This is a genomic window from Moraxella oculi, assembly GCF_023336735.1.
Lineage (GTDB): Bacteria > Pseudomonadota > Gammaproteobacteria > Pseudomonadales > Moraxellaceae > Moraxella > Moraxella oculi.
Genome location: NZ_JAMBAQ010000008.1, coordinates 1 through 57671, shown reverse-complemented (window position 1 = coordinate 57671; position 57671 = coordinate 1). Strand labels below are relative to the sequence as shown.

Genomic DNA, 57671 nt, shown 5'->3' with positions numbered 1-57671 from the left:
CACTTGGCAATAACACACCCAACGCAAGGAAAATCCAAGCCCCTTGCTCAAGAATCCCTACGGTCAGACTGGGTTTTAACAATACAAAACACAACATGATGGCGGTGAGATAATTCACCAAAATCGCTTGAGCGATTTGAATGTGCCACTTGCGTGCCAATTTTAAAAATATGGCGACCGACACACTGGCAACAATGGCAAGAACTAAAAAACTCATGGCTATTCATCACAACTTTGTTTTTATGAAATGTTTCGTTACAAATATTGCGATATTATAGCCATGATTTGTTTTTTGTCAAAAATTATCAGCACGCTCACATCAAACGACTGCTGGCAAGTTCAGTCAGCTGATAAAGTGCTTGACGGTATCTGTTATCAGGCAGATTTGCCAATGCTTGCTGTGCCAAGCGAGTTTCTTGCAGAGCACAGTCTTTACAATATGCCAATGCTCCACTAGATTGCACCAGCTTGATGAGTTCATCAACATGATCGATATTGCCTGTTTGTACGGCAATGCGTAATTTGTCATAACCATTAGGATTAGTATCTTTTAAGATCTCCAAGGTCTTAATGATTGGCAAAGTTGGCTTACCTTCCGCCAAGTCATCGCCAAGATTTTTACCCATCGTTTCACGATCGCCAGAGAAATCAAGCACATCATCAATCATTTGAAAGGCATTGCCAAAATGGTAACCAAAATCACCAAGCACATCAAGTAAGTCCTCCCTGCCTTGCAATAACGCCGCCCCTTTGGTTGCCATCATAAATAGGCGCGAAGTCTTTCCATCAATGATTTGTCTGTAATCGCTTTCAGTGGTCTCAATGTTGTATTGATGCTGTAATTGCAACACCTCACCTTCAGCAATATCACATGTCCCATCAGAGAATACTTTAAGCAATGGCATATTGCCAAAACCAACCAACAAATTAAATGAACGAGCAATCAAATAATCTCCCACCAATACCGCCGTCGCATTATTCCAAGTAGCATTCGCAGTAGGTTTACCTCGTCTAAGCCCAGATTCATCAATCACATCATCATGTACCAGTGTTGCCGTATGAAGCATCTCAGTGATTGCCCCAAGCTCCAAGGCTTGCTTGTTTTGCTCATCTTTTAGCATTCGTGCTGTCAATAAGGTGATTAAAGGTCGCATGCGTTTACCGCCAGCATCAATCACATGTTTGGACACCTGCATCACAAGGCGTACTTTTGAGTTGAGCGACCCAAAGACTTGCTTGTCCATGATGGCAAAATCATCGGCAACTACGGATAGAATCTCGGCATAAGTTGGTGTGGTCATATTGCAATGTCTCATTACTTACTTAAAAACTGGTTTATGATCCATGAATGCCACCTATCATACCACAGCGACATTATTTACTCAAAATTTACCAACAATCCATCCCATGCACACCTTGCCAACACATCAAGAATAAAAGCAATTTTCATCACAAAAGAACTTGTCAAATGAAACAATTGTGTGCATAATGGCGTGCGTGATGAAAGGTGTCTTATTTTACTGTTTGATCACTTTATTGATAACATTCTAAGCCAACCCATGTCTGATTATTTAAGGTAGCTTCATGTCATTCTTAACCCGCCATACAGAAATTGACGATGTGAATATTGAGAAAATCACGCCACTCATTACACCCGCTGAATTAAAACGCATCTACCCACTATCAAGTCAAGCTTTTAGCACCGTATTGCACGGTCGCAAAGTCATTGAAAATATCTTAGACGGTAAGGACAAAAGAATCCTTGCTGTGGTCGGCCCCTGTTCCATTCATGACATTCGTGCTGCTCATGAATATGCGGATAAGTTAAAGGTTTTGGCAGAAGAGTTAAAAAATGAACTATTCATCGTCATGCGTGTTTATTTTGAAAAACCACGCACCACGACAGGCTGGAAAGGCTTGATCAACGACCCAGACATGAATGACAGCTTTGACATCAAAAAAGGGCTTGGCATGGCTCGTAAATTACTGTTAGAACTCAATGAAAAAGGTCTGCCCTGTGCCACCGAAGCCCTTGATCCAAACACCCCACAATACATGCAAGATTTGATCAGCTGGTCAGCGATTGGTGCTCGCACCACCGAATCTCAAACCCATCGTGAGATGTCAAGCGGTCTGTCTTGCCCTGTCGGATTCAAAAATGGCACTGATGGCTCAATGAAAGTTGCGGTCAATGCCATGCAAGCGGTGAAATCTGGTCATAGCTTTTTGGGATTGTCCACAGATGGTCAAGTATCTATCATCAAATCCAAAGGCAATCAATACGCCCATGTGGTATTGCGTGGAGGTAATGACCAACCCAACTATGATGAAACAGCCATCGCTGCTGCCGAGCACGAACTTGCCAAGGGCAACACCAATGGCAAAATCATGGTTGATGCCAGCCATGCCAATTCTGGCAAAGATCCCTACTTACAGCCAATGGTCATCCAAAACATCGCAAGCCAAATCCAAAAAGGCAATAAATCCATCATGGGCCTGATGATTGAAAGCCACCTAAAGGGCGGTCGCCAAAACATTCCTGCTGATTTATCACAATTAGAATACGGCAAATCAGTAACAGATGGCTGTTTGGATTGGGATAGTACTGTAGAAGTATTACGCAAATTTGCCAAAGATGTTAAAGAGCATCTGCCCAACCGTTGATACCAACACAATAAAAAAAGAATGAGCAATCATTCTTTTTTTATTAAAACCTGAATAAAAACCCAATTGGTAACATGCCATGACGGTCAACATCGCCATTTTTAATTTTAAGGCACATTTGTCCATCCCAAACTTACCAGCATAAATCAGCACGAATACTGCCTAAGAATTGACATTGTTATGTATAAAGACTTTGGCGGAATATTTATGTTATAATACCTCATTTGCCCCACCAGTCATGTCAAATCCAGCCCCCACCAATCCCAATCAAGGCTCATTCTTTGGCTCGTTTTATATGGTCATTGCTGCATTAGGCTTTGCTTTGATGCTTGTTTTTATCAAGCTTTCTGGGCAAAAATTCGCCATGAATACCTACGAAATGACCTTTTGGCGTGTGTTATTCGCCTTTGTCATCTTGGGTGGTTTTTCATGGATAAAAGGAAGGGATTTTCGCACAAACTATCCTAAGGAGCATTTTTGGCGATCGCTGGCTGGTTCGATCGCTTTGATCATGAATTTTTATGTCGTGCTGCATTTGCCACTTGCCACCGCAAGCACCCTGCAAAACACCTCTGCCATATTTTTAGGTCTGCTGTCCATCATCATACTCAAACAAAAGCCCTCCATTATCAACTGGACATCACTCATTTTTGGTTTTTTTGGCGTGATGATTTTACTCAAACCCAGTCAAGATGGCGACATTTTTGCCATGATCATCGGCTTATTAAGCGGAGCGATTAGTGGTTATGCATATCTGCAAGTGCGAGAATTAAGCTTACTTGGCGAACCTGCTTGGCGAATTGTCTTTTATTTTTCTTTATTATCCACACTGATATCAGGGGCGTTGGCTTTGTTTTTTGGGTTCACGCCCATAAGTTTGTCAAGCCTGCCTTATATCATTGGCATCGGCATTTCTGCCTTACTTGGACAGCTGTTCATGACTTATGCTTATCAGGTAGGACAAAAATTTGTCGTAGCGACACTGTCTTATATGACGGTGGTATTTGCCATTTTGTTTGGCGTGTGGCTGTTTGGCGAAAGATTGGACTGGCTAAGCCTTTTGGGCATTGGAGTCATTGTAGTAAGCGGGATATTAAGCACGAAAAGATAACACGGCACTTTAACGCATGCTAAGCTTAACACCTCATCACACTCCCAAGTCGTCTTAACACCGCTTAGAGCACTGATTTATCATAAAAACATACCGCATGTGATGAAATATTTGGACATGCCCAGTGATACACTCTTTTTGATATCCACAAACCAAGAGGCAAAATCACCAAAATGATGATTTTTTTCTGTTATAATTCATTGTGGTTGCCTGACAGATGTCATATGATGATCAGTTAATACAAATAATCCCCACTCACTCCAAGCAGATGACACATGAAAACATTCAAAGACCTACTCTCAAAAGATGCCCAAGCCCAGCTTAAAGCAGCCACAGACAAACCAAAGACCCAGTCAGATGCCCAATCCGCCAAAAAGCAAGTTACTCATCAAGTCAAGCACTCAAGCGAATCGATTGGTGAAGATAAAGCATTGTTCATGCAGGCAATGGCTGGCGTTACCCCTCTTAAACACGAAAAAACCGTCCATCACGATACAAAAACCAACCCCAAAGACCCCACCGCTCTGTCTCGTCGTGCCAATGCCGAAGGCGGAGAAGAAATCCTAGGGGCGACCCTATCTGACATGCAAGCCTTACTCAATCCTGTGTCGGCAGAAGCGTTTTTAAGTCATAAACAACCAACCTTACAAAACAAAGTCTTTGAACAGCTCAAACAAGGAAAGCTTCGTTGGTATGATGCGGTTGATTTGCATGGCACAAGCATTGAAGATGCTCGCACTGCTGTACAAACCATCATTGCCAATGCCCTTAAAAGCGGCGAAACCGTCATTAAAATCGTGCACGGCAAAGGCAGTAACGCCATCATCAAGACCTGTGTCAATGGATGGTTACGCCAAATCCCTGAAGTGATGGCATTTGTTTCTGCTCCTGCTAACGACGGAGGCAATGGTGCGGTACTTGTCTTGCTCAAACGCAACAAAGTCATTGGTTAGAACATCACATCAATTCAATCAATATGACATATAGGCAAATTTCATACATCAACCATCTCTAAGGAAAACCCATGTCAAAACAATCTCTCACCATTGGTGTGGTCGCAGGAGAAGTGTCAGGCGATGCTTTGGGTGCAGATTTCATGCGTCAAATGAATGCCATCGATCCAAACATACAATGGGTAGGTGTGGGCGGTGAAAAGATGGCACAAGAAGGCTTAACCTCCCTCATTGACATGTCTCGCTTATCGGTCATGGGAATCATGGAAGTGATTAAGCATTTGCCTGACTTATTGGCCGCCAAGCGTAAGATTTTGGCTGAGTTTGAAAAACAGCAGATTGATATTTTTGTTGGCATTGATGCACCAGATTTTAATTTAAGACTGGGAAAGGCATTAAAGCCTAAAGGGGTGTTTTGCGTGCAGATGGTCAGTCCAAGCATTTGGGCTTGGCGTGAGAATCGCATTCACGCCATCAAAAAAGCCACCAACATCGTACTGTGTTTATTTCCCTTTGAGCTGCCCGTCTATATCAAGCATCATCACCCCGCCGCTTACATCGGTCATCCATTGATCAAATCTCTACACCCTAAGCCTTTTGAGCGGCGTACTGACACACTATGCCTGATGGCAGGGTCAAGGGTGGGCGAAATCCGCAATATTTTACCCATGTTGCTAACCAGCTTTGAACAGTTATTCAATCACAATCATGCTTTAACAGCCATGCTGCCACTGGCAAAAGATGAGCATCGCCCACTTGTTGAATCACTCATTGAATTGCACACACCACAGCTGATCAGTGTGCTACACATCATGACGCCCAAAGACTGGCAATCATCAAGCGATTTTGATGAATCTTATACCGCCAGTCAATATGCCATGCAAATTGCCACTTTGACCATACTCGCCAGTGGCACAGCGACACTTGAAGCATTACTACTACAATCACCGATGATTGTGGTCTATAAAATCCACCCTCTAACCCACGCAATCGTCAAACGACTGATCAAAATACCCCATGTCGCTCTACCGAATATTTTGGCCACTTCACAGGCAAACGCGCCGATTGTTCCAGAGCTCATCCAAGCAGAGGCTACCGCCAGTAACATCGCAAAGACCGCCCAAGACATACTGACTCACCCAAAAACTCAACAGCAAAAACTCATTAAAACCGTCGCACAATTACAGCAAGAACAATGCGATGCCGCCCATGTCACATTAACTCATTTTGAACATTTCTTCGAGGATAAGCATACATGAAAATACACAGCCAACACATTTATGATGACCAATGTGCCATCTTGGTTCATAAAAACCATGACATCCACTCAAATCACATCACCATCGGTGTGGACGAAGTTGGTCGTGGTGCATTATTCGGACACATGACGGTGAGTGCTGTGATTTTAGATGATGATATGACAGGGGAATTTGACTGTATTGATTTGACTGACACGCCGATTGCCATCATCAATGACAGTAAAAAACTCTCCATAAAAAAACGCACTTTGGCATATCACGCCATCAAAAAAACCAGTCAAAGCCATGCCATCGTTGATGTTCCAGCCTGTGTGATTGATGACATTGACATCCATCAAGCAACACTGCTTGGCATGCGTCTTGCCATTGAAAATCTAATCACCCTTAATAACCTCAGCCCAGAACACACCACCATCATCATTGATGGCGATGCCACACCGATATTAGCATGCACATTTGACGCATACCAACTTGGCATTCAAACACTCATCAAAGGCGATGGACTTCATAGCTCAGTGGCATGTGCCAGTATCCTTGCCAAAGTTCATCGAGATGCCGCCATAGACAATCTTGCCAAGAACCACCCTGAATATCATCTTGATCGACATAAAGGCTACCCCACCAAAGCCCACATTCAAGCAATTCATCAGCACGGCATACTGCCACAACACCGTAAAAGCTTCAACCCAATACGAACACTGTTACATCAAGCCAAGATACCCACAATGACTGACCTGTCAACACCACGAATGGATCAAATAATACCGTTTTAATCACTACCAATCAAACAACCCTGCCTCAAAAGCCACATGTTGTGGCTTTTACTCATCTATAGCCTAACACAACCAAAATTAACCAGACGCAGTCTAAGCATGGGGGCAGGTGTTATTCAACACTCATCTGATTTCATCAAAGCAATCTTCATGGTTACTTATTACCAACAAATCACCTAAAAACTTAACAGCCCATCTTATGCTATAATGAAATCAATTTTGTCAAAATATTTAGAGTGTCATGTGCATCATGACGGTTTAATACCAAAACAATTATGAAAAAAACGACTTTTTTGCCTTTATTTTTTCTCACCGCATTAACCTCAACGATGGCTGCCCAAATCATTGATGGCAAACTATTGACAACCATCATGCAAAACGCCAGTGGCGATGGAAAATTTATCCATGCAAGCAATGAACACGATGACTTTGATAACCCACTTGTTAGTAACGCAAAAAAACCCATCGCCACTTATGAAAAAGCCATCGATGCCATTATTAACAGTACTTATGATGAAATGATTTTAAGGTCAGCGACCCGTCATGGTGTTGACCCTGCACTCATCAAAGCCATTATTCACACAGAGTCATCTTTCAATCCTCGTGCCATCTCGCCAGCTGGCGCAAAAGGCTTGATGCAGCTGATGCCCAGCACAGCAAAAGATATGGGTGTGCGAGATATTTTTGACCCAGCCCAAAACATCGAAGGTGGTGTCAAATACTTAGCATGGCTTGGTCAGCAATTTTCTAACACAGATCACATCATCGCTGCTTATAATGCAGGTCATGTCAATGTGCGTCGCCACCGAGGCATTCCACCATTTCGTGAGACACGCAACTATGTTCGCAAAGTCAACAATCGCTATCAAACCATCTATGTGCATGATACCAATCTTAATCGCCCCAATATTCAGCTGGCGATGAATACTCGTACAGTTATCATGCCAACAAACACTCTGATCAATGATGCCCCACAGACACCCATACTTTCACAAATGGCTGGAAAAATACACATCAATCAACAAAGGTGATATTGTTGTTTTTTTGTGCAAGCATTGTTCAGGTACTTTTATTTTTTATAATAATCTTTATAATATCATTAGATTTACTCATAAAACTCAATTGTCGTGTTTTATGCTGGCTGCAATTTTTGATGAACAATTTTAAAAGGAACCATCATACATGATGCGAATTGGCTTGTTTTTATTAACCAACATAGCAGTTTTGGTCGTATTTAGCATTGTATTTAGCATTCTTTCTGGCGTGTTTGGCTTGGGCAGTGTTCATGGTGCTGGTGGCTTAAATTATATCAGTCTTGCAGTGATGTGCCTGCTGTATGGCATGATCGGCTCCATCATCTCATTATTTTTATCAAAATGGATGGCAAAAAAATCCACAGGTACTGTCGTCATCGAAACGCCCAGCAATGGCACTGAACAATGGCTTATTGATACCGTTGCCAAACAAGTCCAAATGGTCGGCATTGGCATGCCAGAAGTGGGCATTTTTGACAATCCCCAACCCAATGCCTTTGCCACAGGCTGGAATAAGAACCAAGCACTGGTTGCGGTATCCACAGGGTTATTACATACCATGACTGCCGAAGAGGTTGAGGCGGTACTGGCACATGAAATCGGTCATGTGGCAAATGGCGATATGGTAACACTTGCCTTGATTCAAGGCGTGGTCAATGCCTTTGTGATGTTTTTTGCTCGCATCATCGGCAGCTTTGTGGATAAAGCTGTATTTCGCAATGAAAGCGACAGTCCTGGTATCGGTTATTTTGTTACCAGCATCGTGATGGACATTTTATTGGGCATTTTGGCCAGTGCAATCGTCATGTGGTTCTCTCGATTGCGTGAATATCGTGCCGATGAGATGGGGGCAAGGTTGGCAGGTCGTGATAACATGATTGCTGCTTTAAATGCCCTGCGTCCAAGTGATGCTGCCCCTGACCAGATGCCTGAAAGCATGAAAGCTTTTGCAATCTCGAGCGGTCAATCACAAAGTTTTAGTATGGCAAATTTGTTCCGTAGCCACCCCACACTTGATGACAGAATTGCATCACTGCAAAAACTACCGAACTAAATGGTTTTTAAAAAAAGCACTGCCAAGGCGGTGCTTTTTTGTTGAAAAAGAGTCATCAGCTATGGCACCAACCAAGGCACAAGCACGGGTGCCAAAAATGCTGTCAACACCCCATTTAAAATCAATCCTAAAGTTGCATAAGCCACATGGCGAGAACCCAGCTGCACCGCTCTTGCCGTCCCCAACGCATGTGAAGCAGTCCCCAAGGACAGACCCAAGGCCATCGCACGACGAACACGCACCCAATGCAACACAGACACACCCATCACCTGCCCCACAACGCCTGCCATCAGTACAGTTGCCGCACTGATGCCCACCACGCCGTCCAGCACTCGCATGATTTCAATGGCAATCGGCATGGTAACAGATTTGGCAGATGTTGCAACAGCGGCTTGCACACTCCCACCCATCATTTGCACCAAGCACACACCAGAGACAATCCCCACCACCGACCCAATGAGTTGCGACATGATGATTGGCAACCATTGTGATCGGATTTTTTGCCATTGTACATACAACGGCACCGCCATAGATACCACCACAGGCTGCAACCAAAAACTCAAATGCTCACTGGCACGCTCAAAACTCTCCCAAGAGATGTCGAACAATTCCAAAAAAGCAATCACCCCAATTGTCGTCATCAGTGTTGGATTGATCACTGGCTGTCGCAACTTATGCCTTAACCACACGCTCATCTCAAACACACCAATCATCACAAAAAGCAACAAAAACGGGCTGTTTTTTAAAGTTGTCAACTGTGTCATCATTGATAATTGCATCATTTTCGTTTGGCTCGCAATTTTTGCAACTTTCTTAGACCATGATAACTTTTGGCGGTAGTGATAAGCACTAAGAAAGTACTAAGTATTGTTGCTACAATCAGTATCCACAAATCATCAGCAATGACATCCAAATACTGCATGACAGAAATGCACGCAGGAATCACCAGCAACACCAAATGATCCAACATGACTTTGGCCAGCTGCTCCATGGTTTGCAATTTAACCAACCTCATGTGCAACGCCATAAAAAGCAATAACAATCCGATCACGCTGGCAGGTAGAGTTAAATTCAACCCCATCACAATCACCTGCCCTAAGAATAAACATGCAAAGATGATTAAAATCGCTTTTAACAACATCATTCACCAACCTAAATTTGACACATTAGCAATCATCGTCAGGTATTGTAACGCAAAAAATCAACGACAGACAAAATAAAATGACGAATACAGAGCATCATCTCATATTTTTATGATGATTACTAAGATTCTAGCCATTCATTGCCCATGCTGATTCTAAGCATGGCTGTAGCCAATAAAACCGTTTTTTATTCTCAAGTGATGAATTTTTTGCCTTAATATCACATTGCTTAGCAAAATCGGTTATAATTTGGGATATTTTTAACAAAGGTGTTGACATGTTGTCCGTCCAAATCAAAATCCTAAATCCAAAAGTCGGCAAAGACCCCAATTTTCCCATGCCCACTCGTGCTACCGATGGTTCGGCAGGCATTGATTTGCGAGCATGTATTGATGAATCCGTGGTGATCAAAGCAGGTGAGACCAAACTGATTGGTACAGGACTTGCCATTTATATCAAAGACCCAAATTATGCAGGCATCATCCTACCTCGCTCAGGGCTAGGGCATAAACATGGCATTGTCCTTGGCAATCTTGTGGGGCTTATTGATGCTGATTATCAAGGCGAACTCATGGTTTCCATCTGGAACAGAAGTGATGCAGACTTCATCATACATCCCGCTGAACGCATGGCTCAATACATGATTGTACCCATCGCACGCCCTGAATTTCAACTCGTTGATGAATTTAGTGATGACAGTCAGCGTGGATCAGGTGGATTTGGCAGCTCTGGCATCAAATAAACCTTGGCTGATATCAAGGTTTTCACATCAACAGCCGCCACTGATTTTTATCAAAACCAATCAGTGCCACCTTCTTGTCATTGAAGCTTCCAAGTAGGATTGGTCTTTTTAGCACGCTTTGGTTATTTTTGATGATGTCATAGATGGCATCACCATCATCACTTGCTAAGACTTCTTTGGTTTGATTGTCAAATTTACGATAAGTCAAACCTTGTTTATTAATAACTTTTTCACCAAAAATTGTGATGAATTGCTCAAAATCCACCTGAGACAAGGTGGATTTTTTATAGTCAAAAAAATCAAATACCACGCCTTTTTCATGCAAAAAATCCATGGCTTTTTTCATGGTATTGCAGTTTTTAATGCCATAAATGATCAGCATCATTCCTCCTAACACTACTTACTCAACAATGAAAAATGTTAGCAAATTATAACAAAATTACGCTATAATAACCCATCGCTTTTACTTTCATTCTGAGATTTTTTATGTTGCAAGATTATGATTTTAGTGCCATTGAACAATCCCAACAAGACAAATGGCAAGCCGGCAATCGCTACCAAACCAACAACCTTGACAATGGTAAACCAGCCCGCTACATGCTCTCCATGTTTCCCTATCCAAGTGGCAAGCTGCACATGGGGCATGTGCGCAACTATGCCATCACCGATGTGCTGAGTCGCTACTATCGCCAAAAAGGTCATGATGTCATGCAACCAATGGGCTGGGACGCTTTTGGTCTGCCTGCAGAAAACGCCGCCATCGCTCATGGCGTTGCTCCTGCCAAATGGACTTTTGCCAACATTGACAACATGCGTGAACAACTCAAATCACTGGGTCTTTCCATTGACTGGTCTCGTGAATTTGCCACATGTACACCTGATTATTACAAATGGGAGCAATGGTTATTTTTACAACTTTACAAAAAAGGCCTGGTTTATAAAAAACTTGCCACCGTCAACTGGGACCCTGTAGATAATACCGTGCTTGCCAATGAGCAGGTCGTTGATGGTCGTGGCTGGCGTTCTGGGGCGATTGTTGAAAAACGCGACATTCCAATGTACTATTATAAAATCACAGAATATGCAGATGAATTACTTGCAGACTTAAAGACCCTAGAAGGTAAGTGGCCAAAGCAAGTGCTTTCTATGCAACAAAACTGGATTGGCAAAAGTCATGGCATGGAGCTGTCTTTTAAGTACGAGATTGATGGACAGGCAGATGAGTTGACTGTGTTCACCACTCGTCCTGATACCGTGATGGGCGTTACCTATCTGGCAGTTGCCGCCGAACATCCATTGGCTCAACATGCCGCACGCACCAATGAAGCGATAGCGGAATTTTGTGCCCAATGCAAGCAAGGCTCTGTTGCCGAAGCTGACCTTGCCAAAGCCGAAAAAGTCGGCATGGATACAGGATTGGTCGCCGTTCACCCCATCACAGGGCAGAGCGTGCCCGTTTGGGTTGCCAACTATGTACTGATGAGCTATGGCTCTGGTGCTGTGATGGCAGTGCCTGCTCATGATGAGCGAGATTTTGAGTTTGCCAATAAATATGGACTGCCCATTCGTCAAGTCATTGACATTAAAGGTCAAAGTTATGACAAAAACGCTTGGCAAGAATGGTACGCCGACAAAGAAAATGGCGTCTGCATAAACTCTGGTGAGCTTGACGGCTTAAATAAAGCCGATGCCACCGCTAAGATTGCCACGCTTTTAGGCGATAAAGGCAAGATTACCACACAGTACCGCTTGCGTGATTGGGGGGTGAGTCGTCAGCGTTATTGGGGTTGTCCAATCCCAATGGTTAATTGCACCTACTGCGGCACCGTGCCTGTTGATGAAGCAGACTTGCCTGTGATATTGCCAACCGATGTCGTACCTGATGGTCGTGGCAACCCACTCAAAAACATGCCAGAATTCCTAGAATGCACCTGTCCAAAATGCGGTCAGCCTGCTGAGCGTGAGACTGACACTTTTGACACATTCATGGAGTCAAGCTGGTATGCCCAGCGTTTTACCACGCCAAATGACGACACACAAATGGTCGGTCGAGTAGGAGCAGATAAATGGCTATCGGTTGATCAGTATGTGGGCGGTGTTGAACATGCCGTACTACATTTATTGTATGCCAGATTCTTTCATAAAGTCATGCGCGATGAAGGTTTGGTCGGTGGAGATGAACCATTTGCCAACTTACTGGCCCAAGGCATGGTATTGGCAGGGACTTACTACCGTGAAAATACAGATGGCAGTAAGACTTACTATTTTCCACACGAAGTGGCGATTGACAATGGTAAGGCGACCCTGATTGCTGATGGCAAGCCCGTGGTGGTCGGTAAAATCGAAAAAATGTCGAAATCAAAAAATAACGGCGTTGATCCGCAGACCATCATCAATGAGTACGGTGCCGACACCGTGCGCCTTTACACCCTATTTACCGCCCCTGCCGATCAAACATTGGAATGGTCGGACTCCGCCCTAAAAGGTCCGCATAATTTTGTCAAAAAAGTATGGCGTATCGTAGGCGAGCATCTGACCGCCATCAACAATCATACAGCGGATTTGATCATTGACAAAACAGCACTTAGCAAGAGTGCCAAAGAATTGAGACACAAAACACATAAGACCATTGCCAAAATTGACATAAGCTTAGGCGAGCATCTGGCACTTAACACACCAGTATCCGCCCTAATGGAACTCACCAATGAACTGAGTGCCTTTGAAATCAAAGACATCAATGACTTAGCCGTCAAGCATGAGACCGTCATCGCCCTATTGTCCATGTTAGCCTTGTATGCTCCACATGTGGGGGAGTATCTGCTAGAACAGTTTGGTTTTGACAGTCGCAACATCACCTTTCCGATTGTTGATGAAGATGCCTTAGTCAATGACAGCGTCAAGATGGTCGTTCAGGTCAATGGCAAAGTGCGTGGTCAGATGGAGGTTGGTCCAGATTTGGACAATGACACACTCATTAATCTTGCCAAAGAAGTTGAAGGCGTGAGTAAGTTTTTGACAGGCGAGATAAAAAAAGCCATTGTCGTACCAAACAAACTGGTGAGTTTTGTCGTAGCTGGTTAATCATCTAGGATTGATTCATGAAAAAAATCTTAATGCTTGCCAGCATCATGGTAATGACCACAGGTCTTGGTGCTTGTGGTTTTGCCTTGCGTGGTAGCACACAACCTACTCAGTTAAGCCCTGCTCATGCCAATGTTACCATCAAACTGCCAGACGATCGCACCGCACTTGGGCTAAAACAACCGTTAATTAAGCAGCTACAATCGCTTGCCATCATTCATCAAGCAGATTCCACCAATAGCATTCGCATTGATCGTGTGCAATTGCGTCGCTATCAGCTTGTTGGCACGCTGACCGAAGTGCGTCTTGTGCTGTCAGCTACCGTCAGCTATGCCATAGGAGATGACATCAGTAGCATTCCCATGCAAGTTGAGCAAAGCTATCAATATAATGAAGCCAGTGTCGCTACTGTCGATCAGCAAGGCGAGAAAACCAAGACATGGCTGTATGATCATTTGGCACAGCGTATTGCCGAGCAGTATTACGCCAAAGCCAAATCACCCTAAAAGCTCTAAAAAAAGCATCAGCCATGCAGCAGCCTTTCTCATCTTTATTTGCCCAGCTATTAAACACACAGTCAGCGACGCCCTTGTTGGGTTTTTGGCTCATTCATGGCGATGAGCCATTGACTACGCAATGGCTGATTGATGCATGTCGACCGTTTTGGCAAAAGCATCAGCAAGTCATCAAACGCATTGAGCTAAGCAGCCATCAATCATGGCACGAGGTCATTTTTGAATTAGATAGTCTTAGTCTGTTTGGTGATGCCAGTGCCATCATCGTTACAGGAAATCATAAGCCAAAAGCAGACAGCAACACGCTTTCAACCCTTGAACGCATCGCCAAAGACACCCCGCACCACTTGATTTGGTGCTTACCAAAGCAAGATAAAAAATCCCTTGCCAGTCATGCGATTCGCCTGTTTGATCAATACGGATTGGTCATTGACGGTAACATCCGTGATGAACGCATGCGTCGTGAATTGTTACAAATTCAGGCCAAGCATTTTGGCATCACGCTCAACGATCATGCTTGGGAGTTACTACTTTCTCATACTCAAAACAATCTGCTCGCTGCTCATCAAAACCTATGGCGATTATCATTATCATATCCACATGACACCATTAATGAAACGAAACTGACCACCTGCCTGATTGATGGTGCGACTTTTAGCATATTTGACCTGTCTGATGCCATCTTAGCAGGCAATACAACAAAAGCATTGCAAATCCTAACCCATCTAAAAACCGCCGACATTGCACCAAGCATTATCTTATGGAATCTCAATAAAGACGCAAGGCTCCTCATGCAGATTCAAACTGGCAAACAACCTCACCAGTTAGGCATTTGGCGCAATAAAATCACACTATATACAAATGCCTCTCGGCGAACTTCGCTTGCAGACAATCAAAGATGGCAATCAATCATATTTAACATTGACAAAACCATCAAAGGCATCAAAGATGGTGATGTGTGGCATTTGCTACAACAGCTTGTCCTATCCATGTGTCTTGGGCATTCATTCATGGGTTAATTCACATGGCATTTTTTAAAATAATCACAAAAAAAAACACCCAATATGCAGTAAAAACTGCGATTTTCACTTCATGCCACATTTTTATTCATAAATAATTAAAAAAAATGCTTGCAATATAAAAAATATCCTGTATAATACGCACCACATTAGCGATGAGGGTCGTTAGCTCAGTTGGTAGAGCAGTTGACTTTTAATCAATTGGTCGCAGGTTCGAATCCTGCACGACCCACCAACATCCTAATAATAAGTATTTAAAAAAAATACTTGCAAAGTTGAAATTATCTGGTATAATAATCAACACACATTGGGTCGTTAGCTCAGTTGGTAGAGCAGTTGACTTTTAATCAATTGGTCGCAGGTTCGAATCCTGCACGACCCACCATTCTTTAAATGAACCGATGATTTAAAGAATGAAATCATTCCCCAATAGCTCAGTCGGTAGAGCATCGGACTGTTAATCCGTGTGTCCCTGGTTCGAGCCCAGGTTGGGGAGCCATATTATAAAATACTCTCTTTTATTAAAAAGAGGGTATTTTTTTGCTTGCCGCATAAAAATCCCAAAATCTTCTCTTATTCATGATGGCTTGATGTTGATCCAAGCCTCAAACCATCATGAATTCTGAAAATTCTTAATCTTATTCTTAGTCGGTTTGAGTACTTAAGTATTTTTCACTGGTGCCATCGGAACGATTTGATTAACCGCAAGATCTTTGATCACCAGTTGTAGGATTTGATTGCCTTGCCATTCATTAATATCGATGGTGTATAAGACATGCACAAAGCTTGCACGGTAATCCCATTTTTTATCATCATAATTAAACCAAATGGCATCTATTGGATATTGCACACAAGACAAGCGTAGCGTCAGTTTTAGGTGTTTATCTTTCATCACTCGAAAATTAAGCACCTCAAACATACCATCAAACGCTGGCGGTGCAAACCCATTGCCCCACACACTGATGTCTTTAAGCCTTTGGGCAAAACTTAGGCTAAAATCTTCAGGGGTTAATTCACCATCTGTAAACTGCTCTTCCTTAAACACTGATTCATCAAAATTTTCCATGACTTTTAAAAAAGCCGACCTAAACGCTTCAAAATGAGATTTTTTAATCGTCAAGCCAGCCGCCATCGCATGCCCACCAAAATGAGCGATCAGATGAGGATGAGTGATTGCCACCGCCTCAATCGCATCACGAATATGCACCCCAGCAATTGAGCGTGCTGAGCCTTTGATGAAGTCATCATCACCCGTCTTATTTGTATCGGCAGGAGCAAATACGATGGTTGGGCGATACAGACGCTCTTTGATACGCCCTGCCACAATACCAATCACACCCTGATGCCAGCCGTCTTGATGCAAGATGATTGATCGAGGCAGCTTATCATCAGAACCAAGATGTAAGTCGTGAATGATTTGACCAGCCTCGTCTCGCATTTGCATCTCAATCGCTCGACGAGAGTGATTTAATTTATTAAGTTTCAATGCCAATGTGTGTGCCGCACTCCAATCATCTGCCAACAAGCACTCCACTCCCGTTCGCATGTTTTCCATCCGACCAGCGGCATTGATGCGAGGTGCGATTGCAAAGCCCAAATCATCACTACTGATTTTTTCATGATCTCGCCCAGCTTGCTCTAAGATGGCAAGCACGCCGTGGCAAGCACGCCCGCCACGAATGGCATTCACCCCATGCGTAACCAAAATGCGATTGTTGTGGTCAAGCGTGCCAACATCTGCCACCGTGCCCAAAGCAACCAAATCCAAGTATTTAGCGACGCTTGTCGTCCTTTTACCCGCCTGCTTACGAAGTCGAGCAACGCGACCCATCACATAAAACGCCACACCAACCCCAACCAATGACTTACTTGCAAAATGACAGCCCTGCTGATTGGGATTGACGACAGCGGCCGCATTTGGTGATGGCTTGGTGGTTAAATGGTGATCAGTGATGATGACCTCAATGCCTAACTCATGAGCTTTTTGTACGCCTTCATGACTCGAAATCCCATTATCCACGGTAATGATGAGTTTTGGATCAAACTGTGCCGCACCGACACTGACAATTTCTGGTGTCAAGCCATGACCAAACTTAAAACGGTCAGGAACGAGAAAATGAACATCAGCCCCCATTTCTCTTAAACAACGCACCATCAAGGCGGTAGAGGTTGCCCCATCGCAATCAAAATCACCAATAATTAAAATTCGTTGACAATCAATGGCTTCATCAATAAGTTTGGCCGCTTCTTCAAGCCCTAACAACCCCCCTGCTGGCAACAAGCCTCCTACCGAAGTGTCTAGCATGCCAACATCATGAATGCCACGAGCCAAAAACACACGAGACAGTGTCTTTGAACCGAGCTTTTTTATCAAATCATCATCAATATCACCTATCCATCGCGGTGATAAATTAAGCTTTGTCATAATCTTCTTATTATTCATTTTTACCAATGATGATACACTCATCAACTAAGATTGACCGCGCAATGTCTTAGGCAAACTAAAAGTTACGCTCTCTTCAATACCACCAAGCTCTATGGGAGAATCTGCTCCCCACGACTGTAAAGTATCTAGCACTTCTTGAATTAAAATTTCTGGTGCAGATGCCCCGGCGGTTACACCTATTGCCGCCACGCCATCAAACCAGGCTTTATCCATTTGGCTGGCATTGTCAATCAAGTACGCCTTTGAGCCCAGTCTTTCAGCCAGCTCCCTTAGTCGGTTTGAGTTACTAGAATTGGGGCTGCCAACCACTAAGACGATTTGACATTGTTTGGCCAAAGATTTAACCGCATCTTGGCGGTTTTGTGTCGCATAGCAAATGTCATCCTTGCGAGGCGCATTGATTTTTGGAAATTTATCTTTTAAGGCGTCGATCACCACTGCCGTATCATCCATCGACAAGGTGGTCTGCGTAACAAATGCAAGCTCCCTACCTTCATCAAAAGTCAAGTTTGCCACATCATCGGCGTCTTCAACCAAATGAATACGACCACCAAAACTGGTGTCAAATCTGCCCATCGTTCCTTCAACCTCAGGATGTCCTGCATGACCAATCAAGATAGCATCCATGCCCTCTTTGGCAAATTTCCCCACCTCAATATGCACCTTTGTTACCAATGGGCAAGTCGCATCAAACACAGTCAAATCACGGCGAGCCGCTTCATCTTCAACCGCCTTTGATACGCCATGTGCCGAAAAAATGACGATTGCCCCATCAGGCACTTCATCCAACTCCTCAACAAATATCGCTCCACGACTGGCAAGATCCTCAACAACAAATTTATTATGAACCACTTCATGTCGCACATAGATGGGTGGATTAAAACGGCGTAACGCCTCATTGACAATCGCAATCGCTCGATCCACGCCTGCACAAAACCCTCGTGGATTGGCCAATAAAATTTTCATTATTCATACTCTTATCATGTCTTATTGGTTCACTACTTTATCACATTTACGGTTTTTACGCATCAGTTTTGCATATCTGCCAAATGCCAAAGCATTTTTAACTTGACTTTAAATTGACAAAAATCCCCACATGATCTAAAAGATGACAACTTGAACAACAGGCCCAATAAAAAACCGCAACATGAAATTGCGGTTATTACTCTAAGACATTGACTAAAAGCCATCTTTGAGACTGACGATTTGATTATACACAGGCAACTGCTTGGTAAACTCAACGCTGTCTGCCACAAAGTATCCCTCACGCTCAAATTGAAAGCGATCGCCCATAGCCACATCTGCCAATGATGGCTCTACCACCGCCTGATAAACAATCAGTGATTGTGGATTTAAATGCTGCTTAATCCATAAAGTATCGGCATCCGTATCCACATCCAACATGTCTTTTTCGCTCAACATTATCTGAGTATTGGCTTCATCATCCTCTAAGAGCAGATGATCATACACACGCACCACAGCATCCACACCATGCGTCGCTGACACCCAGTGAATCACACCTTTGACCTTACGACCCTCTGGATTATTACCTAAGGTTTTAGGGTCGATGGTTGCCAAAAGCTCCACCACCTCACCTGCGTCATTGGTAACATGCTCCTCAACTTTGAGTATATAGCTGTTACGCAGGCGAATTTCATTATTCTGGGGCGACAAGCGTTTATAGCCTGCTGGCGGATTGACTTCAAAGTCTGTTTTATCAATATAAATCTGTTTGGTGAATGGAATCTCCCGCTCCCCCATGTCCATGCTTGGGTGCTTAGGTTGAGAAAGCCACAATACACCATCATCTAAGCGAGCCTTGACTGTTTGTTTTTTTAGATGTTCAAAATCGGCGACTGCCTCTTCAAAATTTTTGATGGTAACCTTAAGTGGTCGAAGTACTGCCATGCCTCGTGCAGTGGTATTTTCAAGAGCATTTCTGACACTAAATTCCAGCTGACGAAAATCCACCAAGCCCTCTGCCTTAGAAGTACCCAATCGCTCACAAAAATCACGCAAGCCCGCCGCAGGGTAGCCACGGCGTCTCATGCCTGCCACAGTCGGCATTCGTGGATCGTCCCAACCTGACACCACGCCCATATCCACAAGTCTTTTTAGTTTACGCTTGGATGTTAATGTACGCTCAATGTTAAGACGGCTAAATTCGTATTGGTGTGGAGGCTTGACAAAACCGACTTTATCCACCACCCAATTATAAAAAGGACGGTGATCCTCGAATTCAAGCGTACATAAGGAATGCGTGATGTTCTCTATCGCATCAGACAGTGGGTGAGCATAATCATACATTGGATAGATACACCATTCATCGCCTGTTTGATGATGATGGGCAAACATGACACGATAAATGATGGGATCTCTCATGTTCATGTTGGCATGGTTCATGTCAATCTTAGCGCGTAATACCGCCTCACCTTCTTGATATTTGCCGTTTTTCATGTCATCAAAGCGAGCCAAATTTTCCTCAATGCTAGCATTGCGCTGTGGCGATTCTACCGAAGGCTTGCCAAATCCACCACGATGTTCACGGATTTGCTCTGGCGTCTGCAAATCCACATACGCATCGCCTTGCTTGATCAATTTGATTGCCCATGCATATAATTGATCGAAATAGTGTGATGCGTAACGCACCTCCCCTGCCCACTTAAAACCAAGCCATTCAACATCTTCTTTAATACTGTTGACATAGTCTTGCTTTTCAGCGGTTGGATTGGTGTCATCAAAACGCAAATGACACGCACCCCCAAACTCATTGGCCACGCCAAAATTTAGACAAATGGACTTAACATGACCGATGTGCAAAAAGCCATTTGGCTCGGGTGGGAAACGCGTGGTGATGACATCATGTTTGCCAGAAGCCAAGTCATCACGAATGATTTGTAAAATGAAATTGTTTTTTGTGGGTGCGTTGTCAGTCATCATTTTAACCTACATTAAAAATAATCAGCCATCTTATTCTAGCATAATTTTAATGAAAGTTGACGATTTGCCAAAATTTCTGCATCAAGATATCAATGGCATTTTTATCAGTCATCATATTTTGTCAAGTCGACTTTATTCATCACCCTTTTTTTAAAAAATTTTGTTATAATAACAATAATTTATTTTAAACCTCTAGCATCTTACTGTTTAATTTTTTAAGGAATGCTCATGAACATGCCAGTAGTAGAACTTGACACCACTCACGGTGCCATCGTGATTGAATTAAATGCTGAAAAAGCCCCCATGACAGTCGCTAATTTTTTAGACTATGTTGAAAACGGTCATTATGATGGCACAATCTTTCACCGTGTGATTGACGGTTTTATGATTCAAGGTGGTGGCATGGACATCAACATGAATGAAAAACGCACCGGCACACCAATCAAAAATGAAGCTGATAACGGTCTAAAAAATGACGCTGGTACGATTGCCATGGCTCGCACGAATGACCCACACTCAGCCACTACTCAGTTTTTTATCAATGTCAAAGACAACAATTTCCTAAATCATTCAAGCCCAACACTACAAGGGTGGGGTTATGCCGTCTTTGGTAAGGTTGCCGAAGGCATGGATGTGGTAAATAAAATAAAAGCCGTGCAAACAGGCCGTCATGGCTACCATGCCGATGTACCAACCACGCCAATCGTCATCAACTCTGCCAAAATCATCTCAAAATAACCCACCTCACCAATAAGGGCGAAACTCTCGCCCTTATTATGGCATATTTTCATGCAACGCTTTGACCACCTCTTGACCACACGCCCCCATGAGATTAAGGCAGTATTCATCTCTGATTTACACCTATCAAATAACACCCCTGCTTTGTCTGCGGCGTTTGTGGCATTATTAAAAGATTTATCCGTCCTACCCAATCTGCACAGTCTTTATATCTTAGGTGATTGGCTGGATGGTTGGATTGGTGATGACGACTACCTGACACTCACAGCCAGTGATCGGCAAGCACATTGGCTGACACCTGCCATACTTGCCCTACAACAGCTCTCCGACAAAACCACCATTTTTGTCATGCATGGCAATCGTGATTTTGCCATTCGTCAGGGGCTGTGCGATGAATTTGGTGGCAAGCTCATCAAAGAACCGCATTTTTTACACACAGATATCACATACCGTCTGGAGCACGGCGATCGCTTATGCACCGATGACAAAAAATATCAACGCTATCGTACGATTATTCAGCACCCCATCATCACATGGCTCTTATTAAAGCAGCCATTAAGCCGTCGTCGCAAGATTTCTCAAGCCATCACAGCCAAATCCACCAAGGATAAGGCTCAAAAAGCCGCCGTCATCATGGATGTCAATCACCACGCAGTAACAAAAGCGTGGCATACTTGCGATGTCTTAATACATGGGCACACCCATCGCCCAGCTATGCATGACGCAGATCCAAAAAAAAGATTGGTACTGGGCGATTGGCGATCTGATGACGGCAAAGTGTCTGCCGTCATTGGGTTGATGAGTGATGATGTTAGGCTATGTCAATTTACTCATCATTAATCATGCCACAGTTGCATGTGCAGTTGCCACCAAATCAATACAAACGCCACCAGTAATAACACCGCCAACACCCAAACACTCATCTTTGGCAATGTTGTTTTCGATGACAAAACAAACACACCGCCAAACAGCAAGCCCACCATCACACCGCCAACATGTCCTGCGTTATCAATCCCAGGCAAGGCAAACCCCATGACAAGGTTGATCGCCATCACGATAAACAAATTTTTAGCATCAAGCACAAAAGCCGTTGGTATTTTAAATATGGCAACGACAAGCAAAAATGAACCAAGCCCCATGATGCCACCTGATGCCCCTGCCGATACATTTGCCAAGCCACCATTCATCACACTCTGCCAAGTAACGAATAAACTGAGTAAATTACCCCCAATCGCTGAAAGCAAAAATACCGCCAAAAATAATGACCTACCAACAATCCCTTCCACAACCTGCCCAAAATAATACATGGCAAAACTGTTAAGTAACAAATGGATGAGACCTATGTGTAAAAACACGCCAGACAGCAAACGCCAGGGTTCATCTGCCAGTGTTAAAGGCAGAAAGTTTGCCCCAAAACGAATCAACTCATCAAAACTTGGCTGATCAAAATTAACGCCCAACAGCAGCTGAGATAAAGCAACGCACACAAAACTTAGGATGCAAAGCAAAGTCATAGGGGCTTTTTGATAGAAAGTTTGAATATTCATGACCAGTCATCGGTTGATAAAATATTGAATATTATACGCCAAATGATCATTGACAACGACTATTTATTCGGACAAAAAGCATCATTGCGAATTGTATTCAAATAAGATGAACTCTTATTTACATGAATGGCACAACTAAGATATAATACAACACAAGTGTTACAATGACCTTGATGTTTTTATTCATCTTTTGACCACTCTTTAAGGATTTTTATGAGATTACCTGCCTTCACCACCAAAAAAGCCTTACTTGCCATCATTGTACCTGCACTCATGATTGATGCCTCACAAGCTCATGCCAAGGATAATGATGACAATAACATCACGCTTGAAACACTCCAAGTGACACTCAATGCCACACCAACCGAGCAAATCGGTGAAAAAGTGCTTAATCGCCGCATGCTTGATGAACAAAACATTCAAAACGCCCAAGACCTTGTTCGATACAATACCGAGGTTGATGTCGCTGAGGTGGGTCGCTATGGCAATAAAGGCTTTGCCATTCGTGGCGTGGACGGCAATCGTGTGGCAATGAACATCGATGGCATCTCCTTACCGGAGGTGGAAGTGAATGAAATCTTTTCGCCATACGGATACATGTATGAAGGCAGATTCAACCCAGATCTTGAAATGATGGCTGGCGTGCGTATTGCTGCTGGTGCTGACAGTTTGGTTTCTGGTTCTGGCGCTGTGGGCGGTGCCATCTCTTACCGCACCAAAGAACCTCATCATTTGGTCAAGCAGGGTCATTTAGGGGGTTATGCCAAAGTTAGTCATGCCAGTAAAAATGAAGAGAATTTAGCGACGATTGGCTTGGCAGGCGTGTATGATCAGGCAGAATTTTTAGTAAATTATGCTCGCCGTGAAGGGCATGAACTTAAAAATCATGACCTAAAAAAGCATGACAAGCAAGAAATTGACAATTTGGCATACATTTATTCTAAGGATCACATTCCCAGTCACTCATTAAAATCCCTACGCCATCCACAAGCAGCAAATGCCACCCAAGACAGCCTTTTGGCAAAACTGTATTTTCATGCCAATGACAATCATCGTTTCGGATTGCATGGCATCTACCAAAATAAAGACACTGTCATGAATACTGATATTAATGCCAGCTACGGCTCTCGTACCAGTGTCGGTCCACGCCGTGCCAAGGATAAAGAGCAGCTAAAAAGCTATGGTGCTAACTATCGTTATCAGACTTTAAGTGGTCCCATCGATGAGCTTGCATTGCACTACACACATGCCAAAGTACTAGGCTTGGCAGATACTTGGGTGTATGACAGAGATTCACAAAATAAGGTTAGTTTTGATCGTCGAGAATATCGCCCAACCAACACCACAAGCGACCAATACGACCTAAACATAACAAGCACCTTATTCGACTTGGGCAATGCTGGCGAACACAAATTCATACTCAATGCGTCCAAGACACGCAGTGATCGCAGCACATCGGCAACAGTACTCAAAGAAGATGGCTCACCCAGCTACTTAAATTACACCTTTTCAGATGTCAAAAAAGACAGTCATCACATCGCCTTGATTGACATCATTCGATTTGGTAAACGCCTAAAATCCACCTTGGGCGTGCGTTATGATGATTATCAATACCAACCGTATTTCCAAACCGATGTCTTTGGTTATGATGAAAACGCACGCGTGCATCAGACTTGCGTTACCAACAACGCCTCTGGTGGTTTTTGTGAAAATTATCGAGCAGGAAAAAGCCTAGAGCCAACCAAGCACAGCCAAGTCAGCTGGGGTGGCGTTTTTGATTACGAACTCATCCAACAAAAGCTTACCGCTCAATACAAAATTGGCACAGGCTTTGTCGCACCGACTGGCACACAAATTTATCGCAACTTCCAAGGGCTTGGGGTCATGGAAGTCCCCAATTATGATTTAAAGGCAGAAAAATCCCTTAATCAAGAATTGGCGTTGAAAATTTCCCCAACCTCAAACACCCAGATAAACCTTTCAGGCTATCTTTCTAAATACAAACAGTTCATTCACACCAAATTTTGGAATGATGATACTGGCGGTTGTAATGGTCGAGCCATATGCTTACAATCAACCAACTTAGACACCGCTGAAATTAAAGGGATGAAAGTTGGCATACAAAGCGATTTATCTGATAAGCTGAATTTGGCTGGCAAATTTCATGTATCCGCCAACTACCACACCTCCAAAGATCACGCATGGGTAGAAACCGATCACGATGGTAAGCTGAAAATCAACACATTGGCTGCCACACCCGCCAGTCTTATTTTGGGTGCAGATTACATCTCCCCTAATGGCAACTGGGAAATCCATGGGCGGTTGCGTAGCATTCGTGCAAAAAATCCCGAAAGCACCAAAGGGATTGCCATCACACCAAAGTTTGAGATGACCACTCGTGAATGTCCTTATACTGGCTATGAATACTACTGCACCTATGATGGCTACGCCAAAGATGCTACGACGGGCAAATACACCAAGATTGACCGTGTTCGTACAGGATACACCGAGTCTGTAGAAACTTACAAGCACGCCAATCGCAGTCGTAATGTGCTGATTTATGACTTGTATGGCTCAAAAAGATTTGGCAAAAAAGACGCATTCATTCTAAATGCTGGCATTTATAACATCACCAATGTCAAATACATTCCTTGGGAAACATTAAGAATGTTTAGCAACACCAATGTGAATAATATGGTTGATGGTGATGGTCATGGCTTTAATCGCTACACCGCTCCTGGTCGCAATTACACCATCTCATTGACTTATCAATTCTGACAGCCGCCAAAAAAGCCGGTGAGTTTTTACTGGCTTTTTTTGTTAATTCCATCATAAATGCAAGTCATGACCACAGCGATCACAAAACTTGGCGTTAGACGCATGACCAAACTTACCACACTTAGAGCAAGCGATTGGATGGAGTTGTGGTCGCATTGTGCGAGTAAGCTCTGCGGTAAAAATTCCTGTTGGCACAGCAATGATGGCATAACCTGTGATCATCACCATCGACGCGATCGCTTGACCAATTGGTGTCTTAGGGGAGATGTCTCCATACCCTACGGTCGTCAGTGTTACCACCGCCCAATAGATGGATAAAGGGATACTTGTAAAGCCATTTTCAGGCCCTTCTGTCACATACAGCACCGAACCAAAAATCGTAACCAATAACAACAAAGATAAAAAGAACACGATGATTTTATGCTGCGATGTCTTAAATGCTGCCGCCAAAAACCCTGCTTGATGCATGTAAGAATGCAGTTTGAATACACGAAAAACACGCAAAATCCTTAATACTCGCACCACAAGCAGATACTGTGCACCCATAAAAAATAAACTCAGATAGCTGGGTAACAAGGCGAGCAAATCCACCAACCCAAAAAAACTGAACACATATCGCTTACGATTGGGTGCAGAGTACAACCGAAGTCCGTACTCAATGGTAAATAATACTGTAAAAAACCATTCGGCATAAAAAAACAGCCGACCATATTCAAGGCGCAAAATAAGCACACTATCAAGCATGACAACCATCACACTCAATGCAATCGCAATAAGCAACAACACATCAAAAAGCTTACCGATGCGGGTATCCGTGCCTTCAATGACGATGTAAATTCGTTCTTTTAAGGGAGTGTGTTTTTTCGTGAGATTCATGGGTGATGTCAATGACTTTTTGCTCATATTTTATAACAAAGCTGCAGGCATAAGGTAGTTTTTTTACAAAATTTTGGCATGACATTGCAACAAATATTGTCATCTAGTGTCATCAAAGACACATTAATGACCATCATGGCAACAATCTCATGTTTTCATTACCCAGCACCAAGCACAACCGCCTCTATTGTTGCTAACACATTGGCAAATTTTATCAAAAATTGTATAATAACCCATTTTTATCATTTCTGTTTAAAAGGTGCATTATGGCAGGTCATAGTAAGTGGGCAAACATCAAACATCGCAAAGCCAAGCAAGATGCCGCTAAAGGCAAGATTTTTACCAAAATCATTCGTGAAATCGTCTCCGCCAGCAAAGGTGGCGATCCAGACCCAGCAAACAACCCTCGCCTGCGCGCCGTACTAGAAAAAGCCAACGCCGCCAACATGACCAAAGATGTCATCAAGCGTGCCATTGAGCGTGGTCAAGGCGGTGGTGAAGGCGATAATGTTCAAGAAATCACCTATGAAGGCTATGGTGTGGGTGGCGTTGCGGTCATCGTAGAGACCATGACTGATAATGTGAATCGCACTGTGGGCGAAGTTCGTCATGCCTTTTCCAAACACGGTGGCAACCTTGGCACAAGTGGCTCTGTGGCGTATTTATTCTCTAAGCGTGGAGAGATTGTATTTAATGATGTTTCGCTAGAAGATAAAGTCATGGAAATCGCCCTAGAGGCAGGAGCGACTGATATTGAAAACGACGGCGAAAGCTTACTTGTCATTACTGAACCAAATGATTTTGGCTCGGTGGTGGATGCCCTGCTAGCAGCTGATTTAAAAGCAGATAATATGGAAGTAACCATGTCACCAAGCACCACAGCAGACATTGATGACATTGACGATGCCCAAAAAGTACTTAAAATGATTGACATGCTAGAAGACTTAGATGATGTCCAAGAGGTTTATACCAATGTCAATTTTAGTGATGAAGTGATGGCACAGTTAGACGCCTAAACGAATAAAAATAAGATTGGTTTTGCCAATCTTATTTTTTTTATGCACACCACATGACAAATCACGACCATCATTGATCAATACGAACCACATAAATCAACCCAAAAACACCCCCACACACTGATTATCAGCGCACAAAAGATGTCGTTGGTAATACTTAGCATATGGCAAACATTGACCCATATTGCATTGACACAGCAGACACACCATCTTTCAAGCACGAATCACTGACCGCAAACAACCCGCTCTTTTAAAAAGATTAAGTAGAGCCAAGAATCGCATGATTGGCTGACTTTGGCAATCTGACAGTAAAAACACTTCCTTCACCCACACAACTCTCCACACTCAAAACTCCATCATGTCGAGCCACAGCATGTTTGGCAATGGCAAGTCCCAACCCACTACCACCTGTCTTTCGGCTTCTGCCTTGATCCACTCGATAAAATCGCTCCGTCAAATGAACCAAATGTTCACTGGCAATCCCCTCACCATCATCTTTAACAACAAAAACAATATCATCATCACAAAACAGATTCACCTCAATCTGTGTGCCATGTTCAGTATGGCGAATGGCATTAACAATCAGATTGCTAAACACACTGTATAACTCTTTATACACACCATCAACCCAAACATCAGGGCAAATATGGCTTGTAATGCAATGCCCATCACTTAACGCAGCAACATCGGTACAGATGCCCATGATCATTTGCGATAAACAGACGGGTTCGGTATCAAAATTATGCTGATCATTTTCCAATCGAGATAAAGTCAAAAGCCCTTCGATAAGCTCCATCATTCTTAGAGCCTCTTTTTGCATCAAGCCAACAAATTCACGGCGTAATTCCTGCTCCAAAGCGTCATTTTCCAGCATCTCTAAAAATCCTTGAATGACGGTCAAGGGCGTACGCAATTCATGACTGACATTGGCAATAAAAATACTCTTTGAGTTGTGAAGCTGTTCGGTGGCACTGATGTCGCTGGCAATGAGCATTGTCGCTCCAGATTCTATGGGAATGATGGTGATTAATAGTGTTTTTTGATTCAAGGTAATCTTTACCTCTTCAACACCTTGGCTAGAAGCAACATCAAACAAAGCGTGAAATTCTTCATGGGCGATTTGTTGCTTGATGGGCATTTTTAATGAGGTATCCAAACCCAAATAAGCATCAGCTTTGGCATTCTTCCACTCAATAATCCCTTTGTCGTTAACAATGACTAACGCACTCGGCAAACTTGCCATCATGCGGTTGAGTCGATGAATGGTGGCATTAAGTCGCTGTTTATGCTTGATTTGCTTATACTGATTGGCGGTCAGTTTATCAAAAATCAGTTGCCAACCCCCCAAACTTCTATCAAAGTGAGATGACATCACCTTGGGAAGCATTTGTTGTTTATTATCAAGCCAACATAATAAGCGGTGTAAATGCAGACAATGATACAAATTCCACACCAAAAGCACACCAATGATACCAACGAAAGCCTCTCTTTCACCCACCAACACAAATAAAGAAGCGCCCATTAAAAAAGCCATCATCAGGACAAAAATCGCTTGCCACATCAACCTATGCCTTTCGCCCCAAAACCATAGCCAACGCCCCGTACCGTCTGCACATAATGAGCAACACCTGATGACTCTAACTCTCGTCTAAGCCGTCTGATATGAACATCAACCGTACGCTCTTCTATGAATATGTGATCACCCCATACCAAATCCAACAACTCTGCACGGCTATAAATGCGATCCGTATGCGTCATAAAAAAATGCAACAACTTAAATTCTGTCGGTCCAAAATGCACTGGCGTGTCATCAACCATGACTTGATGATCCTGTGGGCTTAAAGTCAAACGCCCAACCTTAACAATGCTGTCGGTCTTTTGTGGAGCTCGTCGGCGAAGTAATGCTTTGATGCGTGCCACCAATTCTCGTGGACTAAATGGCTTGGTAACATAATCATCAGCACCCCAATTCAGACCCAATTCTTTATCATTCTCTTCGCTGCGTGCGGTCAGCATGATGATGGGCAAATCACTTGTACGGTCAGATGATCGCAACTCTTTGGCAAACTCCACACCAGACATTTTAGGCAGCATCCAGTCAAGCAGTAGCACATCAGGCAACTTGTCATCAATAACGACTTTGGCAGCCTCTGCACTGTCCACCAGCAACACACCAAACCCCGCCTGCACCAATGCAAACTCAATCAGCCTTTGGATTGATGACTCATCTTCAACCACCAAAACACTCGGTCGGCTACTTGACATAGATTTTCCTTATAAAGCTCTGCCCTACTTGATTGCACGACAACCGCACAAACCCATCAAGACTGACGCACTCAATCTGATTATCTGTGCAACTTCCTAGCAATGTAACATTAAAGACATGAAATAACAAGCCAAAAAATTAACCAAATTTACCTGTGATGTAATCATGCGTGGCCTGTACTTTTGGCTGGCTAAACATCATGTTAGTATCGCCAATTTCGATCAACTCACCCAAATACATGTATGCGGTGCGATCAGAAACCCTTGCTGCTTGTTGCATGTTGTGCGTTACGATGGCAATCGTGTAATCATGCTTTAACTCACCGATCAACTCTTCAATAAATCCTGTGGAAATCGGATCAAGTGCTGAGGTCGGCTCATCAAGCAAAACCACCTCAGGACGACAGGCCACCGCACGAGCAATGCACAATCTTTGCTGTTGACCGCCAGATAATGAGCCGCCAGATTGTTTGAGTTTATCCTTAACCTCTGTCCACAAAGCCGCCTTTTTTAAGGCCCATTCCACACGCTCATCCATCTCAGACTTGCTCAACTTTTCATACAGCTTCACACCAAACGCCACATTATCATAAATGGACATCGGAAATGGTGTTGGCTTTTGAAATACCATGCCAACTTTGGCACGCAATAGATTGACATCAATGCCATCAGCCAAAATGTCATCGCCATCAAGCAGAATACTACCTGTGGTATGGCTTTCGTTATACAAATCATACATGCGGTTAAAGCTGCGAAGCAATGTTGATTTGCCACAGCCAGAAGGTCCAATAAAAGCGGTAACTTGGTTTGTAGGAATGTCTAAATTGATGTCTTTTAATGCATGGAATTTTCCATAATAAAAGTTAAATGCTTGCACGCTTAATTTTGGCTGACTCTTCTGAATCTTAGAATCTGGAAAACTGACCGAAAAGTTCATGACTTACTCCAATATGATGAGATTAGCAATCAATTAATTAATGTGAGCGAGATTGTAGCAATCGAGCGACAACATTCGCCAGTAATACCGACAAAGCTATCAATAACGCTGCCGTCCATGCCAATGCATGCCAATCATCATAAGGACTCATCGCAAATTGATAGATGACATTCGGCAAGTTTGCCATCGGTGATGCCATGTCTGTACTAAAAAATTGATTATTTAAAGCGGTGAATAATAATGGTGCGGTCTCTCCAGAGATGCGAGCAAAGCTGAGCAACACTCCTGTCAAAACACCCGCTTTGGCTGCCTTTAAGGTTACCATGCCTACAAGCTTGTATTTAGGCGTACCCAATGCAAAAGCTGCCTCACGCAACGAATTTGGCACAAGACGCAACATATTTTCAGTCGTACGAACCACCACAGGAATGACTAAAAGCGATAACGCCAAAGAACCTGCAATCCCAGAAAACTTACCCATCGGCACAACAATAAGTCCATAAATAAACAAGCCAATCACAATGGAAGGTGCAGACAGCAACACATCATTTAAAAAGCGAGTAACAGTCGCAAGCTTACTGTTTTGTCCAAATTCTGCCAAATAAATGCCGCACAAGACGCCTATCGGCGTACCAATCATCAATCCGCTTAATGTGATCATCAGGCTGCCTACAATCGCATTTTTTAGACCGCCTTGCATGCCAGGCGGTGGCGTATTCATGCTAAAAATATGCGTCCCAAGCCCTGACATGCCTTCACTGATGAGCGTATAAAAAATCCAACCCAACCAAAACAACCCAAACGCCATCGCCGCATAAGCAAACACCAAGGAGATGCGATTCATCAGACGACGACGCACATAAATGGCGTTGCTTGCAATTTTTTGCACCTCTGGGAATAAAGGCCGCTCTAAATTTAGGCGTGCTTCTGCCAACTTTGACTTTTGTCCGACTTTAATTTGCATCATCATTTCCTTTTTAAATTTAACAGTCTTATTTGAACTTGAATAATTTTTTTAGCTTGCTTAAAGCTTGCATGGCATGTTGCTAAACAGCACACTGAGATCATCGCCCTTCATTTTTTGCCATATTCATTAGCATGATTTTTGATAAGCACAGCACCACAAAAGTGATGATGAATAAAATCAATCCCAAAAATAACAGTGATGAGATGTGCATCGGATCAATCGCTTCAGCAAACTCATTGGCAAGCACCGAGGTGATGGATACGCCAGAGCTGAACAAATCAAGACTAAGGTTAAAGGTGTTGCCAATGATAAAGGTAACCGCCATCGTCTCACCCAATGCACGACCCAAACCCAAAATCACACCACCCACCACACCAGATTTGGTATAAGGCAGCACAACATGCTTGATAACCTCCCACCGAGTCGCTCCCAATCCATAAGCAGATTCTTTGAGCATTGGTGGTGTGATTTCAAACACATCTCTCATCACAGACGCAATGAAAGGAATGATCATGATGGCCAATACTAATGACGCAGCCAAAATACCAATCCCCATTGGTATGCCAGAAAAAAAGCGATCCAACACAGGGATTTGTCCAACAGTCTTAGCAAGTACAGGTTGCACATATTGGGCAAAAATCGGTGCAAACACGAACAAGCCCCACATGCCATAGATGATGGAAGGAATACCAGCAAGTAACTCAATGCACACACCCAAAGGCTTTTTTAACAACTTAGGACACAATTCAGTCAAAAAAATCGCCACGCCAAAGCTGACAGGCATCGCAATCGCCAATGCAATCACAGAAGTTAAAATCGTGCCGTAAATCGGTGCTAAAGCTCCATATTCACCCGCAACCACATCCCAACTGCTTGATGTCAAAAAACCAAACCCAAACTCTCTAATGCTTGGCAATGCACCATAAGTCAGCATGACCAAGATGCCACCTAAAATCACCAGTACCAATAATGCAAATAACCGAGTCGTTCCCACGAATAACGAATCATACAGTCGTTCTCGTTGTAATTTTTTGGCAAGAATGTCATTCATACAAATCATCTTCTTATTGTTGCTTTTAGGTCAATCAACCATAAAAGCTTTTTCAAAAACAATAGCCATCATGAGATAGCTGTTGTTTTTGAGATTGGGTTTGTTGCTTACTAACTGCTCAATTCATTGGTTCATTGATTAAACAATGGCTTGCCATCTTGACCGACCACCTTTTGCCATTCTGCACGCACCAAGTCTTTGACACCAGCTGGCAATGGCACATAATCAAGCTCTGACGCCATCGCATCGCCGTCTTTAAAGGCGTAATCAAAGAATGCCAAAGCAGATTTGGTATTTTGTTCGTTGGCAGGATTTTTTTGTACCAAAATGAAAGTAGCTGCCGCCAGTGGCCAAGCATTATCGCTTGGTTGATTGGTCAGAACCAAATTAAAGCCTTGTGCTTTTGTCCAGTCCACATCTGCAGCTGCCGAGAAAGTCTCTTGCGATGGATTGACAAACTGCCCTTTGGCATTTTGTAGCTGAGTATGACTCATGTTGTTTTGTTTTGCATAAGCATACTCAACATAACCAATGGAATTTTTGACACGACCGACATAAGTCGCCACACCTTCGTTACCCTTACCTGCTGTACCTGTCTTAGCAGTCGGCCAGTTGACGGTTTTTTCTGCTCCAACACTGTTTTTCCAAGCATCAGATACTTGGGAAAGATAGTTGGTAAAAATGAAAGTTGTTCCTGAACCATCAGAACGAAATACGGTGATGATATTTTCATCAGGCAGTTTTAAATCAGGATTTAGAGCAGTGATTTGTGCGTCATTCCATTTGCTAATCTCACCCAAGTAAATTTTAGCAAGCACATCACCAGTCAATTTCAGCTGACCTGCTGCCACGCCATCAATATTAACAATTGGCACCACGCCACCAATCACAGTAGGAAACTGCACCAAATTTTCTTTATCAAGCTCATCTGCACTCATCGGTGAGTCGGTTGCACCAAAATCCACCGTCTTAGCAATGATTTGCTTAATGCCACCTGATGAACCGATAGACTGATAATTCACCTGACCGCCAACATCATCTAAAAATCCTTGTGCCCAGCGAACATAAACAGGCTGTGGGAATGACGCACCCGCACCCGTAACCGTCATCGCAATCTTATCATCAGTGCCAGCTTGATTGGTTGTTTGAGTGGTCTGATTTTGATCAGCAGATTGTGGCGTTTTATTGTCTTGACAGCCTGCCAATACCAATGCACCTAGCGACATCGATAGTAATGAGATGATGAATTTATTTGCTTTCATGCAAGATCCTTTATGGTTGTACAAAAATATGGCATCAAGCTTGATCATCACATCTTGATGCACCATCAACTTACTTGTGGCTAAGTGTAACAAGCAAAAATGACAGTTATATGACAAAATAATGATTTTTAAAAACCACCGAAAAACCCATGGCATACCTAAGATAAGAATTATTAAAATTCGCCAATTAGTCTTTTTATCGGATAAATTTGCCAAAAAAATGGATAATTTCTCCCAAAAAAACACCGTTTTTTGGTATCATTGCTCAATTAAATCACTGTTTAAAAATTCATGGCAATCAAAGAGTCTTTCATGAACATCTCTGCATTACTATCCCATCATTTTAAAACCGCCTTAACACATGTAGGCGTAGACGCAGATCCCATCATCAAACAGTCTGGCAAACCCCAATTTGGCGATTATCAAGCCAATGGTATCATGGGTGCTGCCAAAAAACTGGGGGTAAATCCACGAGAATTCGCCCAACGAGTTATTGATGAGTTGACCCAAACCAATGCTTTGCAAGGCATTGCTAGCAAACTAGAAATTGCAGGGCCAGGTTTCATTAACATCTTTCTTGATGACGAATTTTTGGCAAACTCTGTCAAAACCGCCCTAGATGATGAACATTTGGGCATCGCCAAAACTCAGCACGATACGATTGTGGTGGATTATTCATCGCCCAATGTCGCCAAAGAGATGCATGTGGGGCATCTGCGTGGAACAATCATTGGCGACAGTGTGGTACGCACCTTAGAGTTTTTGGGCAACACCATCATCCGTGCCAATCATATTGGCGATTGGGGCACACAGTTTGGCATGCTAATTGCTTATTTGGAAAAATTTGAAGCTGAAAATGGTGAAAATGCCAGCGACATGGCACTTGCCGACATTGAAAATTTTTATCGCAACGCCAAAGCTTTATATGACAAAGATGAGCAATTTGCTGAAACTTCCAGAAAGTATGTGGTACGCCTACAAAGTGGTGATGAAGCCATGTTGAGCAAATGGCGACAGCTGGTAGATCTGACCATGACCCAATGCCAAGCCCTGTACGATCGTCTGGGCGTAACTTTATCGCCAAAAGACACGATGGGCGAAAGTCTGTACAACCCTATGCTAAAAGGCGTGGTAGAAAGTCTTAAAAATCAAGGCATCGCCGTAGAAGATGACGGAGCAACCGTCGTTTATATGGACGAATTTAAAAACAAAGAAGGCAAGCCTTTGGGCGTGATTGTTCAAAAAAATGACGGTGGGTTCTTGTACACCACCACCGACATCGCTGCCGCCCAGTACCGCCATGACACTCTCAATGCCGACCGTGTGATTTTGTTCACCGATGCTCGCCAAGCCCAGCATTCCAAACAAGCATGGGGCATTGCTAAGATGGGTGGGTTTGTGCCAGCTGACTTTGAGATGACGCATCACACCTTTGGCATGATGCTTGGCAAAGATGGCAAACCGTTTAAAACTCGCTCAGGAGATACAGTCAAACTTGCCGACTTGTTAGATGAAGCGGTAGAACGAGCCACCACACTCATTGACGAAAGAGACACTGACCTATCCGAACAGGAAAAACAAGCGGTCGTCAATGCCGTTGCCATCGGAGCGGTCAAATATGCCGATCTATCAAAAAATCGCAACACCGATTATGTGTTTGATTGGGATGCCATGCTGTCTTTTGAGGGCAACACTGCCCCTTATATGCAGTATGCCTACACTCGGGTGCGTTCAATTTTCGCCAAAGCAGGTGTCGATAGCGATGAACTGGCAGGCGACATCATCATCAGTGATGATAAGGAGCGTACCTTAGCCATCAAACTGTTGCAATTTGAAGAGTGTCTCATCATCACCGCCAAAGACGCTTTACCCAACACGCTGGCATTGTATCTGTACGAATTGGCAGGCGTATTCTCAGCATTTTATGAACACTGCCCGATTTTGACCGCAGACGAGCCAACCAAATCCAGTCGTTTACAGCTTGCCGCTTTGACCGCCAAAACCTTAAAGCAGGGCTTGGAACTGCTAGGCATTCAGACAGTTGAGAGAATGTAAAATAACTTGGGCGGATTTGATTCGCCCTTTTTTTCATGGAAATGTCATGACCCCAATTCCAAAACACATCGCCAATCACAACATCAAACACCTAACCTTTGGTCATCAGTATCATTGGCTGATTTTGGTAATCTTGTTGATTTTAACCATTGTACACTCAACGGGTTTTTTGGTGGTTTTTGCTCTTTATGCCATTGCCATTTATCACACTCGCCAGATTTACCCTTATACCGCTCATGAAGTCATTGACACTGGTAAAGGTCTTTTTATCAAAAATCGCACAGCAAGCGTAGAAATCCCTTATAACGACATCATACAGATTGACTACTGTTATTATTTTACCCTTGGGAATAATTCCGTCAAATTAACCATCAAACCAAATGACAAGCTGGGTGATACAGTGTACTTTATCAGTTGGGCGGACAGCTCTAATTATAACCGAGAATTTCGCCTAAACCCCATGGTCAAAACCCCAGAAACCCTAGCGTGGATAGCGTCTATCAAGGAAAAAGCAAATTGATGAAATCAGATGAACCTTTATTAAAAGTCCGTGCCGACAAATGGCTCTGGGCTGCCAGATTTTTTAAAACTCGCACGCTTGCTAAAGAAGCCATTGAAAGTGGCAAAGTTCACATGAACGGTCAAAAAATCAAAGTCAGTAAAGAGCTGCAAGTGGGCGATACGCTGTCCATTCGTCAAGGTCATGCCACTCGTTTGGAAGAAAAAGTAATTGTCATCAAAGCCTTATCCGAAAACAGGGGCAATGCCACCATCGCCCAAACACTCTATGAGGAAACGGCTGAGAGTGTCGCAACTCGTGAATTTTTTGCTGAACAACGCAAATTACAAAACCTTGCTCGCCCTGACACCAAACCCAATAAAAAAGAACGCAGGGATTTGACCAAATTTAAAAACCAATGGTAGACATGATGGATTTTATTCATTACGATGCTGTTATTTATGCTAAAATGATTCCTTTAATTTTATGAGAAAGCACCATCATGCTCCCAGCATCCATTTTATTCGTTTGTCTTGGTAACATCTGTCGAAGTCCTTCAGCCCAAGCAGTCATGACACAACTGTCTAAAAATCAAGGATTTGATATCGATTTTGATTCAGCAGGTACTGCCAATTATCATTGTGGTAATCCACCTGATGAGCGTGCTCTTGCCGTCGGTCAATCTCTTGGTTACGATCTATCGAATTTAAGAGCCAGACAAGTGTGCCATGATGACTTTTATGAATTTGATTTCATCTTTGCAATGGATGCCAACAACCTAACAAGCCTACAAAAAATGATGCCATCAGACGCTACTGCTCAAGTTCTCATGTTTGATGAGCGTGCAGTTCACGACCCTTACTATGGCAATATCCATGATTTTCAAACCATGTTCGCCCACATCGAACAAGCAAGCCGCCGCTGGCTGAATCTGTGGCATAAAGAGATGACTCATGAATGATCCGTTGACCAGCAAAATCATACGCCACTACGATTTATCTGAGTGCAACACCATGGCGCTGTCATGCTTCGCAACGCACGCCATGGTATTAGACAATGCTGACACACTCACTGATGACATCAATTCAGCGATGAGTTTTGCTCATCAGAATCATCTTAGCATTTTTGTTCTGTCTGGTGGTAGCAATGTCCTACTACCCAAACACCTAAATGCGTTGGTGCTACTACCCAGATTCAAATGCATTGATGTCATCAGTCAAGATGACACCCATGTGGTCATTAAAGTCGGCTGCGGAGAAAACTGGCATGATTTTGTCAAGCAATGCCTAGAAAATGGCTGGCATGGACTGGAAAATCTCGCCTTAATTCCTGGCTTGGTCGGCGCAAGCCCTGTACAAAACATTGGGGCTTATGGGGTGCAGGTTTCCGACTTCATCAAGACGGTCTTTGCCTTTGATTTGACCACTGGCAACTGTGTGGCATTTGATAATGAAGCGTGTGAATTTGGCTATCGACACAGTTTTTTTAAAGAGTATCCAAATCGCTACCTAATCAGTCATGTGGTATTTAAGTTACACAAATCCTGCCAAAAGACCATGACTAGCTACGGTGATTTATCAACCATATCCACAGACATTGCCCACAGACATGGACGCACCAAACCCCATCCGCATGATGTTTTTAAAGCAGTTGTACAAATTCGTCAAGAAAAACTGCCCAACCCTTCAATCCTAGCCAATTGCGGTTCATTTTTTCAAAACCCCATCATTCCAATGGAGACTTTTCATCAATTAAAAGCGGTTCATCCTGATTTGCCAAGCTATCCCATTGATGATGATGTCATCAAGATTCCAGCAGGCTGGCTGATCGATCGAGCTGGACTTAAAGGCAAAGGAATCGCTCCGATACTCACCCATGAAAAACAAGCCTTGGTCTTAACGAACCACGCACCACAAATCGCCACACAAAATGACATTTTACAAGCACAAAACTTCATCATTGATGCTGTCTTTAAAATTTTTGGAGTAAGACTTGTGCGAGAGCCTGTTTGGGTGCATGAAGACGGTGGTTGATATGACAAAGTGCTGGCAAAATGTTTGGCATAAGCTAAAACGATTGGTGATGGGATTAATACTTGCCATCATACTCATCACCTGCTCATTGTTTACGCCGATTTTTGCCAATTTAAGTGTGTTATTATTAAATGCGTTTAGCCTACTTACTTTGCCTGATGGAGGTCCGCCTGCCTCTTTGGTGGTGCTAGGCGGCGGTCTGACCAAAAAAAATGGCAACATTTCACTCAATCATTACAGTCAAAGCCGTGCCGATGAGACCATCATTCGCCATAAAAAACACCCCTTACCCATCATCACCAGCGGAGTTGAATCGCCTTGGCTACAAGATTATTTAAAATCAAAACTCAAAGACATGGTTAAGACCGTCATCATCAGCGACAATGCCAGCATGAATACCTGCGAAAATGCTGTATTTACAGCAAAATTACTAAAATACCACGAATTACCAAACAGCGTATATCTTGTGACTGATCGCTATCACATGGCACGAGCCAGACGACAATTCGCTCGATCAGGCATATTGACCACACCACTACCTGCCCCATTAAGCATATCGCCATCTTGGACAGATGCCAAAAGCAATCTGGTGCACTCACGCCGAGCCATTTATGAGATTGCAGCCCTAAGTAGAGATATTCTACGCCCACAAAGAAACTGCCGCACCCAAACACAAATCAGTCTAGAGGAAATCAGCACACCCAGACGACAGCCTAAGATTTTTTCTTAGCTGGCATAAAAAAGCGACCATCACTTGGGTCGCTTTTTTGTATGGATATCAGGCTTTGCCTTCTGCTTGTGCCTGCAAATAAGCTTGGTCGAAATTTACTGGTGCCAGCAACAGTTGTGGGAAGCTTCCACGAGATACCAAGTCGCTGATGACTTCACGAGCATAAGGGAATAGAATGTTTGGGCAATAGGCTTGTTGCAAGTGTGCCAAATCTTCTTCTGGAATATTTTTTAATAAGAAAATGCCTGCTTGCTGCACTTCGGCGATGTATGCGGTACTACCACCATTTTTAACAGTAACATTAACCGTCAAAATGATTTCTTTATGTTCTTCGTCCAAATCGTTTGATGCTGTGGTCAAGCTGATTTCCATTTCAGGCTGCCATTCTTTAGTGAATACCTCGGCGGTTGGCACTTCAAATGAAATGTCTTTAACATAAATGCGTTCAAGACCTAGTTGCGGTTGGGCTTGTTCTGTCATGGTTATTCCTTAGGTTAGTAAAATTAAAGGTTAAAAAAATTAAAACACGGCTAAAAAAAGCAAAATTTTAACACAATACTCAGTATGGACTAAGCACCAAGCATGGTGTCTAATTCACCGTTGCGATTGAGTTTATTGAGCTGATCAAAGCCACCAATAAAAGTTTCGCCAATAAAAATTTGGGGTACGGTACGATGATTGTTAGTACGCAATGCCAACTCATTGCGTTCATCTGGTCGCATGTCATACACGCTGATTGCAGTGTATTTTATGCCTTTGTCATGCAAAAGCTGTATCGCTGCCTTGCAATACGGACATTCTTCTTTGATATATAAGCTGACTTGAGTCATCATTCATCCTTAGCAATAAAAACTGATGCTACGCCCCATAAAATCACAAGTGATGATATGAGATAAGCTCTTATCATTGTTGATTGGGATGAATGACAAATTTTTCAAGTCAAATTGCACATAATTTTCATTTAAAGATAAAGATGATGATATCAGTAAGTTTAAACGCCTATTTTTTAGTCGTGGCTAACGGCAAGCCTGCCATCTGATAGCCTTGTATGCCACCTGACAGACGCATGAAATTTGACTTACCCACCAAACTGACCGCCGCCCCTGACTGCAAGCCCATATCACACACAAAAATCACAGGCGTATCAATGGTACGCAGCTCATCTAGGTGGTTTTTAAGTTCGGCAAAAGGAATGTTTCGACTGCCTGAAATGTGCGATATGGCAAACTTATTAGCAGCCCTAATGTCGATGATGCGAGCATGTTGATTATTGACAAGCAACCCAAGCTCATTTGGGGTAACTTTTTTACCATTTCGCTTACCCTCCACCATAAAAAAGGCAATAATCAACACTGCCAAGATGCCAAAAAGTACAGGGTGATTGCCCATAAAAGTTAGCCAACGCTCCACGATTACTCCCATTGTTACTCAATAAAAACGCATTATACCAAACTTTGGTCGAAATTTTAGGTAAAAATAGATTTTATTTACCAAATATCCGATCATTTATCCAACCATTGACTAATTTTTAGCGGATTGATTTCTGGCAGCTGACGCACTCATTTTCGCCTCTTTAATCAACTCGTTAAAGCTTTCTAGTCGCCTAGCCAGCACCCGACCATCAGCCACCGCCCTCCAAAAAGCACATCCTTTGGTATCTTGTGCATGATTGCAATCACGGAATCGACACTCACCATGAATCTCACTCAGCTCATCAAAACCCATCATGACATCATCACTGGATAAATGCCAAATACCGTATTCACGAATGCCTGGAGTATCGATGATGCCTCCTTTTGCCAAGTCCGTATCATCAAAGGCAAGCAACCGACTTGTCGTCGTGGTGTGCTGTCCAAGCTGCGATGCCACCGAAATCACATTGGTGGATTGATTGGCATTGGGCAGGATGTGATTGATTAGGCTTGACTTACCCACACCTGACTGACCTGCAAAGATGGTCAAACCATCATTAAGTTGCGATTTTAATTCATGAATACCGCTTTGACTGATGCTTGATGTCTGCATGACTTTAAACCCATATCGTTCGCCAAGCAGTTGATATTCTTGAAAAATTTGAGCAACCTCATCAAAATCACCCAACAAATCAGCTTTATTGAGTACCAATAAGGGCTGAACACCGCTAAATCTTGCAACCAACAAATAACGATCAATCAGGTTGGTTGCAGGCTTGGGCAGAGGTGCAAAGACAATGGCAAGCGTGTCGACATTTGCCGCCACAGGTTTGACCTTATTATAACGATCAGGGCGAGTGATGAGCGTACGCCTGTCAGACAATGACTCAATCCGACCCATGCTCGCCGTTGCACACACACTAAACTTTACCTCATCGCCTGCCGCCATCATTGGCAAATTAGTACGAGCATGGCAACGCCAAATATCACCGATTTTTAGCTCAGTAGGTTGTTTTGGTGCGATTGTGGGCAGTTGTGTGATTTGCACATCCAGCTGTTTGCCAAAATGCGAAACAATCACACCACACGCCAGCGTACCATCATCAATGAAGTTGTCTTGGTTCTTTTGGATTTGGCGTGTTTGATTTTTGGTAAGTCTACGGCGACGGATTAAAGACATAGGTAGTTAAATAAGACAATTAAGGTGGTCATTGTAACGCAAAAGCAACGCCCAAACAATTTTTTTTCCAATAAAAAACCACCCAAGTGGGTGGTGTGTGTGGCGGAAGCTGAGAGATTCGAACTCTCGGTGGGCTACAAACCCACGCCGGTTTTCAAGACCGGTGCATTCAACCGCTCTGCCAAGCTTCCTTAAGCGGTAAAAAATTTAAAGATATGGCGGAAGCTGAGAGATTCGAACTCTCGGTGGGCTACAAACCCACGCCGGTTTTCAAGACCGGTGCATTCAACCGCTCTGCCAAGCTTCCGTAAGCGTGTATTATAGCGATTTTTTGATTGATTGCAAGTGTTTTTTGTCTTTTTGTCAAAAATTCCTAAAAAATCGCTCATCACGATCTTTGCTTAGCATCATAACATCAAGATTTCAGTCCCATTGCGTAACTTGCCACCAAAGGCTTGACACCAGGAATCTTATCAAAAGCAACCAAGCCAAGATTTCTGGCAAATTTCATCATGGGATTGGGGTGGCAAAAACTCTCCACTACGGTATCACAAAACCGAATCACTCGCTTTTGGTCTTTTTGGCGTGCCTGCTCATAGGCAATCAAATTAGTATGACTGCCCAAATCATAATCAGGGTTATTACGCACATTCTCTCCAAGCATGCTCGCTAAAGCATGTGCGTCTCTAAGACACAGATTAAAGCCTTGACCTGCCACGGGATGTAGGGTATGAGCCGCATTTCCCATGATGACACAGCGACCCACCGCCTGGCGATGTGCCAACACCTTAGTCAGCGGATACGCCCCACGGCGACCGACCGCCATGAATCGCCCTGCCGTCTCACCAAAGACTCTTTGGAGTGTTTCTTTAAAATATTCATCGTCTTGTAAGTAACGGTCCTGTTCACCAGTTTTACAAATAAACACCACCGAACGGCGATAACCTTGCGTTGTGCCATCAATACCATCACCACGACCGTCCGTCAAAGGTAGCACCGCCAAAGGTCCGACAGGGGAAAACCGTTCAATGCCAATGTGCCGATGCGGCTTATCAGTCTGCACCACACCTACGATGCCTACTTGCCCATAATCATGAGTGTCTGCACCGACATTTAATAGCTTGCGACTGATCGAATCTTTCCCATCACACGCCACCAATAAAGGGGCTTTCATGTGGTGACTTTCACCATCTTTATTAAAAAACACCGTCGCACAAACACCATCTTGATGAATGTCTATCACACTGGCATTATCAATCAGGCAAATGAAAGGGCTTGCCTGCACCGCCAATAATAACTGCCGCCCCATCCAGGCGTTTTCCATCACTTGACCAAAGCTCTCCACGCCCTCTGCTGCCTTGTCCAGCATTGCCCTGCCAAAGCCACCCACCTCGCTGATTTGCACGCCATCAATACGACACGCATGGCTTTGCATACGCTCCCAAAGTCCAATTTCGGCATAAATCTGCACCGTCCTTCTTGATAAGGCTGTATTACGACTGTCCAAATATTGGGTACGCCCTACATCGTCATCAGGACTGATGGTCGGATATTTAGATTGCTCAATCAGCGTACTATGAACGCCTTGATGAGCAAGTAAAAGAGCAAAAGACATGCCCACTTGACCGCCACCGATGATGATGACATGATGGCTCATGCTTTGGGGGTGATTGTTGGTCATCATGATGATTCTTAACGAAAAACATTTGATAAAATTGTACCACAATCCGCCCAAAAAACAGTGGATTTTTATTCATTGGGGCAATCTGCACCATTTTTTAAGTCTGGTCATCTCACAGCACACAGCTGTTTTAAAAAAATCCGTTGATGCCTACAATGTCATCTCCAACGAATTTGATTAAGGCACCCACCATCACAAAATTCGATTTGATAAAAAAGCACTCATCAAAGCATGTGGAAAATGTCAAAAACACCCCATTAACGCTACTTTTTTAGTGCTTGCATATGGTTATGGCCCAAACATTCCAATCAATTGAAATAACACGCTCAGATTTTTCACATCATCTGTCAAAATAAACTTGTCGGTCATGTACACATAACAACCCACTAATAATCATGGCTCATGTTAATCATGGCTCATGTGTTGTTAAGAGCATTATAAAAAGTAGCTTTGACACTCATCATAAAATATTTTATTAGCAATTTTTGTAAAAATATTTTATAATTTTCCGCCAAATACCCAGATGATTTTTTAGAGTTTTTAGAAATTCTCTGCGTGTTTTATCCCCTTGTGCGTTAGGTGTTCACACCATTTTGTCAAGCCTAGAAAAGCCACCAAAATGCGTACAATCTTTTGTTTATTTTTATAAGTGATTTTTTATGAATTATCAAGTATTTACCTCGGAGTCTGTCTCTGAAGGCCACCCAGATAAAATGGCCGATCAAATCTCTGATGCCCTGCTTGACGCCATTTTAAGCAAAGACAAGGATGCTCGTGTGGCATGCGAAACACTCACCAAAACAGGAGCCATCGTATTGGCAGGTGAAATCAGCACTCATGCCAATATCGATGTTGAAGGCGTTGTACGCACCACCGTCAATAAAATCGGCTACAATCATTCAGACTTAGGCTTTGATGGCAACAGCTGTGCCGTCATTAACATGATTGGTAAACAATCACCAGAAATCGCTCAAGGCGTGGATAGAGATTGTCTAGAAAATCAAGGTGCAGGCGATCAAGGACTGATGTTTGGATACGCCACCAATGAAACAGATGTGCTCATGCCAGCACCGATTCAGCTTTCTCATCGCCTGATGGAGCGCCAAGCCAAACTGCGTAAAGATGGCACACTCAGCTGGTTACGCCCAGACGCTAAGGCACAGGTTACCTTGCGTTATGACGCAAATCACAAACCGATCGCTGTTGATGCACTGGTACTGTCCACCCAGCACGACCCAGACATCAGTCATGACTCCCTAAAAGAAGCCGTGATTGAAGAAATCATCAAACCTGTCATTCCAAGCGAATTGCTGCACAAAGACACACTTTATCACATCAATCCAACAGGTCGATTTGTGATTGGCGGCCCTGTCGGCGATGCAGGGCTGACAGGTCGTAAAATCATTGTGGATACTTATGGTGGTATGGCACGCCATGGTGGTGGTGCGTTCAGCGGCAAAGACCCAAGTAAGGTTGATAGAAGTGCTGCCTATGCAGGTCGCTATGTCGCCAAAAACATCGTAGCAGCAGGACTTGCCGATCGCTGTGAAGTACAAATCTCCTATGCCATCGGCGTGGCAGAGCCAACCTCCATCTCAATCAATACTTTTAACACAGGCAAGATCAGCGATCAAGCCATCGAACGCCTAATTCGAACTCATTTTGATTTGCGTCCTTATGGCATCACTCGCATGCTCAATCTGCTTCAACCCATGTACGAAATCACCGCCAGCTATGGGCATTTTGGGCGTACTGGCTCGGACAATGCTTTCACTTGGGAAAAGACTGATCGTGCCGAAGGGCTAAGAGCAGATGCAGGCTTATGACGACACACTGATCATCAAGCAGTCATCAACATTCATTACCACATAAAAGAGTGTCCATACGCTCTTTTATTTTTCGCATCACCTGATGCAAAATTGACACATCAAACCAACATTAACTTTAATCAAATAAAACGGAAAATTCATGAGTAATACACCCAACCAGCCCAAGCTTAGCCCAGAAGAATTTAACGCTCAGATGCAGGCGTTTTATGAGCGAGCTGATGCTTTTATCAATCTTGCCAACAGTCAACTATCGCCACAATCACACGCAGGTCAAGTTGGATCATCATTGCTATATGCCGCCGCTCGCTACAGTGCTTCTGTTGCTTCAATTGGCTTTGTTAAGTCTGGTGATTTTGAAAAAGAAAAAGAAGACATCATCAACTTTTATGCCGCCCAATACAGACAAATGCTTTCAGACAATTTGGACGACTACATCAAAAATTTTGATCAATACACCAAGTTAAGCAAATGAACAAAAAACCGCCCTAAAAGTGACATGGGCGGTTTTCAACTCATCATATCAATCAGTCAAGCAATTTAAAAAAGTGCTCACGGTAATGGCGAAGCTCACGGATTGAATCACGAATATCATCCAACGCCAAATGAGCACCGCCCTTTTGGTATCCTGTCATCACATCAGGACGCCAACGATGACACAACTCTTTAATGCTGGAAACATCCAAATTGCGATAATGGAAATACCGTTCCAGTCGTGGCATTTGGCGTGCCAAAAATCTGCGATCTTGACAAATGGAGTTACCACACATGGGGGAGATGCCCTCATCACACCATTTGGATAAAAATTCAATCGTTGCATTTTCTGCGTCAGCAAGCGTCGTCGTGCTACGACGAACTCGGTCTATCAGTCCTGACTGCCCATGTTGCTTTTTGTTCCAATCATCCATCATGGTCAATACAATATCAGGCACCTTGATGGCCATCACAGGACCTTCAGCCAAAATATTAAGATTGTCATCAGTTACGATGGTGGCAATCTCAATGATTTCATCATTTTGGGTGTCCAACCCTGTCATTTCAAGATCAATCCATATTAACGCTTTTTTTTGAGCTCTGCAAGAAGGTTTGGGGTGCTTGATGGCAATTTTGTCGTTCATAGGTTTAAATTGATGTTGATGAAACACGCATTGTATCATACCTCATTAAGACTTTATAGCGTTTATTGCAGAGGCAACGCTTTTGTCATTATTCGTACAAGTTCCGACAGATCATTCATCAAATTAAGTTTAAAAATCAACAAAATTAAAAAAGTCAAAAAAGCCTTTCTTTGGTATAATCTGCTAACTTAAAACACCAAAATAATAATCATGCTTAAACAAAAACTCAAAAACTGGCTACCAACGCCAGAAAAGCTGCATCAAAGCCGAGTCATGAAATGGTTCGCTCCTTTCGTTACTGATCCACGCCTTTGGCACATGCATCGAGATTCCCTGACTCGTGCGGTGTATGTTGGGGTATTGTGTGCTTTTTTCCCCTTGCCTGGACAGATGCCGCTTGCCGTCATTGGTGCATTGCTGTTGCGTGCCAACATTCCAATGGCGATTGCTCTGACTTGGATCACCAATCCTTTGACCACCATACCAGTTTTTTGGCTGGCTTATTGCGTTGGTGCTGTTTTGATTGGCGAACCGATGATTGGGATTCGTACGATTGGTGCCATTCTAACCGAATTTACCTTATGGATCTCAGGCCATGGCAATAATCCATTTGGTCACCATCTATTCTCAATCAAAGCTTTCATCATCGGACTCATCGTTTGCGGCGTCATCACAAGCGTCGCACTTGGATTGATATTTCGTCTGGTATTTGAATATCACATCATCAGCAACTGGAAAAAACGCCCTGGCTATAACGCCAACACTCCCCGCTTTCGCACCCAAAAAGGACATACCAAAAGACAAAAATCACACAAAGATAAGCATGATGAAGATTTTTCCATATAAAACACTTTCATCATCTTAAATAAAAACCCCAAAAATCCTCTTGTCTTTGGGGTATGAATGATTTTGATGCCTTATCATGCCCATTGGCCACTACGCATTTCAAGCTGCCTATCAGCACGAGCAGCCAAACTTCGATCATGTGTTACCATCAGTAGTGCTGTACCAAAAGTAGATTGTAGCTCTGACAGCAATTCAAACACCGCATGTGCATTTTCATCATCCAGATTCCCTGTTGGCTCATCAGCCAAGATGAGTGCAGGATTGGTTACCAATGCTCTGGCAATTGCCACTCTCTGACGCTCACCCCCAGATAACTCACTGGGTCTATGGTGCATGCGATGCGACAGTCCAACCTTATCAAGCAGATCATTAGCACGCTTAACCGCTTCACTGATGGAAACATCCGCTCTCATGATGAGTGGCATGGCAACATTTTCTGTCGCACTAAATTCAGGCAACAGATGGTGAAACTGATAAACGAATCCCAAATAAGTATTGCGAAGCTTGCCACGAGCCGTCTCATTCAGATTGCTAAGGCACTGTCCAGCCAGCCACACCTCACCTGTTGTTGGCATGTCAAGCCCACCCAAAAGATGCAACAGTGTGGTTTTACCAGAACCACTACTCCCCACAATGGCAACTCGCTCACCTGCATGAATGGTCAAATCCAAACCCGTCAGTACGGGCGTGCGAATTTTACCCTCATCATAGATTTTTGTGATGTTATTGGCTTGTAGAATGATACTCATCTTTTATCCTCATTCGTAGCGTAGTGCTTGGGCTGGCTGAATGCGTGACGCACGAAGTGCAGGATATACCGTCATCACAAAACTTAAAACAAAAGACGCCATGACAATCACGATAATATCCATCACTTTAACCTGCGTGGGCAAAAAATCCACAGGATAAGCCCCAGAAGCAATAAGCGACACACCAAACAGTTGTCCAATATAGGTAACGATGTCATTGACCGTATAAGTCAAAGCAAGCCCCAAGACAGTTCCTGCCACCGTACCAATCACACCAATGATCATGCCTTGGACGATGAATACTTGCATGATGAATTTGGATGATGCCCCAAAAGTCTTTAAAATGGCAATATCAGATTTTTTATCCGTCACTAACATGATAAGGCTTGATACAATGTTGAATGCCGCAACAACGACAATGAGAAATAGCAACAGCCCAATGATGGATTTCTCCATCTTAACGGCATTGAACAGATTGCCATGCGTCATTGTCCAATCATTAGGGTACAAACGATCATCAAGCCGAGCGGCATTTTGAGCAGTGGCAGGCGCCTTAAAGATGTCTTTGGTGAGCATACGAATGCCCTGCGCACCCTCTGGCAACCTAAGCATCACGCCAGCATCACGCATGGCGATGAAGCCCATCACACCATCAATATCTTTACTGATGCTAAAAGTACCGACCAAGGTGAATTGCTTGAATCTGGGTATCACCCCAACCACTGACGGTGACGCCTCAGGCAACACCAGCGTGATTTTATCACCCATGCCAACACCCATATTTTCTACCAAGCTCTCGCCCAGTACAATACCAAACTCACCAGCTTTTAAATCATTCAAGCTGCCTTGGGTGATGTAATCATCAACGATGGAGACATTTTTTTCATATTCAGGCTCAATGCCAGACACCATCACACCAGAGACCTGACCATTGGCCACCAGCATGCCTTGTAACTGTATGAATGGTGCGGTTGCTTTGACATTATTATCCTGCTGGCTGATTGCCGAAGACAGCTCTTGCCAGTTTGGTATGATGTCATAAGACATGACAGAAGCTTGGGGAATCATCCCTAAGATGCGAGTTTTCATCTCACGATCAAAGCCGTTCATGACAGACAGCACCGTAATCAGTGCTGCCACACCGAGCGTCAGCCCAATCATTGAGATGAGCGAAATAAACGAAATGAAGCCATTTTTGCGTTCAGCTTTGGTATATCTTAGCCCGATAAATAAAGCCAAGGGACGAAACATATCTTTTTCTCAAATAGCAGTGATTAATCAAATGGCATAGTTTACACCATTTAGATAATTTTGGCATAACATTTCATCACCCACTCAATAAAAACTGGATAAAAAACCAAAAAAATGACAATCAACCTGTGATAAGTCTTGATTTTTATCTCCAACCCCCTTATTAAGATGGCAGACTTTTTTGAGAAACCACCATGAATCAACTGCATTATACCTATAAGCATGAAGTACCGCCCACTAAGGTAGATTTGCCCTGCGACCAAAATGCAGGGCATGGTGATCATTGGGCAATCTTAACTGACCACATCAGCGAAGATGTGCCAAATTGGCTACAAGCGATGTTAGAGAATCCCACTCTACCTAGTGGATTGACCCAAAGTAGACCTTCGGATAAAAAGCTATTATTAGCTCACCAATCTGCTTGCCATATCAAACAAATACTTAGTCTTGAAGACGGCACACCAAAAGCATTCATTAACGCCTTTCCTGCAGTTGATAGCCCTTATGGAGTCGAATGCCACATCGAAAGCATCATTCGCTGTGAAGCAACTGACGATGCCATCTTGCGATTAAAAAGTAAAGATGGCACAGTTATCTATGCTTTTGACCAACTCTATGCAGTTAATCGAAACGAATACAAAACTCCCAAAACCTATTATGTCAATCTAAGTGCATGGGCGTATCACATTTCACCCAGCAACCAAAACGAAACCATCTTGGTCGATGATCCAGTCGCCATTCGCTATCACAGAGCATTCAATGATATTGTCAGTGCCAATGGCGGTCATATCCCTAAAGACATAGAGAAAAAAATCCGAGCATGGCAACCTAATGACTCATCAGAAACTGAAAGCCTGTTGCCTGTTGAGATTAATTTTGGACACAGTTGTATTTATCTGTTTGGTGAAACTTTTGGGCAAGAAGATGAAGCGTGGTGCCAAGGGCAAGTGTTGGGCATTAGTCATACCCTATTTTTTGATCGAGAAATCACCTTATTTGATGTGGTCATTTTACGCGAGCCTGATATCATGCCATTGGTGGTTCGCATTGCCGCTGTTACCACCGATGCCACAAAAGCCATTAAAGTGCATGATTATATTCAAGCAAATATTTGGCTACAGGCGGCCATTTATGCCCAAAATCAACGCTAAAAACTGCTTTCCACGCATCAATTTAAGGCAGGTCATCCCTGCTTTTTATGATCATGACATGGACAAATGACCAAAATGGGTGCGTAATGGTTTCACAGTTCTTGACAGCGTCAAGGCATGTCCGCTCATCAACAAAATGCCCATGCAAAACAACCAAAGATGTGAAAACAATGCCTTTCATTGACTGATTTTTTTGCCATTCAAGCCGATAAGTGATGGCATTTCCTAACCAAACTATTATATTTTGCATAAAAAAGAGCCAAATGAAGGCTCTTTTTCATTGAGGGATAAGAATCATTCAACTGGATTTTGAGACAAAGAACGCACATACGCAGCAAGTAGCATGATACGCTCATTACCCAGTTTGGTCTGCCACTCTGGCATCACACCAGAACGACCATGACGGATGGTGGTACGAATCGATTCACGGTCGCCACCAAACAGCCAAATATCATCGGTCAAATTCGGTGCCCCCATGGCTATCTGACCTTTAGCATCAGGACCATGACACAGTACACAGTTTTGCTCAAAGATGGCTTTGCCTTGTTGCACTTTTGCTTGATCTAAGTCATAGCCGTTTTGATTGCCAGAAATGCTAAGCACATATTCAGCAGCGGCACGCACCCCTGATTCACCCAGTTGCTTTTGCCATGCTGCCATTGCACCGACACGACCATTATGAATGGTCAATAGGATATTTTCAGCTTGACCCCCATGCAACCAATCATTATCTGTCAAATTTGGATAGCCCAAGCCACCTTTGGCATTCGAACCATGACAAAGAGCACAGTTTTGTAGGAACAGTCTGTTACCCACTTTCAATGCTTCTGGGTCAGTTGATAGCTTATCAACATAAGGAGCAAGCAACTTAACCTGTTCATCAATTTGCTCTTGCAGCTCAGGTGCTACTTCCGCCTGACTGCGCTTTTGTGACTGTAAGTCATTTAGCTTTGCAAGTATGCCGATTGCTTCGGTAGCACCTGCGTTTGTCAAGATGCCTTGTTCAAAGTTTTCCGTAAAAACTTTATTATTCGCTTGCAACTGACTGTTAAGTTCATTTTTCGATGTCCAAGGTACTTGTTGACCATCTACTTCCACAGTTGTGATGCCTTTCCATACATTTGGCTGAATGGAAGGGAATAAAATGAAGTAGCCAAGACCCCAAATCAATGTACCAAAGAAAATTACCAGCCACCATTTTGGCAATGGCTTATCGTATTCTCTAATGCCGTCATATGAATGACCTGTCGTCTCATCTTCTTCTAAGACAGGTTTAGATTTTAGTGTCCACACTAACACGCCGAAGATAAATAACCAACAGCCGAGTGATAGGACAGTAATCCAAGAACCCCAAAAAAAGCTCATTGTGTATCCTTAGTGCGCTCTTGCAACGATGAGATCGACTCATCGTCAAGCGCAAGTTGTGCATCTTCTTCAAAGCGTTTTTTATTCTTTGGTGAGTACGCCCACCATGCGATGCAAATGAAAGCGATGAATGCTGCCACTGTCGCGATACTATGTAAAACGCCCCAGTTCATTAGCGCTGACCTTGCATTGCAATACCAAGCTGTTGCAAGTAAGCAACCAATGCGTCAAGCTCAGTCGCCCCCTGTACTTGGTCAGGTGCCGCTTCAATATCCTCTTCGGTATAAGGCAAACCAAAACGCTCTTTAAAGATGCGCATTTTTTGTTGCACTTTTACGCCATTCACTTCATTCTTGGCAAGCCAAGGATATGAGGGCATCACCGATTCAGGTACAACAGAGCGTGGATCGGTCAAATGATCTATGTGCCATTGATCAGAATAACGACCGCCAACACGGGCGAGATCTGGACCAGTACGCTTAGAACCCCATAAAAATGGATGATCCCAAGCCGATTCGGCAGCACGACTGTATGGCCCATAACGCTCAACTTCGGCACGCAATGGTCTTACCATCTGCGTATGACACACATGACAGCCCTCACGGATATAAATATCACGCCCTTCTAGTTCCAATGCGGTCCAAGGACGCATGTTTGGCAATGGCTTATTGACACCGCCATGTTCAGGGTCATTGGCATCAAAAATCAAAGGGACAATCTCAACCAAAGTTGCAAAACTGATGGCGATGACAATAAAAATCACCAACAAACCAGTATTTTTCTCAACAATCTCATGAGTAATATTTGACATGACTCTCCCCCTTAAGCCTTGACGGTGTCAGTATCAAGCATTTCATCACTACCAGTATTAACCTCATCTGGCTCAGCGATGTGCTCAGGCACACTTGGCATTTTGATTGTCTTATAGCAGTTATATGCCATGACCAACATGCCTGCCACATACAATCCACCACCCAACGCACGAACGACGAAAGGCCAGTGAGACACCACCACTGTCTGAATAAAGTCATATGCCAAAGTACCATCTGGAGTGGTAGCACGCCACATCATGCCTTGAGTGATGCCAGAAATCCAAAGTGCGACAATGTACAGCACAGTGCCAGTCGTAGCCAACCAAAAATGCACAGTGATGAGCTGAGTTGAATACATTTTCGCCTTATTCCAAATGCGTGGCAATAGCACATAAATCGAACCGATGGTAATCATACCCACCCAACCCAATGCACCAGAGTGTACATGACCTACCGTCCAGTCAGTATTATGACTGATGGCATTCACCGCTTTGATAGAAAGCATTGGGCCTTCAAAGGTACTCATGGCATAAAATGACAACGCAACAATCAAGAAACGAATGATTGGGTCGGTACGCAATTTATCCCAACTGCCCGACAGCGTCAACACACCATTAATCATACCACCCCAAGAAGGAGCAAACAAAATCAAAGAAAACACCATGCCCAAAGACTGTGTCCAGTCGGGCAGTGCTGAATAGTGAAGGTGATGACCACCTGCCCACATATAAGAGGCAATGAGGGCCCAAAAGTGAACGATGGACAGACGGTATGAATATACAGGGCGTCCAACTTGCACAGGAATAAAATAATACATCATGCCTAAGAATGCAGCAGTCAAATAAAAACCCACCGCATTATGACCGTACCACCACTGAACCATCGCATCAGTCGCACCACCAAATAGCGAATACGCTTTAAAAGCACTCACAGGTATTGCCAAGTTATTGACAATGTGTAGCAATGCGATGGTAATGATGAACGCAGCAAAGAACCAGTTCGCCACATAGATATGCGAGGTCTGGCGTTTGATTAAAGTACCAAAAAACACAATGGCATAAGCGACCCACACCAGTGCAATCATGATATCAATCGGCCATTCAAGCTCAGCATACTCTTTGGCAGAGGTAAAGCCCAGTGGCAAAGTAATCACCGCAGCAACAATAACCGCCTGCCACCCCCAAAAGGTAAACCATGCCAAGTATGGTGCAAACAGACGAGTCTTACAAGTACGCTGTACGATGTAGTAAGAAGTTGCAAAAAGTGCCGAACCCCCAAACGCAAAGATCACCGCATTGGTATGCAGCGGTCTTAATCGCCCGAAAGACAGCCAAGATGTATCAAAGTTAAGTGCTGGCCATGCAAGCTGAGATGCGATGAACACACCCACTGACATGCCAATGATGCCCCAAAATACCGCCATGATAGTAAAAAAACGCACGATCGTAATTTCATATTCATGGTCAATATTCGGCACTACTGCTGTTTTAGTTAGACTCATTGGATATTTTCCTGTGCAGCCCGATTTATATAGCGGTATTATTGTTGAGCTGGTCTTAGAGAGTGGCAGTAACAATAATGCAACGCTTTTGAGTTATATTTGTATATTTTAACGCAAAGCACCTTAAATATCATCACTATTGAACAAATAACTGTAAAAAATCCTTATTTTTTATAAGGAAAATATCATGCAGACAACAAAATCACCTGATGGGTCAAAGTCAGTGCTTGCTCAGCGATGATTGGCTTGGCTTGCGTACTAAAAACCAAAAATAGTTTATACCGAATTGAATAAATTCCATACTTAAAGTATGGGATTGTTAACAGTTCTCACGCTTTATTATACAACACAAATGTAAGTTTGAACCATATTTTGTAAAAATATTTGAACTTTTTGACAAAATCTTTGGTAAGTGTGCAATTTTTTAGCAAAGTTCAAGCTTTAATGATCAAGAAAAACTCTCTGCCAAAAAAGCATTGCCACCTACTTTTTAGAAGAATGTGCTTTTTTGGTAAAATTGCTTTATAATGCCTGATTAGTGATGACTGTTGCATGGTTATGTGTCATCATTGATGAAGCTTTAGGACTATAGGATCATTTTATGGCTCAATTTTTATCTCAAGCATGGTTTGATGCCGTTGAAAAACTGAATGAATCAGTCGATCAACTAAACCTACCACCCACCTTAATTGGTCTTGTGATCAATGTTACGACTGAACAAGAAGAAACCCCTGCTTTTCTACATATTAAAGATGGCAAATTACACCAAGGGCATGCTGGCGATGCTGTCAGCACCATCACGATTGATCAAGCCACGCTAAAAGACATCATCACCACTGGCGACACCAATATCGCTATTGAAGCATTCATGATGGGCAAAATCCATATTGATGGCGATATGAGTGCCATTCTCTCTTTACAATCCACCAAACCAAGCTCTGAACAAAAAGCATTGTTTAAAGAGATTTTAAAACTGACTGACTGGTGATGATCATCCCTCATTTTTAGCATTAAGCCATTTACTCAATCATTTTTGATATGGCAAAGTCACCACAATAAGATTTGATCAAACATCAACACAATAACCATGACAGTATTTGTCTCATGGATTAAAGACATACTAAAAAAAGCCACTCATCTGATGAATGGCTTTTTTTAATGCTCAACGACATTGAATCAGTGATCATTGACCTTGGTTGAAATTTCGATAATCTTGATTCATGTTAATTTGTTGAACCTCATCTTTTGAAACACGAGCATAGACAACAACATCCACTTCTACACGACGGTTCGGCTGTAGACATTTGACTTGCTCAGGTTTTGGCGCCTTAATATCACAGATGACATGAGGTAGTGGCTGCGTCTCACCTGCACCTGTTGCGGTCAGAGTCTGTGGATTCACACCTTTTGAAATCAGATACTGACGCACTGTATTTGCACGCATCATGGACAGATTCATGTTATACATATCACTACCATAACGGTCAGTATGACCTGTCAACTTCACAGTAGATTCGCCACGAGCTTCCCAAGCCAGTAATTTTTGGGCAAGTTCGTCAAGTTTAGCACGACCTGCTGGCAACATGTCTTCTAGCTTATACTTGTCAAACTTAAACAACGCATCCGCCTCTAGGTTGATACGCTCATTAATGATTTCAACTGGTGCAGGTGGTGGTGCTACTGGCGCTGGTGCTGGTGCTGGAGTATTGATGATGATTGGTGCTGGGTTGTTGATGATTGGCTGAGGTGCTTTTGGCGGCTTGGCATAAGCAGCACACTCTTTTGGCAACCAATAAAACTCTTGACCACGGAAGTTTTCATCAAAAATAACTTTATACTGACATACCTTAACGCTGTCATCAGCCTTATAAAACTTCATGATGTAGTCCCACTCACGAGCACGACTAGATTCATTAAAGTGTGGACGACCAATCAATTGATACAATTCATCTTTGGCAATGCCAGGGCGAATCTTCATCAGATTTTCACGATTTGGAAACTGCCCATCTTTTTGCCATGCATCATCAAGCTTTGGAAAATGGATGTCTTCGGCGGCAATGGTACCCTCACTCGTGATATTTTGGCTGATTTGCTTAGTACCCATACAGCCTGACAGTGCAAGCATTGCCACAGCAGCACTTAATGTGGTAATTTTTTTCATAATAGTATCCTAGGTAACAAAAAATAATATTTTGTTAAGATCATAAAGGAATTGAAAATTTTTAATGAATTCCATACCCCAATGATTTCATCAGGGTATGGAATGGGCTACTTACAACAGCGGTTTAGAAGTGGAAACCTGCACCCACCGAACCGCCTGCTTTACCTTTGGTATCGGCAGAACCAGATACTTTTAGCACCCAGCGACCATTGTCAGAAAGCTTCGAGAAGCCAACTGCTACCGCACCTTCACCATTGTAGCTGGCGATACCACCAGTCAGCATTGACTTACCTGGAATGTAAGCCTGTGGCAGTGCTGCCATTGCCATGGCAGAAGACACACCAGCATTAGACTGATTGGCGACATTGTCAATGCGACCAGCCAATTGATTGGTAGCTCCCATCAACTGCCCCACATTCACCGCATCCGTCATGTCAACACCAGGGGCGACATTGGTGATGCGTTGACCACCGTTGTTCAAGCCTTGAGCAGTCAGGCTGATGGTGTTGGCAGGTGTTGCTGCGTTGATGGTCAGACCTGTTGTGTCAAGTTTGCTGTCACCTGTGGTGATGCTGTTGACTGCGATGTCATCGCTTAGTTTGACTTCAACAGTGTCACCTTGTGCCTGAGTGGTGATGTTCTTATCACCCTTGACATTTAGCGTGCTGCCCAGTTTTTGAGGATTGGTAGCACCCTTGTCAGTGTTAAAGGTCAGACCTTGGTTATCCACCTTGTCTAATGCTTTCACACCTTTGGCAATGTCATCTTTGGCTGCTTGGGTGAGATCAACGGCAAAGCTTGTGGTATCAGCACCGTCAATGCTCGTTGTTTCACCTTGTTCAACAGCAATCAGACCTTGAGCTTTAGCAACGACTTTCGCTGAACGGTCTTTGGCGTTGATGGTGTAGATGTCTTGACCTTGAGCACCTTTGGTGCTGTCGATGCTGACATTGTTACCTGCTTTGACCTCAGTGGTGGCTGCTGCCTTAGCTTTGTTCAGCTGGCTGACATTAACTGCATCGCCATCCTCTGTACCATCAGCAACATTGGTAACTTTCTTATTGCCAGCGTTGATGCCATCTTGGTTGATGATCACATCACCGACTTTCACTTCATTAAAGCCAACTTTGT

At 43.4% G+C, this 57671-nt stretch carries 56 protein-coding genes and 5 tRNA genes (1 of these 61 running past the window's edge); 29 read left to right on the top strand and 32 right to left on the bottom strand.

Annotation, left to right across the window (positions count from 1 at the left end; translation table 11 throughout):
* Together M2R47_RS05275 and M2R47_RS05270 are read right to left on the bottom strand one after the other, a co-directional pair.
* On the bottom strand, window positions 1-217 hold the 5' end (the start) of the coding sequence (locus M2R47_RS05275; protein WP_249099960.1) for an EamA/RhaT family transporter. The gene continues 644 nt to the left of window position 1, outside the view; 217 of the gene's 861 nt are visible here — the first part of the coding sequence; the start codon lies at window positions 215-217; the stop codon falls past the left edge of the window.
* 97 nt (window positions 218-314) lie between these two features.
* Complete coding sequence (locus M2R47_RS05270; protein ID WP_249099956.1) at window positions 315-1301, bottom strand: polyprenyl synthetase family protein; 987 nt, start codon at window positions 1299-1301, stop codon at window positions 315-317.
* 283 nt (window positions 1302-1584) lie between these two features.
* Here M2R47_RS05270 and M2R47_RS05265 point away from each other — a divergent pair, with 283 nt between their 5' ends.
* The 7 genes from M2R47_RS05265 to htpX all read left to right on the top strand — a co-directional run bounded on the left by M2R47_RS05265 (window position 1585) and on the right by htpX (window position 8848).
* The gene (locus tag M2R47_RS05265; RefSeq protein WP_249099953.1) at window positions 1585-2664 is read left to right on the top strand and encodes a 3-deoxy-7-phosphoheptulonate synthase; all 1080 of its coding nucleotides are present in this window, start codon (window positions 1585-1587) and stop codon (window positions 2662-2664) included.
* Between the two features lie 238 nt (window positions 2665-2902).
* Entirely contained in the window at window positions 2903-3775 is an 873-nt protein-coding gene (locus M2R47_RS05260; RefSeq protein ID WP_249099950.1) for a DMT family transporter, read from the top strand.
* Between the two features lie 275 nt (window positions 3776-4050).
* Window positions 4051-4728 carry a Smr/MutS family protein gene (locus tag M2R47_RS05255; protein WP_249099947.1) on the top strand — a complete coding sequence of 226 codons (678 nt, stop codon included), beginning with the start codon at window positions 4051-4053 and terminating at the stop codon, window positions 4726-4728.
* 71 nt (window positions 4729-4799) lie between these two features.
* Entirely contained in the window at window positions 4800-5987 is a 1188-nt protein-coding gene (lpxB, locus tag M2R47_RS05250; RefSeq protein WP_249099944.1) for a lipid-A-disaccharide synthase, read from the top strand.
* Entirely contained in the window at window positions 5984-6760 is a 777-nt protein-coding gene (locus M2R47_RS05245; protein WP_249099940.1) for a ribonuclease HII, read from the top strand. Before lpxB ends, M2R47_RS05245 begins: the two co-directional genes overlap by 4 nt.
* Before the next feature lie 275 nt (window positions 6761-7035).
* Window positions 7036-7791 (top strand): lytic transglycosylase domain-containing protein, encoded by a 756-nt coding sequence (locus tag M2R47_RS05240; RefSeq protein ID WP_249099938.1) that lies wholly within the window; start codon window positions 7036-7038, stop codon window positions 7789-7791.
* 151 nt (window positions 7792-7942) lie between these two features.
* Complete coding sequence (gene htpX / locus M2R47_RS05235) at window positions 7943-8848, top strand: protease HtpX (RefSeq protein WP_249099936.1); 906 nt, start codon at window positions 7943-7945, stop codon at window positions 8846-8848.
* A 59-nt stretch (window positions 8849-8907) separates the two neighbouring features.
* Here the strand turns inward: htpX and M2R47_RS05230 are convergent, their stop codons facing one another.
* Together M2R47_RS05230 and M2R47_RS05225 are read right to left on the bottom strand one after the other, a co-directional pair.
* On the bottom strand, window positions 8908-9615 hold the full coding sequence (locus tag M2R47_RS05230; protein WP_249099932.1) for an LrgB family protein: 708 nt from the start codon (window positions 9613-9615) through the stop codon (window positions 8908-8910).
* An 11-nt stretch (window positions 9616-9626) separates the two neighbouring features.
* Complete coding sequence (locus M2R47_RS05225) at window positions 9627-9992, bottom strand: CidA/LrgA family protein (RefSeq protein WP_249099928.1); 366 nt, start codon at window positions 9990-9992, stop codon at window positions 9627-9629.
* 275 nt (window positions 9993-10267) lie between these two features.
* Between M2R47_RS05225 and dut the strand changes: the two genes are divergently transcribed.
* The gene (dut, locus tag M2R47_RS05220; protein ID WP_249099925.1) at window positions 10268-10732 is read left to right on the top strand and encodes a dUTP diphosphatase; all 465 of its coding nucleotides are present in this window, start codon (window positions 10268-10270) and stop codon (window positions 10730-10732) included.
* A 22-nt stretch (window positions 10733-10754) separates the two neighbouring features.
* Here the strand turns inward: dut and M2R47_RS05215 are convergent, their stop codons facing one another.
* On the bottom strand, window positions 10755-11117 hold the full coding sequence (locus M2R47_RS05215; RefSeq protein WP_249099922.1) for an arsenate reductase family protein: 363 nt from the start codon (window positions 11115-11117) through the stop codon (window positions 10755-10757).
* Between the two features lie 101 nt (window positions 11118-11218).
* On the opposite strand from M2R47_RS05215, the gene leuS reads away from it, so the two are divergent.
* From leuS to M2R47_RS05185, 6 genes are all read left to right on the top strand, one after another.
* On the top strand, window positions 11219-13813 hold the full coding sequence (gene leuS, locus M2R47_RS05210) for a leucine--tRNA ligase (protein ID WP_249099917.1): 2595 nt from the start codon (window positions 11219-11221) through the stop codon (window positions 13811-13813).
* 17 nt (window positions 13814-13830) lie between these two features.
* On the top strand, window positions 13831-14319 hold the full coding sequence (locus tag M2R47_RS05205; RefSeq protein ID WP_249099914.1) for an LPS-assembly lipoprotein LptE: 489 nt from the start codon (window positions 13831-13833) through the stop codon (window positions 14317-14319).
* Between the two features lie 23 nt (window positions 14320-14342).
* Window positions 14343-15347, top strand: a complete 1005-nt coding sequence (holA, locus tag M2R47_RS05200; RefSeq protein ID WP_249099910.1) for a DNA polymerase III subunit delta — start codon at window positions 14343-14345, stop codon at window positions 15345-15347.
* A 159-nt stretch (window positions 15348-15506) separates the two neighbouring features.
* Window positions 15507-15582, top strand: a tRNA-Lys gene (locus M2R47_RS05195).
* A 74-nt stretch (window positions 15583-15656) separates the two neighbouring features.
* A tRNA-Lys gene (locus tag M2R47_RS05190) sits at window positions 15657-15732 on the top strand.
* A gap of 38 nt (window positions 15733-15770) precedes the next feature.
* A tRNA-Asn gene (locus M2R47_RS05185) sits at window positions 15771-15846 on the top strand.
* A 162-nt stretch (window positions 15847-16008) separates the two neighbouring features.
* On the opposite strand, the gene recJ is transcribed toward M2R47_RS05185, so the two are convergent.
* The 3 genes from recJ to M2R47_RS05170 all read right to left on the bottom strand — a co-directional run bounded on the left by recJ (window position 16009) and on the right by M2R47_RS05170 (window position 20730).
* Window positions 16009-17799: a single-stranded-DNA-specific exonuclease RecJ gene (recJ, locus tag M2R47_RS05180; protein WP_249100049.1), complete on the bottom strand. Its 1791-nt coding sequence runs from the start codon at window positions 17797-17799 to the stop codon at window positions 16009-16011.
* A gap of 18 nt (window positions 17800-17817) precedes the next feature.
* Window positions 17818-18759: a 4-hydroxy-3-methylbut-2-enyl diphosphate reductase gene (gene ispH / locus M2R47_RS05175; RefSeq protein ID WP_249099905.1), complete on the bottom strand. Its 942-nt coding sequence runs from the start codon at window positions 18757-18759 to the stop codon at window positions 17818-17820.
* Window positions 18760-18972: 213 nt separating this feature from the next.
* A complete protein-coding gene (locus M2R47_RS05170) occupies window positions 18973-20730 on the bottom strand; it encodes a glutamine--tRNA ligase/YqeY domain fusion protein (RefSeq protein WP_249100043.1) in 1758 nt (585 codons plus the stop codon).
* A gap of 231 nt (window positions 20731-20961) precedes the next feature.
* Here M2R47_RS05170 and M2R47_RS05165 point away from each other — a divergent pair, with 231 nt between their 5' ends.
* Both M2R47_RS05165 and M2R47_RS05160 read left to right on the top strand, forming a co-directional pair.
* Window positions 20962-21471, top strand: coding sequence for a peptidylprolyl isomerase (locus tag M2R47_RS05165; RefSeq protein WP_249099902.1), 510 nt, complete (start codon window positions 20962-20964; stop codon window positions 21469-21471).
* 51 nt (window positions 21472-21522) lie between these two features.
* On the top strand, window positions 21523-22311 hold the full coding sequence (locus M2R47_RS05160; protein ID WP_249099900.1) for a UDP-2,3-diacylglucosamine diphosphatase: 789 nt from the start codon (window positions 21523-21525) through the stop codon (window positions 22309-22311).
* Here M2R47_RS05160 and M2R47_RS05155 read toward each other — a convergent pair.
* Window positions 22308-23018: a rhomboid family intramembrane serine protease gene (locus M2R47_RS05155; protein ID WP_249099898.1), complete on the bottom strand. Its 711-nt coding sequence runs from the start codon at window positions 23016-23018 to the stop codon at window positions 22308-22310. The genes M2R47_RS05160 and M2R47_RS05155 overlap by 4 nt on opposite strands.
* Window positions 23019-23231: 213 nt before the next feature.
* On the opposite strand from M2R47_RS05155, the gene M2R47_RS05150 reads away from it, so the two are divergent.
* A complete protein-coding gene (locus M2R47_RS05150) occupies window positions 23232-25796 on the top strand; it encodes a TonB-dependent receptor domain-containing protein (protein ID WP_249099896.1) in 2565 nt (854 codons plus the stop codon).
* Between the two features lie 51 nt (window positions 25797-25847).
* On the opposite strand, the gene M2R47_RS05145 is transcribed toward M2R47_RS05150, so the two are convergent.
* Window positions 25848-26672, bottom strand: a complete 825-nt coding sequence (locus tag M2R47_RS05145; RefSeq protein WP_418001183.1) for an ion transporter — start codon at window positions 26670-26672, stop codon at window positions 25848-25850.
* Window positions 26673-26938: 266 nt separating this feature from the next.
* On the opposite strand from M2R47_RS05145, the gene M2R47_RS05140 reads away from it, so the two are divergent.
* Complete coding sequence (locus tag M2R47_RS05140) at window positions 26939-27688, top strand: YebC/PmpR family DNA-binding transcriptional regulator (RefSeq protein ID WP_249099891.1); 750 nt, start codon at window positions 26939-26941, stop codon at window positions 27686-27688.
* A gap of 259 nt (window positions 27689-27947) precedes the next feature.
* Here M2R47_RS05140 and M2R47_RS05135 read toward each other — a convergent pair whose 3' ends face one another.
* From M2R47_RS05135 to pstS, 6 genes are all read right to left on the bottom strand, one after another.
* A complete protein-coding gene (locus M2R47_RS05135; protein WP_249099888.1) occupies window positions 27948-29210 on the bottom strand; it encodes an ATP-binding protein in 1263 nt (420 codons plus the stop codon).
* A gap of 38 nt (window positions 29211-29248) precedes the next feature.
* A complete protein-coding gene (gene phoB, locus M2R47_RS05130; protein WP_249099885.1) occupies window positions 29249-29953 on the bottom strand; it encodes a phosphate regulon transcriptional regulator PhoB in 705 nt (234 codons plus the stop codon).
* A 139-nt stretch (window positions 29954-30092) separates the two neighbouring features.
* A complete protein-coding gene (pstB, locus tag M2R47_RS05125; RefSeq protein ID WP_249099882.1) occupies window positions 30093-30890 on the bottom strand; it encodes a phosphate ABC transporter ATP-binding protein PstB in 798 nt (265 codons plus the stop codon).
* A 37-nt stretch (window positions 30891-30927) separates the two neighbouring features.
* A complete protein-coding gene (pstA, locus tag M2R47_RS05120; RefSeq protein WP_249100038.1) occupies window positions 30928-31734 on the bottom strand; it encodes a phosphate ABC transporter permease PstA in 807 nt (268 codons plus the stop codon).
* A 220-nt stretch (window positions 31735-31954) separates the two neighbouring features.
* Complete coding sequence (gene pstC / locus M2R47_RS05115; protein WP_407069074.1) at window positions 31955-32917, bottom strand: phosphate ABC transporter permease subunit PstC; 963 nt, start codon at window positions 32915-32917, stop codon at window positions 31955-31957.
* A 122-nt stretch (window positions 32918-33039) separates the two neighbouring features.
* Window positions 33040-34170: a phosphate ABC transporter substrate-binding protein PstS gene (gene pstS, locus M2R47_RS05110; protein WP_249099876.1), complete on the bottom strand. Its 1131-nt coding sequence runs from the start codon at window positions 34168-34170 to the stop codon at window positions 33040-33042.
* A gap of 312 nt (window positions 34171-34482) precedes the next feature.
* On the opposite strand from pstS, the gene argS reads away from it, so the two are divergent.
* From argS to M2R47_RS05080, 6 genes are all read left to right on the top strand, one after another.
* Window positions 34483-36225, top strand: coding sequence for an arginine--tRNA ligase (gene argS, locus M2R47_RS05105; protein ID WP_249099873.1), 1743 nt, complete (start codon window positions 34483-34485; stop codon window positions 36223-36225).
* Window positions 36226-36271: 46 nt separating this feature from the next.
* Window positions 36272-36745 carry a hypothetical protein gene (locus M2R47_RS05100; protein WP_249099871.1) on the top strand — a complete coding sequence of 158 codons (474 nt, stop codon included), beginning with the start codon at window positions 36272-36274 and terminating at the stop codon, window positions 36743-36745.
* Window positions 36745-37149, top strand: coding sequence for an RNA-binding S4 domain-containing protein (locus tag M2R47_RS05095; protein ID WP_249100033.1), 405 nt, complete (start codon window positions 36745-36747; stop codon window positions 37147-37149). Before M2R47_RS05100 ends, M2R47_RS05095 begins: the two co-directional genes overlap by 1 nt.
* Window positions 37150-37226: 77 nt before the next feature.
* Window positions 37227-37685, top strand: coding sequence for a low molecular weight protein-tyrosine-phosphatase (locus M2R47_RS05090; RefSeq protein WP_283162913.1), 459 nt, complete (start codon window positions 37227-37229; stop codon window positions 37683-37685).
* Complete coding sequence (gene murB / locus M2R47_RS05085; RefSeq protein ID WP_249099863.1) at window positions 37678-38757, top strand: UDP-N-acetylmuramate dehydrogenase; 1080 nt, start codon at window positions 37678-37680, stop codon at window positions 38755-38757. Before M2R47_RS05090 ends, murB begins: the two co-directional genes overlap by 8 nt.
* Before the next feature lie 49 nt (window positions 38758-38806).
* Window positions 38807-39487 carry a YdcF family protein gene (locus tag M2R47_RS05080; protein WP_249099860.1) on the top strand — a complete coding sequence of 227 codons (681 nt, stop codon included), beginning with the start codon at window positions 38807-38809 and terminating at the stop codon, window positions 39485-39487.
* Between the two features lie 48 nt (window positions 39488-39535).
* Here M2R47_RS05080 and secB read toward each other — a convergent pair whose 3' ends face one another.
* The 7 genes from secB to M2R47_RS05045 all read right to left on the bottom strand — a co-directional run bounded on the left by secB (window position 39536) and on the right by M2R47_RS05045 (window position 43736).
* Window positions 39536-39973, bottom strand: coding sequence for a protein-export chaperone SecB (gene secB, locus M2R47_RS05075; protein ID WP_249100030.1), 438 nt, complete (start codon window positions 39971-39973; stop codon window positions 39536-39538).
* A gap of 83 nt (window positions 39974-40056) precedes the next feature.
* A complete protein-coding gene (grxC, locus tag M2R47_RS05070; protein WP_249100028.1) occupies window positions 40057-40317 on the bottom strand; it encodes a glutaredoxin 3 in 261 nt (86 codons plus the stop codon).
* Window positions 40318-40486: 169 nt separating this feature from the next.
* On the bottom strand, window positions 40487-40897 hold the full coding sequence (locus M2R47_RS05065; RefSeq protein ID WP_249099858.1) for a rhodanese-like domain-containing protein: 411 nt from the start codon (window positions 40895-40897) through the stop codon (window positions 40487-40489).
* Window positions 40898-41008: 111 nt separating this feature from the next.
* The gene (rsgA, locus tag M2R47_RS05060) at window positions 41009-42079 is read right to left on the bottom strand and encodes a ribosome small subunit-dependent GTPase A (RefSeq protein ID WP_249099856.1); all 1071 of its coding nucleotides are present in this window, start codon (window positions 42077-42079) and stop codon (window positions 41009-41011) included.
* Window positions 42080-42179: 100 nt separating this feature from the next.
* A tRNA-Ser gene (locus M2R47_RS05055) sits at window positions 42180-42270 on the bottom strand.
* A 25-nt stretch (window positions 42271-42295) separates the two neighbouring features.
* Window positions 42296-42386 (bottom strand) — tRNA-Ser (locus tag M2R47_RS05050).
* Between the two features lie 108 nt (window positions 42387-42494).
* Window positions 42495-43736, bottom strand: coding sequence for an FAD-dependent monooxygenase (locus tag M2R47_RS05045; RefSeq protein WP_249100025.1), 1242 nt, complete (start codon window positions 43734-43736; stop codon window positions 42495-42497).
* Between the two features lie 683 nt (window positions 43737-44419).
* On the opposite strand from M2R47_RS05045, the gene metK reads away from it, so the two are divergent.
* The gene (gene metK / locus M2R47_RS05040) at window positions 44420-45586 is read left to right on the top strand and encodes a methionine adenosyltransferase (protein WP_249099854.1); all 1167 of its coding nucleotides are present in this window, start codon (window positions 44420-44422) and stop codon (window positions 45584-45586) included.
* 142 nt (window positions 45587-45728) lie between these two features.
* Entirely contained in the window at window positions 45729-46061 is a 333-nt protein-coding gene (locus M2R47_RS05035; protein WP_249099850.1) for a DUF3144 domain-containing protein, read from the top strand.
* A 52-nt stretch (window positions 46062-46113) separates the two neighbouring features.
* Here M2R47_RS05035 and orn read toward each other — a convergent pair whose 3' ends face one another.
* Window positions 46114-46704 (bottom strand): oligoribonuclease, encoded by a 591-nt coding sequence (gene orn, locus M2R47_RS05030; protein ID WP_249099847.1) that lies wholly within the window; start codon window positions 46702-46704, stop codon window positions 46114-46116.
* Window positions 46705-46914: 210 nt separating this feature from the next.
* Between orn and M2R47_RS05025 the strand changes: the two genes are divergently transcribed.
* Complete coding sequence (locus M2R47_RS05025) at window positions 46915-47550, top strand: DUF2062 domain-containing protein (protein ID WP_249099845.1); 636 nt, start codon at window positions 46915-46917, stop codon at window positions 47548-47550.
* A 74-nt stretch (window positions 47551-47624) separates the two neighbouring features.
* On the opposite strand, the gene lolD is transcribed toward M2R47_RS05025, so the two are convergent.
* On the bottom strand, window positions 47625-48299 hold the full coding sequence (lolD, locus tag M2R47_RS05020) for a lipoprotein-releasing ABC transporter ATP-binding protein LolD (RefSeq protein ID WP_249099842.1): 675 nt from the start codon (window positions 48297-48299) through the stop codon (window positions 47625-47627).
* A 9-nt stretch (window positions 48300-48308) separates the two neighbouring features.
* On the bottom strand, window positions 48309-49550 hold the full coding sequence (locus M2R47_RS05015) for a lipoprotein-releasing ABC transporter permease subunit (protein WP_249099840.1): 1242 nt from the start codon (window positions 49548-49550) through the stop codon (window positions 48309-48311).
* Window positions 49551-49744: 194 nt separating this feature from the next.
* Here M2R47_RS05015 and M2R47_RS05010 point away from each other — a divergent pair, with 194 nt between their 5' ends.
* Window positions 49745-50701, top strand: a complete 957-nt coding sequence (locus tag M2R47_RS05010) for a hypothetical protein (protein WP_249099837.1) — start codon at window positions 49745-49747, stop codon at window positions 50699-50701.
* 294 nt (window positions 50702-50995) lie between these two features.
* On the opposite strand, the gene ccoP is transcribed toward M2R47_RS05010, so the two are convergent.
* From ccoP to ccoN, 4 genes are read right to left on the bottom strand one after another with little or no spacing between them, the layout of a single operon-like run.
* Window positions 50996-52066, bottom strand: coding sequence for a cytochrome-c oxidase, cbb3-type subunit III (gene ccoP, locus M2R47_RS05005; RefSeq protein WP_249099835.1), 1071 nt, complete (start codon window positions 52064-52066; stop codon window positions 50996-50998).
* A complete protein-coding gene (locus M2R47_RS05000; RefSeq protein WP_249099831.1) occupies window positions 52063-52239 on the bottom strand; it encodes a cbb3-type cytochrome oxidase subunit 3 in 177 nt (58 codons plus the stop codon). Before M2R47_RS05000 ends, ccoP begins: the two co-directional genes overlap by 4 nt.
* The gene (gene ccoO, locus M2R47_RS04995; protein ID WP_249099829.1) at window positions 52239-52877 is read right to left on the bottom strand and encodes a cytochrome-c oxidase, cbb3-type subunit II; all 639 of its coding nucleotides are present in this window, start codon (window positions 52875-52877) and stop codon (window positions 52239-52241) included. The genes M2R47_RS05000 and ccoO overlap by 1 nt, the downstream gene beginning before the upstream one ends.
* Before the next feature lie 11 nt (window positions 52878-52888).
* Window positions 52889-54379 (bottom strand): cytochrome-c oxidase, cbb3-type subunit I, encoded by a 1491-nt coding sequence (gene ccoN / locus M2R47_RS04990; protein ID WP_249099826.1) that lies wholly within the window; start codon window positions 54377-54379, stop codon window positions 52889-52891.
* A 601-nt stretch (window positions 54380-54980) separates the two neighbouring features.
* Here ccoN and M2R47_RS04985 point away from each other — a divergent pair.
* Window positions 54981-55367, top strand: a complete 387-nt coding sequence (locus M2R47_RS04985) for an SCP2 sterol-binding domain-containing protein (RefSeq protein WP_249099824.1) — start codon at window positions 54981-54983, stop codon at window positions 55365-55367.
* A gap of 195 nt (window positions 55368-55562) precedes the next feature.
* On the opposite strand, the gene M2R47_RS04980 is transcribed toward M2R47_RS04985, so the two are convergent.
* On the bottom strand, window positions 55563-56540 hold the full coding sequence (locus tag M2R47_RS04980; protein WP_249099820.1) for an OmpA family protein: 978 nt from the start codon (window positions 56538-56540) through the stop codon (window positions 55563-55565).
* Between the two features lie 124 nt (window positions 56541-56664).
* Window positions 56665-57671: YadA family autotransporter adhesin (locus M2R47_RS04975; protein ID WP_249099817.1), on the bottom strand; the 1007-nt coding region annotated here is incomplete at its 5' end.

Bases quoted from the DNA above. Each gene is read 5' to 3' on its own strand.
- M2R47_RS05270 (WP_249099956.1), bottom strand. From the start codon at position 1,301: ATGACCACACCAACTTATGCCGAGATTCTATCCGTAGTTGCCGATGAT.
- M2R47_RS05265 (WP_249099953.1), top strand. From the start codon at position 1,585: ATGTCATTCTTAACCCGCCATACAGAAATTGACGATGTGAATATTGAG.
- M2R47_RS05260 (WP_249099950.1), top strand. From the start codon at position 2,903: ATGTCAAATCCAGCCCCCACCAATCCCAATCAAGGCTCATTCTTTGGC.
- M2R47_RS05255 (WP_249099947.1), top strand. From the start codon at position 4,051: ATGAAAACATTCAAAGACCTACTCTCAAAAGATGCCCAAGCCCAGCTT.
- lpxB (WP_249099944.1), top strand. From the start codon at position 4,800: ATGTCAAAACAATCTCTCACCATTGGTGTGGTCGCAGGAGAAGTGTCA.
- M2R47_RS05245 (WP_249099940.1), top strand. From the start codon at position 5,984: ATGAAAATACACAGCCAACACATTTATGATGACCAATGTGCCATCTTG.
- M2R47_RS05240 (WP_249099938.1), top strand. From the start codon at position 7,036: ATGAAAAAAACGACTTTTTTGCCTTTATTTTTTCTCACCGCATTAACC.
- htpX (WP_249099936.1), top strand. From the start codon at position 7,943: ATGATGCGAATTGGCTTGTTTTTATTAACCAACATAGCAGTTTTGGTC.
- M2R47_RS05230 (WP_249099932.1), bottom strand. From the start codon at position 9,615: ATGATGACACAGTTGACAACTTTAAAAAACAGCCCGTTTTTGTTGCTT.
- M2R47_RS05225 (WP_249099928.1), bottom strand. From the start codon at position 9,992: ATGATGTTGTTAAAAGCGATTTTAATCATCTTTGCATGTTTATTCTTA.
- dut (WP_249099925.1), top strand. From the start codon at position 10,268: ATGTTGTCCGTCCAAATCAAAATCCTAAATCCAAAAGTCGGCAAAGAC.
- M2R47_RS05215 (WP_249099922.1), bottom strand. From the start codon at position 11,117: ATGATGCTGATCATTTATGGCATTAAAAACTGCAATACCATGAAAAAA.
- leuS (WP_249099917.1), top strand. From the start codon at position 11,219: ATGTTGCAAGATTATGATTTTAGTGCCATTGAACAATCCCAACAAGAC.
- M2R47_RS05205 (WP_249099914.1), top strand. From the start codon at position 13,831: ATGAAAAAAATCTTAATGCTTGCCAGCATCATGGTAATGACCACAGGT.
- holA (WP_249099910.1), top strand. From the start codon at position 14,343: ATGCAGCAGCCTTTCTCATCTTTATTTGCCCAGCTATTAAACACACAG.
- ispH (WP_249099905.1), bottom strand. From the start codon at position 18,759: ATGAAAATTTTATTGGCCAATCCACGAGGGTTTTGTGCAGGCGTGGAT.
- M2R47_RS05170 (WP_249100043.1), bottom strand. From the start codon at position 20,730: ATGACTGACAACGCACCCACAAAAAACAATTTCATTTTACAAATCATT.
- M2R47_RS05165 (WP_249099902.1), top strand. From the start codon at position 20,962: ATGAACATGCCAGTAGTAGAACTTGACACCACTCACGGTGCCATCGTG.
- M2R47_RS05160 (WP_249099900.1), top strand. From the start codon at position 21,523: ATGCAACGCTTTGACCACCTCTTGACCACACGCCCCCATGAGATTAAG.
- M2R47_RS05155 (WP_249099898.1), bottom strand. From the start codon at position 23,018: ATGAATATTCAAACTTTCTATCAAAAAGCCCCTATGACTTTGCTTTGC.
- M2R47_RS05150 (WP_249099896.1), top strand. From the start codon at position 23,232: ATGAGATTACCTGCCTTCACCACCAAAAAAGCCTTACTTGCCATCATT.
- M2R47_RS05145 (WP_418001183.1), bottom strand. From the start codon at position 26,672: ATGAATCTCACGAAAAAACACACTCCCTTAAAAGAACGAATTTACATC.
- M2R47_RS05140 (WP_249099891.1), top strand. From the start codon at position 26,939: ATGGCAGGTCATAGTAAGTGGGCAAACATCAAACATCGCAAAGCCAAG.
- M2R47_RS05135 (WP_249099888.1), bottom strand. From the start codon at position 29,210: ATGGGCGCTTCTTTATTTGTGTTGGTGGGTGAAAGAGAGGCTTTCGTT.
- phoB (WP_249099885.1), bottom strand. From the start codon at position 29,953: ATGTCAAGTAGCCGACCGAGTGTTTTGGTGGTTGAAGATGAGTCATCA.
- pstB (WP_249099882.1), bottom strand. From the start codon at position 30,890: ATGAACTTTTCGGTCAGTTTTCCAGATTCTAAGATTCAGAAGAGTCAG.
- pstA (WP_249100038.1), bottom strand. From the start codon at position 31,734: ATGAATCGCATCTCCTTGGTGTTTGCTTATGCGGCGATGGCGTTTGGG.
- pstC (WP_407069074.1), bottom strand. From the start codon at position 32,917: ATGATTTGTATGAATGACATTCTTGCCAAAAAATTACAACGAGAACGA.
- pstS (WP_249099876.1), bottom strand. From the start codon at position 34,170: ATGAAAGCAAATAAATTCATCATCTCATTACTATCGATGTCGCTAGGT.
- argS (WP_249099873.1), top strand. From the start codon at position 34,483: ATGAACATCTCTGCATTACTATCCCATCATTTTAAAACCGCCTTAACA.
- M2R47_RS05100 (WP_249099871.1), top strand. From the start codon at position 36,272: ATGACCCCAATTCCAAAACACATCGCCAATCACAACATCAAACACCTA.
- M2R47_RS05095 (WP_249100033.1), top strand. From the start codon at position 36,745: ATGAAATCAGATGAACCTTTATTAAAAGTCCGTGCCGACAAATGGCTC.
- M2R47_RS05090 (WP_283162913.1), top strand. From the start codon at position 37,227: ATGCTCCCAGCATCCATTTTATTCGTTTGTCTTGGTAACATCTGTCGA.
- murB (WP_249099863.1), top strand. From the start codon at position 37,678: ATGAATGATCCGTTGACCAGCAAAATCATACGCCACTACGATTTATCT.
- M2R47_RS05080 (WP_249099860.1), top strand. From the start codon at position 38,807: ATGGGATTAATACTTGCCATCATACTCATCACCTGCTCATTGTTTACG.
- grxC (WP_249100028.1), bottom strand. From the start codon at position 40,317: ATGACTCAAGTCAGCTTATATATCAAAGAAGAATGTCCGTATTGCAAG.
- rsgA (WP_249099856.1), bottom strand. From the start codon at position 42,079: ATGTCTTTAATCCGTCGCCGTAGACTTACCAAAAATCAAACACGCCAA.
- M2R47_RS05045 (WP_249100025.1), bottom strand. From the start codon at position 43,736: ATGAGCCATCATGTCATCATCATCGGTGGCGGTCAAGTGGGCATGTCT.
- metK (WP_249099854.1), top strand. From the start codon at position 44,420: ATGAATTATCAAGTATTTACCTCGGAGTCTGTCTCTGAAGGCCACCCA.
- M2R47_RS05035 (WP_249099850.1), top strand. From the start codon at position 45,729: ATGAGTAATACACCCAACCAGCCCAAGCTTAGCCCAGAAGAATTTAAC.
- orn (WP_249099847.1), bottom strand. From the start codon at position 46,704: ATGAACGACAAAATTGCCATCAAGCACCCCAAACCTTCTTGCAGAGCT.
- M2R47_RS05025 (WP_249099845.1), top strand. From the start codon at position 46,915: ATGCTTAAACAAAAACTCAAAAACTGGCTACCAACGCCAGAAAAGCTG.
- lolD (WP_249099842.1), bottom strand. From the start codon at position 48,299: ATGAGTATCATTCTACAAGCCAATAACATCACAAAAATCTATGATGAG.
- M2R47_RS05015 (WP_249099840.1), bottom strand. From the start codon at position 49,550: ATGTTTCGTCCCTTGGCTTTATTTATCGGGCTAAGATATACCAAAGCT.
- M2R47_RS05010 (WP_249099837.1), top strand. From the start codon at position 49,745: ATGAATCAACTGCATTATACCTATAAGCATGAAGTACCGCCCACTAAG.
- ccoP (WP_249099835.1), bottom strand. From the start codon at position 52,066: ATGAGCTTTTTTTGGGGTTCTTGGATTACTGTCCTATCACTCGGCTGT.
- M2R47_RS05000 (WP_249099831.1), bottom strand. From the start codon at position 52,239: ATGAACTGGGGCGTTTTACATAGTATCGCGACAGTGGCAGCATTCATC.
- ccoO (WP_249099829.1), bottom strand. From the start codon at position 52,877: ATGTCAAATATTACTCATGAGATTGTTGAGAAAAATACTGGTTTGTTG.
- ccoN (WP_249099826.1), bottom strand. From the start codon at position 54,379: ATGAGTCTAACTAAAACAGCAGTAGTGCCGAATATTGACCATGAATAT.
- M2R47_RS04985 (WP_249099824.1), top strand. From the start codon at position 54,981: ATGGCTCAATTTTTATCTCAAGCATGGTTTGATGCCGTTGAAAAACTG.
- M2R47_RS04980 (WP_249099820.1), bottom strand. From the start codon at position 56,540: ATGAAAAAAATTACCACATTAAGTGCTGCTGTGGCAATGCTTGCACTG.